At 65.7% G+C, this 56,018-nt stretch carries 56 protein-coding genes and 1 tRNA gene (2 of these 57 running past the window's edge); 27 read left to right on the plus strand and 30 right to left on the minus strand.

From position 1 onward, the window contains the following. Both cimA and JF290_RS02160 read left to right on the plus strand, forming a co-directional pair. Positions 1-268, plus strand: the final stretch of a protein-coding gene (gene cimA / locus JF290_RS02155; RefSeq protein WP_199023080.1) for a citramalate synthase. 1,349 nt of this gene lie to the left of the window's left edge; the window shows 268 of its 1,617 coding nt (coding positions 1,350-1,617); its start codon lies beyond the left edge, outside the window; it ends in the stop codon at positions 266-268. Beyond that, positions 252-1,022, plus strand: coding sequence for a phytoene/squalene synthase family protein (locus tag JF290_RS02160; protein WP_199023081.1), 771 nt, complete (start codon positions 252-254; stop codon positions 1,020-1,022). Before cimA ends, JF290_RS02160 begins: the two co-directional genes overlap by 17 nt. Positions 1,023-1,025: 3 nt before the next feature. Here the strand turns inward: JF290_RS02160 and JF290_RS02165 are convergent, their stop codons facing one another. Further along, complete coding sequence (locus tag JF290_RS02165; RefSeq protein ID WP_199023082.1) at positions 1,026-2,240, minus strand: MFS transporter; 1,215 nt, start codon at positions 2,238-2,240, stop codon at positions 1,026-1,028. Between the two features lie 113 nt (positions 2,241-2,353). On the opposite strand from JF290_RS02165, the gene JF290_RS02170 reads away from it, so the two are divergent. After that, entirely contained in the window at positions 2,354-2,989 is a 636-nt protein-coding gene (locus tag JF290_RS02170) for a DNA-3-methyladenine glycosylase family protein (protein ID WP_199023233.1), read from the plus strand. Positions 2,990-2,992: 3 nt separating this feature from the next. Here the strand turns inward: JF290_RS02170 and JF290_RS02175 are convergent, their stop codons facing one another. Both JF290_RS02175 and JF290_RS02180 read right to left on the minus strand, forming a co-directional pair. Continuing rightward, positions 2,993-3,892, minus strand: a complete 900-nt coding sequence (locus JF290_RS02175; protein ID WP_199023083.1) for a DUF2950 family protein — start codon at positions 3,890-3,892, stop codon at positions 2,993-2,995. A 4-nt stretch (positions 3,893-3,896) separates the two neighbouring features. Further along, positions 3,897-5,168: a DUF3300 domain-containing protein gene (locus JF290_RS02180; RefSeq protein WP_199023084.1), complete on the minus strand. Its 1,272-nt coding sequence runs from the start codon at positions 5,166-5,168 to the stop codon at positions 3,897-3,899. Positions 5,169-5,359: 191 nt separating this feature from the next. On the opposite strand from JF290_RS02180, the gene JF290_RS02185 reads away from it, so the two are divergent. Further along, on the plus strand, positions 5,360-6,025 hold the full coding sequence (locus tag JF290_RS02185; RefSeq protein ID WP_199023085.1) for an alpha/beta hydrolase: 666 nt from the start codon (positions 5,360-5,362) through the stop codon (positions 6,023-6,025). 68 nt (positions 6,026-6,093) lie between these two features. Here JF290_RS02185 and JF290_RS02190 read toward each other — a convergent pair whose 3' ends face one another. Continuing rightward, positions 6,094-6,525 (minus strand): VOC family protein, encoded by a 432-nt coding sequence (locus JF290_RS02190; protein WP_199023086.1) that lies wholly within the window; start codon positions 6,523-6,525, stop codon positions 6,094-6,096. A gap of 13 nt (positions 6,526-6,538) precedes the next feature. After that, positions 6,539-7,114 (minus strand): pseudouridine synthase, encoded by a 576-nt coding sequence (locus tag JF290_RS02195; protein ID WP_199023087.1) that lies wholly within the window; start codon positions 7,112-7,114, stop codon positions 6,539-6,541. Positions 7,115-7,340: 226 nt separating this feature from the next. Here JF290_RS02195 and JF290_RS02200 point away from each other — a divergent pair, with 226 nt between their 5' ends. Then, on the plus strand, positions 7,341-7,925 hold the full coding sequence (locus tag JF290_RS02200) for an HNH endonuclease (protein WP_199023088.1): 585 nt from the start codon (positions 7,341-7,343) through the stop codon (positions 7,923-7,925). Between the two features lie 402 nt (positions 7,926-8,327). Here the strand turns inward: JF290_RS02200 and JF290_RS19670 are convergent, their stop codons facing one another. From JF290_RS19670 to rocF, 3 genes are all read right to left on the minus strand, one after another. Continuing rightward, entirely contained in the window at positions 8,328-8,900 is a 573-nt protein-coding gene (locus tag JF290_RS19670; RefSeq protein ID WP_199023089.1) for a GNAT family N-acetyltransferase, read from the minus strand. Between the two features lie 365 nt (positions 8,901-9,265). Further along, the gene (locus JF290_RS02210; RefSeq protein ID WP_199023090.1) at positions 9,266-10,312 is read right to left on the minus strand and encodes an ornithine cyclodeaminase; all 1,047 of its coding nucleotides are present in this window, start codon (positions 10,310-10,312) and stop codon (positions 9,266-9,268) included. 17 nt (positions 10,313-10,329) lie between these two features. After that, positions 10,330-11,256 (minus strand): arginase, encoded by a 927-nt coding sequence (gene rocF, locus JF290_RS02215; RefSeq protein ID WP_199023091.1) that lies wholly within the window; start codon positions 11,254-11,256, stop codon positions 10,330-10,332. A 115-nt stretch (positions 11,257-11,371) separates the two neighbouring features. Here rocF and JF290_RS02220 point away from each other — a divergent pair, with 115 nt between their 5' ends. Then, positions 11,372-11,797 carry an Lrp/AsnC family transcriptional regulator gene (locus tag JF290_RS02220; protein WP_199023092.1) on the plus strand — a complete coding sequence of 142 codons (426 nt, stop codon included), beginning with the start codon at positions 11,372-11,374 and terminating at the stop codon, positions 11,795-11,797. A gap of 56 nt (positions 11,798-11,853) precedes the next feature. Here JF290_RS02220 and JF290_RS02225 read toward each other — a convergent pair whose 3' ends face one another. Further along, positions 11,854-12,312 carry a disulfide bond formation protein B gene (locus JF290_RS02225; protein WP_199023093.1) on the minus strand — a complete coding sequence of 153 codons (459 nt, stop codon included), beginning with the start codon at positions 12,310-12,312 and terminating at the stop codon, positions 11,854-11,856. Beyond that, a complete protein-coding gene (locus JF290_RS02230) occupies positions 12,309-12,887 on the minus strand; it encodes a YqaA family protein (RefSeq protein ID WP_199023094.1) in 579 nt (192 codons plus the stop codon). Before JF290_RS02230 ends, JF290_RS02225 begins: the two co-directional genes overlap by 4 nt. A 123-nt stretch (positions 12,888-13,010) precedes the next feature. On the opposite strand from JF290_RS02230, the gene JF290_RS02235 reads away from it, so the two are divergent. Further along, positions 13,011-13,096: transfer RNA gene (locus JF290_RS02235), tRNA-Leu, on the plus strand. A gap of 108 nt (positions 13,097-13,204) precedes the next feature. After that, positions 13,205-14,500, plus strand: coding sequence for a hydroxymethylglutaryl-CoA reductase, degradative (locus JF290_RS02240; protein WP_199023095.1), 1,296 nt, complete (start codon positions 13,205-13,207; stop codon positions 14,498-14,500). Positions 14,501-14,715: 215 nt separating this feature from the next. Here the strand turns inward: JF290_RS02240 and JF290_RS02245 are convergent, their stop codons facing one another. The 3 genes from JF290_RS02245 to JF290_RS02255 form a co-directional block, all read right to left on the minus strand. Then, positions 14,716-15,312 carry a nucleotidyltransferase family protein gene (locus JF290_RS02245; RefSeq protein ID WP_199023096.1) on the minus strand — a complete coding sequence of 199 codons (597 nt, stop codon included), beginning with the start codon at positions 15,310-15,312 and terminating at the stop codon, positions 14,716-14,718. A 1-nt stretch (position 15,313) separates the two neighbouring features. Next, on the minus strand, positions 15,314-17,719 hold the full coding sequence (locus JF290_RS02250) for a GcvT family protein (RefSeq protein ID WP_199023097.1): 2,406 nt from the start codon (positions 17,717-17,719) through the stop codon (positions 15,314-15,316). Positions 17,720-17,799: 80 nt separating this feature from the next. Beyond that, positions 17,800-18,561, minus strand: coding sequence for an HpcH/HpaI aldolase family protein (locus tag JF290_RS02255; RefSeq protein WP_199023098.1), 762 nt, complete (start codon positions 18,559-18,561; stop codon positions 17,800-17,802). A gap of 179 nt (positions 18,562-18,740) precedes the next feature. On the opposite strand from JF290_RS02255, the gene JF290_RS02260 reads away from it, so the two are divergent. Further along, positions 18,741-21,161: a GcvT family protein gene (locus JF290_RS02260; protein WP_199023099.1), complete on the plus strand. Its 2,421-nt coding sequence runs from the start codon at positions 18,741-18,743 to the stop codon at positions 21,159-21,161. A 139-nt stretch (positions 21,162-21,300) separates the two neighbouring features. Here JF290_RS02260 and JF290_RS02265 read toward each other — a convergent pair whose 3' ends face one another. The 5 genes from JF290_RS02265 to JF290_RS02285 all read right to left on the minus strand — a co-directional run bounded on the left by JF290_RS02265 (position 21,301) and on the right by JF290_RS02285 (position 26,174). Further along, on the minus strand, positions 21,301-22,011 hold the full coding sequence (locus JF290_RS02265) for a VPLPA-CTERM sorting domain-containing protein (RefSeq protein WP_199023100.1): 711 nt from the start codon (positions 22,009-22,011) through the stop codon (positions 21,301-21,303). Positions 22,012-22,185: 174 nt separating this feature from the next. After that, entirely contained in the window at positions 22,186-23,487 is a 1,302-nt protein-coding gene (locus JF290_RS02270) for an HlyC/CorC family transporter (protein WP_199023101.1), read from the minus strand. An 84-nt stretch (positions 23,488-23,571) separates the two neighbouring features. After that, positions 23,572-24,534, minus strand: coding sequence for a tyrosine recombinase (locus tag JF290_RS02275; protein ID WP_199023102.1), 963 nt, complete (start codon positions 24,532-24,534; stop codon positions 23,572-23,574). Between the two features lies 1 nt (position 24,535). Further along, entirely contained in the window at positions 24,536-26,035 is a 1,500-nt protein-coding gene (locus JF290_RS02280; protein WP_199023103.1) for a hypothetical protein, read from the minus strand. Further along, positions 26,025-26,174, minus strand: a complete 150-nt coding sequence (locus JF290_RS02285) for a hypothetical protein (RefSeq protein WP_199023104.1) — start codon at positions 26,172-26,174, stop codon at positions 26,025-26,027. The genes JF290_RS02280 and JF290_RS02285 overlap by 11 nt, the downstream gene beginning before the upstream one ends. A 79-nt stretch (positions 26,175-26,253) precedes the next feature. On the opposite strand from JF290_RS02285, the gene JF290_RS02290 reads away from it, so the two are divergent. Continuing rightward, positions 26,254-26,856, plus strand: coding sequence for a shikimate kinase (locus JF290_RS02290; protein WP_199023105.1), 603 nt, complete (start codon positions 26,254-26,256; stop codon positions 26,854-26,856). A gap of 2 nt (positions 26,857-26,858) precedes the next feature. After that, the gene (aroB, locus tag JF290_RS02295; RefSeq protein ID WP_199023106.1) at positions 26,859-27,968 is read left to right on the plus strand and encodes a 3-dehydroquinate synthase; all 1,110 of its coding nucleotides are present in this window, start codon (positions 26,859-26,861) and stop codon (positions 27,966-27,968) included. A gap of 174 nt (positions 27,969-28,142) precedes the next feature. Here aroB and ssb read toward each other — a convergent pair whose 3' ends face one another. After that, the gene (ssb, locus tag JF290_RS02300; protein WP_199023107.1) at positions 28,143-28,661 is read right to left on the minus strand and encodes a single-stranded DNA-binding protein; all 519 of its coding nucleotides are present in this window, start codon (positions 28,659-28,661) and stop codon (positions 28,143-28,145) included. Between the two features lie 186 nt (positions 28,662-28,847). Here ssb and JF290_RS02305 point away from each other — a divergent pair, with 186 nt between their 5' ends. Both JF290_RS02305 and JF290_RS02310 read left to right on the plus strand, forming a co-directional pair. Beyond that, complete coding sequence (locus tag JF290_RS02305; protein ID WP_199023108.1) at positions 28,848-29,432, plus strand: lytic transglycosylase domain-containing protein; 585 nt, start codon at positions 28,848-28,850, stop codon at positions 29,430-29,432. A gap of 84 nt (positions 29,433-29,516) precedes the next feature. Beyond that, positions 29,517-29,915 (plus strand): hypothetical protein, encoded by a 399-nt coding sequence (locus JF290_RS02310; RefSeq protein ID WP_199023109.1) that lies wholly within the window; start codon positions 29,517-29,519, stop codon positions 29,913-29,915. Here the strand turns inward: JF290_RS02310 and guaD are convergent. From guaD to xdhA, 5 genes are all read right to left on the minus strand, one after another. Then, entirely contained in the window at positions 29,879-31,210 is a 1,332-nt protein-coding gene (gene guaD, locus JF290_RS02315; RefSeq protein WP_199023110.1) for a guanine deaminase, read from the minus strand. The two genes, JF290_RS02310 and guaD, sit on opposite strands and share 37 nt — an antisense overlap. A 67-nt stretch (positions 31,211-31,277) precedes the next feature. Next, positions 31,278-32,861 carry a xanthine/uracil/vitamin C permease gene (locus JF290_RS02320; RefSeq protein ID WP_199023111.1) on the minus strand — a complete coding sequence of 528 codons (1,584 nt, stop codon included), beginning with the start codon at positions 32,859-32,861 and terminating at the stop codon, positions 31,278-31,280. Between the two features lie 82 nt (positions 32,862-32,943). Next, complete coding sequence (gene xdhC / locus JF290_RS02325; RefSeq protein WP_199023112.1) at positions 32,944-33,774, minus strand: xanthine dehydrogenase accessory protein XdhC; 831 nt, start codon at positions 33,772-33,774, stop codon at positions 32,944-32,946. Between the two features lie 3 nt (positions 33,775-33,777). Beyond that, positions 33,778-36,093 (minus strand): xanthine dehydrogenase molybdopterin binding subunit, encoded by a 2,316-nt coding sequence (xdhB, locus tag JF290_RS02330; protein WP_199023113.1) that lies wholly within the window; start codon positions 36,091-36,093, stop codon positions 33,778-33,780. 13 nt (positions 36,094-36,106) lie between these two features. After that, complete coding sequence (xdhA, locus tag JF290_RS02335; RefSeq protein ID WP_199023114.1) at positions 36,107-37,570, minus strand: xanthine dehydrogenase small subunit; 1,464 nt, start codon at positions 37,568-37,570, stop codon at positions 36,107-36,109. Positions 37,571-37,738: 168 nt separating this feature from the next. Between xdhA and JF290_RS02340 the strand changes: the two genes are divergently transcribed. From JF290_RS02340 to JF290_RS02365, 6 genes are all read left to right on the plus strand, one after another. Next, positions 37,739-38,650: a LysR family transcriptional regulator gene (locus JF290_RS02340; protein ID WP_199023115.1), complete on the plus strand. Its 912-nt coding sequence runs from the start codon at positions 37,739-37,741 to the stop codon at positions 38,648-38,650. A gap of 212 nt (positions 38,651-38,862) precedes the next feature. Beyond that, entirely contained in the window at positions 38,863-39,834 is a 972-nt protein-coding gene (locus JF290_RS02345; RefSeq protein WP_199023116.1) for a Bug family tripartite tricarboxylate transporter substrate binding protein, read from the plus strand. Then, entirely contained in the window at positions 39,831-40,271 is a 441-nt protein-coding gene (locus JF290_RS02350) for a tripartite tricarboxylate transporter TctB family protein (RefSeq protein WP_227362850.1), read from the plus strand. Before JF290_RS02345 ends, JF290_RS02350 begins: the two co-directional genes overlap by 4 nt. After that, on the plus strand, positions 40,272-41,786 hold the full coding sequence (locus JF290_RS02355) for a tripartite tricarboxylate transporter permease (RefSeq protein WP_199023117.1): 1,515 nt from the start codon (positions 40,272-40,274) through the stop codon (positions 41,784-41,786). Next, entirely contained in the window at positions 41,783-42,652 is an 870-nt protein-coding gene (locus JF290_RS02360; protein WP_199023118.1) for an NAD(P)-dependent oxidoreductase, read from the plus strand. Before JF290_RS02355 ends, JF290_RS02360 begins: the two co-directional genes overlap by 4 nt. Positions 42,653-42,710: 58 nt before the next feature. Beyond that, positions 42,711-43,685: an SMP-30/gluconolactonase/LRE family protein gene (locus JF290_RS02365; protein ID WP_199023119.1), complete on the plus strand. Its 975-nt coding sequence runs from the start codon at positions 42,711-42,713 to the stop codon at positions 43,683-43,685. A 15-nt stretch (positions 43,686-43,700) separates the two neighbouring features. Here the strand turns inward: JF290_RS02365 and JF290_RS02370 are convergent, their stop codons facing one another. Then, positions 43,701-43,949: a hypothetical protein gene (locus tag JF290_RS02370; protein ID WP_227362853.1), complete on the minus strand. Its 249-nt coding sequence runs from the start codon at positions 43,947-43,949 to the stop codon at positions 43,701-43,703. A gap of 127 nt (positions 43,950-44,076) precedes the next feature. On the opposite strand from JF290_RS02370, the gene JF290_RS02375 reads away from it, so the two are divergent. Next, the gene (locus tag JF290_RS02375) at positions 44,077-44,718 is read left to right on the plus strand and encodes an isochorismatase family protein (protein ID WP_199023120.1); all 642 of its coding nucleotides are present in this window, start codon (positions 44,077-44,079) and stop codon (positions 44,716-44,718) included. Here JF290_RS02375 and JF290_RS02380 read toward each other — a convergent pair. Both JF290_RS02380 and JF290_RS02385 read right to left on the minus strand, forming a co-directional pair. Beyond that, on the minus strand, positions 44,711-45,514 hold the full coding sequence (locus JF290_RS02380) for an SDR family NAD(P)-dependent oxidoreductase (RefSeq protein WP_199023121.1): 804 nt from the start codon (positions 45,512-45,514) through the stop codon (positions 44,711-44,713). The two genes, JF290_RS02375 and JF290_RS02380, sit on opposite strands and share 8 nt — an antisense overlap. After that, on the minus strand, positions 45,511-46,236 hold the full coding sequence (locus tag JF290_RS02385; RefSeq protein ID WP_199023122.1) for an SDR family NAD(P)-dependent oxidoreductase: 726 nt from the start codon (positions 46,234-46,236) through the stop codon (positions 45,511-45,513). The genes JF290_RS02380 and JF290_RS02385 overlap by 4 nt, the downstream gene beginning before the upstream one ends. A 105-nt stretch (positions 46,237-46,341) precedes the next feature. On the opposite strand from JF290_RS02385, the gene JF290_RS02390 reads away from it, so the two are divergent. Both JF290_RS02390 and JF290_RS02395 read left to right on the plus strand, forming a co-directional pair. Continuing rightward, a complete protein-coding gene (locus JF290_RS02390; RefSeq protein ID WP_199023123.1) occupies positions 46,342-47,538 on the plus strand; it encodes an FAD-dependent oxidoreductase in 1,197 nt (398 codons plus the stop codon). Positions 47,539-47,554: 16 nt separating this feature from the next. Further along, entirely contained in the window at positions 47,555-48,304 is a 750-nt protein-coding gene (locus JF290_RS02395; protein ID WP_199023124.1) for a GntR family transcriptional regulator, read from the plus strand. Here the strand turns inward: JF290_RS02395 and JF290_RS02400 are convergent. Beyond that, positions 48,301-49,158 carry an isocitrate lyase/PEP mutase family protein gene (locus tag JF290_RS02400; RefSeq protein ID WP_199023125.1) on the minus strand — a complete coding sequence of 286 codons (858 nt, stop codon included), beginning with the start codon at positions 49,156-49,158 and terminating at the stop codon, positions 48,301-48,303. The genes JF290_RS02395 and JF290_RS02400 overlap by 4 nt on opposite strands. Positions 49,159-49,324: 166 nt before the next feature. Here JF290_RS02400 and JF290_RS02405 point away from each other — a divergent pair, with 166 nt between their 5' ends. From JF290_RS02405 to JF290_RS02420, 4 genes are all read left to right on the plus strand, one after another. Beyond that, a complete protein-coding gene (locus JF290_RS02405) occupies positions 49,325-50,071 on the plus strand; it encodes a maleate cis-trans isomerase family protein (RefSeq protein ID WP_199023126.1) in 747 nt (248 codons plus the stop codon). A 21-nt stretch (positions 50,072-50,092) separates the two neighbouring features. Further along, entirely contained in the window at positions 50,093-51,037 is a 945-nt protein-coding gene (locus JF290_RS02410; protein ID WP_199023127.1) for a TAXI family TRAP transporter solute-binding subunit, read from the plus strand. A 29-nt stretch (positions 51,038-51,066) separates the two neighbouring features. Next, positions 51,067-52,929, plus strand: a complete 1,863-nt coding sequence (locus tag JF290_RS02415) for a TRAP transporter permease (RefSeq protein WP_199023128.1) — start codon at positions 51,067-51,069, stop codon at positions 52,927-52,929. A 289-nt stretch (positions 52,930-53,218) separates the two neighbouring features. Further along, complete coding sequence (locus tag JF290_RS02420) at positions 53,219-53,488, plus strand: DksA/TraR family C4-type zinc finger protein (RefSeq protein ID WP_199023129.1); 270 nt, start codon at positions 53,219-53,221, stop codon at positions 53,486-53,488. Positions 53,489-53,513: 25 nt separating this feature from the next. Here the strand turns inward: JF290_RS02420 and JF290_RS02425 are convergent, their stop codons facing one another. Both JF290_RS02425 and JF290_RS02430 read right to left on the minus strand, forming a co-directional pair. Next, a complete protein-coding gene (locus tag JF290_RS02425; RefSeq protein ID WP_199023130.1) occupies positions 53,514-53,768 on the minus strand; it encodes a hypothetical protein in 255 nt (84 codons plus the stop codon). Positions 53,769-53,782: 14 nt separating this feature from the next. Beyond that, positions 53,783-55,594, minus strand: coding sequence for a M3 family oligoendopeptidase (locus JF290_RS02430; RefSeq protein ID WP_199023131.1), 1,812 nt, complete (start codon positions 55,592-55,594; stop codon positions 53,783-53,785). Positions 55,595-55,783: 189 nt separating this feature from the next. On the opposite strand from JF290_RS02430, the gene JF290_RS02435 reads away from it, so the two are divergent. After that, on the plus strand, positions 55,784-56,018 hold the 5' portion of the coding sequence (locus JF290_RS02435) for a hypothetical protein (protein ID WP_233155082.1). 86 nt of this gene lie beyond the right edge of the window; the window shows 235 of its 321 coding nt (coding positions 1-235); its start codon is at positions 55,784-55,786; its stop codon lies beyond the right edge, outside the window.

A 56,018-nucleotide genomic window follows, 5' to 3' on the forward strand; every position in this document is an offset into this window, starting at 1 on the left:
TCGCGGCCCGGTCAACGCGCTGGCCAAGGCGCTGGCCAAGGACCTGGGTCAGTATTCCGCCGTGATCGACGACATGCGGCTGGTCGACTTCAAGGTGCGGATCACCCAGGGTGGCACCGAGGCGGTGACCCGTGTCATCATCGACAGCGAGGACGGCAAGGGGCGGCGCTGGTCGACCGTGGGCGTCAGCGCCAATATCGTCGATGCCAGTTTCGAGGCGCTGCTGGACGCGATCCGCTGGAAGCTGATTCGTGACGTTCGGCGCTGACCTCACGGCCTGTGCGGCACTGGTGGAGCGGGCCGACCCGGATCGGTTCCTGGCGACCATGGCGGCGCCGGTGGCGGCGCGGCGCGTGCTGTTCCCGCTCTATGCGCTGAATGTCGAGGTGGCGCGCGCGCCCTGGGTCACGCAGGAGAGCATGATCGCCGAGATGCGGCTGCAATGGTGGCGCGACGCGTTGGCCGAGATCGCCGCCGGCGGGCCGGTGCGCCGGCACGAGGTGATCACACCGCTGGCCGAGGTGCTGAGCCCCGACCTTGCCGCCGTGGCCGACGAGATGATCGCGGTGCGGCGCTGGGACATCTACCGCGATCCTTTCGAGGATGCGGCGCATTTCGACCGGTATATCGACCAGAGCGCGGGCACGCTGATGTGGCTTGCCGCGCGCTCGCTCGGCGAGGCCGAGGAGTCGGCGGTGCGCGATGCGGGCTTTGCCCTGGGGCTGGCCAACTGGTTCCGCGCGATTCCCGAGCTGGAGGCGCGCAACCGGATTCCGCTGCTCGATGGCACGCCGGACGGGCTGCGGACGCTGGCGGAGCGGGGGCTGGCGCGGCTGGCCCGTGCGCGCGCCGGAGGGGTGAACGGCCCGGCATTCGCCGCGCTCTTGCCGGCTTGGCAGGCGGGGGTGATCCTGCGCCAGGTCGTGCGCGAACCGCGGCGGGTGGGCGAGGGCACGCTGGGCACCAGTGCGGCGCGCAAGCGGTTGGGGCTGATGGTGACCGCGGCCCGGGGGCGGCTCTGAGCCTCAGGCGCGCCGGGTTTCCGGTTGCAGCATCAGCCAGATCAGCGCCGCGCCCGCCAGCGCCAGGAGTGGCGCCATGGCCAGGTTGACGGCGGTCCAGCCCTCGACGGCCGAGCCGCCCGAACAGTTCATCAGCCCGCCCGAAGCTAGCGAGGCCACGGTGACGCCGCCGAAGACCAGAAGGTCGTTCAGCCCCTGCATCCGGCCGCGCTCCTCGGGGGAATGGGCGCCCGCCAGCATGGTGGTCGCGCCGATGAAGCCGAAGTTCCAGCCGAGCCCCAGCAGGATCAGCGCGACGAAGAAATGCTCCAGCTCGACCCCGCTTAGCGCCACGGCTCCGGCACCGGCGAGGATCACGAGGCCGAGCGCCACGATTTTTTCCACCCCGAAGCGCGCGATCAGGTGACCGGTGAAGAAGGAGGGTGCGAACATCGCCAGCACGTGGGCCGACACGATATCAGCGGCGTTGCCCGCCGTGTAGCCACAGCCGACCACCGCCAGCGGCGTCGAGGTCATCACCAGGTTCATCAGCGCGTAGGACACCATTGCGCAGATCACCGCGACGGCGATGCGGGGGGTGGTGATCAGCTCCCACCGGGTGCGCCCACGCGGGCTGTCCGGCGACGGGGCGGGCGGCTTGGGGATGTCGATGAAGAAGAACAGGAATGCGCCGATCACGTTGACCCCGATCACTGCCATGTAGGTGCCGATGAACGGAATGACGAACGCGTCGCTGGTCGCCTTGACCAGTTGCGGGCCGATCACCGCCGAAACGAGGCCGCCGGCCATGACATAGGAAATCGCCTTGGGTCGGAACGCGTCCGACGCGGTGTCGGCGGCGGCGAAGCGGTAAAACCCCTGCGCGCTCATGTAGATGCCGGTCAGGAAGCTGCCGGCGAGAAACACCGGGAAGGAGCCGAGATAGAGGCCATAAGCTCCGATCACACCGCCCGCCGCGCCGCCGAGCGCACCGATGAAGAACCCGGCGCGGCGGCCGAATTTCTGCATGATCGCGGAAATCGGCGTTGCCGACAGCATCGAGCCCAGCACGATCAGCGAGATCGGCAGCGTGGCGAGACAGACATTGCTGGCCAGCGATTGCCCGGCCAGGCCGCCGACCGTGAAGATCATCGGCATCTGAGCGCCCAGGAAGGCCTGGGCCGCCACCAGCACCCACACGTTGCGGCGGGCGCGTCTATCGTCGATCTGCTCTGTCATGCGGATTGGTTATCTCCGGTTTGCGGAATGCACAAGCGGCTTGCACCGGCCGGGTCCGGGTCTAGTCTGGGGCGATGGACAAGGGATCGAAAGACCGGGCGGCCGGACCCGATATGGGCGTCGGGCGCGTCATCTTGGGCGAGGCTTGTGTCGCCGAGGGAGCCACGTGGCTGGCGGACCGGGTGCCGGAGTTTTCGGCCGCGCTGCGCGAGACCGGCACGCTGCCGTTGCGCCTGCGGCCGGACGGGTTCGCCCAGTTGCTGAACGCGATCGTCAGCCAGCAGGTCAGCGTCGCCTCGGCCAATGCGATCTGGTCGCGGATGGAGGACGCGGGGCTGACCGCGCCCGACCGCGTCGCCGCGAGTTCCGACGAGGCATTGCGCGCCATCGGGCTGAGTCGGCAGAAGATGCGCTATGCCCGCGCGCTGGCCGAGGCGGATATCGACTATGCCGCCCTGCGTCGTCTGCCGTCGGAGGAGGTGATCGCCACGCTGACGCACGTGCCGGGGATCGGTATCTGGACGGCCGAGATCTATGCCATGTTCAGCCTCGGGCGTGCCGATGTCTTCGCGGCGGGAGATCTCGCCCTGCAGGAATCCGCAAGGATCCTGTTCGAGTTGCCCGAGCGGCCCCGCGATCGCGCCCTGCGTGCCATGGCGGAAGACTGGTCGCCGTGGCGGTCGGTCGCGGCGCGGCTGCTCTGGGCCTATTACCGCGTCGCGACCGCGCGACGCGGCATTTCGGACTGAGGGTCAGTCTTCCACCGGGCTCCAGGCATCGCCCGGATCGTAGAGCGTCATGTCGGCGGCGATGTCGAGCGTCTCCTCGCCGAGATCGGCCTGCAGGATCACGCCGTTTTCCGATACCATGAAGCTGTGGATGCCGGTCACGCCATAGTCTGCCGGAACCGCCAGCAGGCCGTGGCCGCCGACCATCTGGTCGTTCACCAGGTAGCTCATCGCGCCGCCCGGCGCGGCGTCAGTCTGCCCGTCGAGAATTCGGAAGTAATATCCGTGATGGGGTTCGGGCGGATGATCGGTTTCGCCGTCATTGTAGCCGAACACCGAGGCGCGGGCGAGGTTGGCGCCCATCGGGCTGTTCTGACCGGGCCAGAACAGCCCGTCGCGATCCTCGGCGGAGGAGATGATCTGGCGGGCGAATTCCATCACGCCGTCGCCATCCTGATCGACGAGGCGAAAGGCCAATTGCACGTCGCCATAGGCATCCATCAGGTCGATGATGTCCAGCTCGTTGCCACCGATTTCGCGCGCCAGCACTTCGGCTGCGCCGGCGGCGGCGTCGAACGCCCAGCCTTCATCCATCCGTGCCAGCGGGACCGGGAAGGGCCAGCCATCGGCGCCGAGCGCCAGCACGACCGAGCCGTCTTCCTGTGGTTGCAGACGGTAGCCCTCGCGGAACATGGCCTGCACGGCAAGGCGGTTGATCCCGTCCTCGACCGGGTCGCCCGATCGCACGAGATCGCCGTTTTCGGGGCCGAAGACGGACAGGACCGCGCCGGGTTCATTGCTGTCCAGCGCCTCCATGAAGGCCATCGCCGCGTCGGTGGGCGAGGCATAGGTCGCGGGCTCTGCCAGAAGCGGCGAGACGGTGAGACCGGCAAGGGCCAGTCCGGCAAGAAGGGGTCTGCTCATGGTCTTATCTCCGCCGTTTGCCTGCCCGATGCGCGCCACCGCCACGGTGCGAGGCTGCGCGGGCCTTGGGGGCGCTGCTGCGTTTCTTCAATGCCGTTGGCCGGCTGGCCGCGGGCTTTCTCTTGGCGATCTGCTGTTTCGCCGCGGCGGGTTTCTTCACCGCGGGTTTCTTGACCGCCGGCCGGGTCGCGGCGTTCGGGCGGTTCAGCGAGGGTTTGGTCTTGGCGACGGCGTCGCGCTTGATGCCTTCGGGCCGTTTGGAGGGGCGCTGGATGTTGGCGATCTGGTCGCGGTTGCCGGGACGGCTGATATCGGTGGCGCCCGCCTTGTTGGACAGCTTGGCGCGCATCTCGTCGCCGCGGCTGTCGCCCTTGTCGAAGGGCAGCGTCGTGGCCCCGCCGGGGTTGCGCTTTTCCGCGATCTTGTTCTTCGCATCCTGGGCGCGGTTGTTGTCGGGGCGCCATTGCTTGTCGCCCAGATCGATATTGTTGCCGATATTGACGTTTCCGTCGACGTCGAGGTCGATATTCGGGCTGCGGATGATGCCGGTCCCGCCGCCGCCCCAGCCGCCGCAGTTGCGACAGCCCCAGTAGTCGTTCCACGGATCGTCATTGTCAAAGATCGCATCCATCACCGCGAAGGTTCCAAAGGCGACGGCACCCGCGACCAGAGCGTCTTCGACGCCGCTGTCATTGTCGGCATAGACGACCTGCGGATCGTATTGCGGCACATAGACCACTTCGGGGTCGGTGGGCTGGATGATCACCTCGTTGTCGTTGCTGACCTCGACGGTCTGGGCATCGCCGCTGATCAGCGCGCCGTTGTCGATCGCCTGCTGGCGCAGGGTCTGCACGCCGGCCATCACGTCGTCGCTCTGCGCGAGCATGACGTTGCCCATCGTTTCGGTCCATTCCACATGGGTCGCCATGTCGTTGATGACCGTGGGAAAGGCGGTGGCCAGAACGGCGACGCTGGGGTCATAACCCTCGGCATCGATCGCCGCCTGCAGCGTGTCCTGGTCGCTGTCCTCGTTGATCGCGAGCAGCCGGTCGGCCTTCATCACGTCGAGCGGGAAGGTCGAGGCGACGAGGATCTGGATCAGCAGCGTGTCGGGATAGAGCGCCACCGGCGCCACCAGCGTCTCGATCTCGGCCTGGGTGAGCAGGGCCTCTTCGGGCACCTCCTCCTGTGGCGCGGCTGTGTCGGTCTGGGCCTGCGCAACCGGCGGTCCGAGAAGGACGGCCGTCAGGCACAGGGCGGTGAGGTGTCGGGTCATGGGCGATGTCTCCCTCGTCATGCACTTTTCACGATACGACTTGGCACTGTCATGACAACGTTTTTCTGGTCACTTGCATCCACTTGCACGGACCGGCACCGGTCAATCGCCTTGCCAGTCACAGGCGCCCATGCCAGAACCGGCCGGCACCCGCAGGGGCGTCCGCAACACAGGAAAGGGCAGGGCAGCGCATGACACGAGTATTGAACGCCGGCCGCAAGGAGCCGAAATCGGGCGAGACACGGTCGGTCGTGGTGTTCCTGCATGGCTATGGCGCGAACGGGGCCGACCTGTTGGGGCTGGCCGATCCGCTGGGCGAGCATCTGCCCGATACGCTCTTCGTTGCACCCGACGCGCCCGAAACGATCCCCGGCATGCCGAACGGCTTTCAGTGGTTCCCGATTCCCTGGCTTGACGGGTCGAGCGAGGAGGAGGCCGAGCGCGGCATGGCCGCGGCGGTGCAGGACCTCAATGCCTTTCTCGACGCGCTGATGGTCGACGAGGACGTTCTGCCCGAGCAGGTCGTGCTGTTCGGCTTCTCGCAGGGCACGATGATGGCGCTGCATGTGGCGCCGCGCCGCGAGGATGCGGTGGCGGGCGTGGTGGCGTTCTCCGGCCGGTTGCTGTCACCCGAGACGCTGAGCGACGAGGTGGTCGTGCGCCCACCGATCCTGCTGGTGCACGGGGATGCCGACGACATGGTTCCACCGCAATCGCTGCCCGAGGCGGCGCAGGCGTTGCAGGATGCCGGGTTCCAGGATGTCTATGCCCATGTCATGAAGGGTACCGGTCACGGCATCGCGCCCGACGGGCTGAGCGTGGCGCTCGCCTTCATGCGCGACAAGCTGAGCCTCTGAGCGGCCATTTTCAGCATGAGGCTCGTCCTGCAAGTCTTTGATTCAAGAGAGATGCAGAGTTTTCGCCGTCAGGCGTCGCGCCAGAGCCACGGTTCGGCGAATTCGACCGAGTTGCCCGCAGGATCGCGCACATAGAGCGAATGGGCGCCGTTGGGCCAGTCGAATTCCGAGTCAACCGCGACGCCCCGCGCGACCAGGTGCTGCCGCATGGCGTCGATCTGGGCCCGCGGCATGGCGAAACACACATGGCCCGGACCGCGCGCACCGTGCGGTGGCACGGGAAGGCGCGGGTTGTCCGTCGGGATCTCGGTGGCGTCGGGCTTGAAGACCAGCAGCACCGACTCTCCGACATGGAAGAACACGTGTCGCCCCTCGACGCGCTGGAAGGCCACGAGCCCGAGACGGTCGCCGTAGAATGCCTCGGCGGCGTCGAGATCGTCCACATAGACCGCGGCTTCGAGGATCGCGCTTGGCGGGTTGGGGATGGCATCGGCGGGCATGGGCGGCAGCCTATCAGGACTTGGTGCGCCTGTCAGGAGGGGCGATGTCGGCCCAGTCGCCCGGGGCCAGATCGTCGAGTCGCCACGGGCCGATGCGGTGGCGGATCAGGCGCAGCGTCGGATGGCCGACGGCGGCGGTCATGCGCCGGACCTGCCGGTTGCGCCCTTCGGATATCGTCAGCTCGATCCAGCAATCGGGCACGGACTTGCGGACCCGGATCGGCGGCTGGCGAGGCCAGAGGCCGGCGGGCTCGGGGATGCGCAGCGCCTTCGCGGGGCGGGTCGGGCCGTCCTTGAGCGTGACGCCCCGGCGCAGGGCATCGAGTGCCGCGTCTTCGGGAAGACCTTCGATCTGGACCCAGTAGCTCTTGTCCATCTTGTGGCGGGGGTCGGCGATGCGGGCCTGCAACCGCCCGTCATTTGTCAGCAGCATCAGCCCCTCGCTGTCACGATCCAGCCGTCCGGCGGGATAGACGCCGGGCAGGTCGATGAAATCCGACAGGGTGCGGCGCGGGCTGCCCACGCTGCCACGATCGGTGAACTGCGGGAGCACGTCGAAGGGTTTGTTGAAACGGATCAGCCGGGACATGCCCCGCCTTAGCCTGTCCGTCCCGCCAGCCGCAAGCCGGGGGGCGGCAGGCCGTCATGCCGCCGTCACTTTGCGCATGCAGCATGGTGGAAAACAAAACCCGACATGTAGTGGCGCAAGAAGGCTTGTCAGGTTGCGACCACGATATATAGTCAAGCCCAAGATGGGGCGGGTTCCCCGCTCCGGCGCCGGACAAGGGCAGGCAGGGCGAGGACGGAGTCGCGCGATGAACGCTGAATTCAGGACGGAATTCGTAAGAGACCCAGGTGCGTTGCGCCGGAACCCGGCATTGGTCCTGAATGCAGATTACCGCCCCTTGTCCTACTACCCGCTGAGCCTGTGGAGCTGGCAGGAGGCGATCAAGGCCGCCTGGCTCGATCGGGTCGATATCGTGGCCGAATACGACGAGGTGGTGCGCAGCCCCAGCACGGAAATCCGAATACCCTCGGTGGTGGTGCTGAAAGACTATGTGAAACCTCAGAAGCGCGTGGCCTTCACGCGCTTCAATTTGTTTTTGCGGGACGAATTCCGCTGTCAGTATTGCGGCTCCAGGGGCGATCTGACATTCGATCACGTCGTGCCGCGCGCCAGTGGCGGGGTGACGAGCTGGCAGAACGTGGTGGCGGCCTGCAGTCCCTGCAACCTCAGGAAAGGGTCCAAGCCGCTGCACCGCACGGGCCTGTCCCTGCGCCGCCCGCCGCGCCAGCCGGGCGCGGAAGAGCTGCGCAACATGGGCCGCAAGTTCCCGCCCAACCACCTGCACGAAAGCTGGATGGATTTCCTCTATTGGGACGCGGAACTCGAAGCGTGATCCGCGCCGGGGTTAACGAGATGTGAAGGCCCGGAGCCGGGCCGCGGGCGACTCATCCCGATCGCCCCGGTTAACAAGGGCGTTCGGGTCAAATCCGGGCTGTGCCAGGCGTACATATCCCGTGCAGACCGCGTGCATACGCAAAGCCGCCCGGATGCGGGTTAACGGCGCGTACGGGCAACACGGGATCGGACCGGGACCATGGGCGAGGGGGCGGCTCCGCGCAGAGAAGCGGGGTTTGCAAAGTCTGGCTCGTTTCCCGACAGCAGCCATTCGTGTAGAGTGCAGCGAATTCGGATTCAGAGCCCATGTTGCAGTATGCTGCGAGGCGCTCCAAGGTCTGCTATTATTGAGACAACCAAAAAACGGACCAAACTCCATTGCAGCTATCTCAGCTATGTTTCATCGCGGTGCCCTCACCATCGTGGTGACCGGCGGATGCCGTCCGACGTCAATCAGATGGTAGCGCCTAAAGCCAAAACGTTCATAGAAAGGGACGTTTTCAGGTTTGGTTGATTCAAGATATGCCAGTGTTCCATCCTCGTCGCAGATGTTGAGCCCATACTGCATGAGTGCCGCACCAACCCCTTGGCCTCGGGCAAATGGATCGACGCCCATGAGGGGAAGAAACCAATGGGCCTCTCTTGGGTGCGCGCGATCAAATTCCGCGTAAACCTCAAAGAGCTCAGGCTTGGCTTCTTTGGCAACGCTGCGCGCCAACAGGTCGTCCAGCGCCTCTTCGTCCGGATGCGCGTTGGGGGGAACCCAAAGCGCTGCGCCAGTGTTTTCCACGATGTGAGTGCCGCCTTGCTGAAGACCGGGCATTCCATAGATCCGGACATACTCTGGGAAGTGCTTCCGGTATTGCCCGATATCAGGGTAAAGATACCGGCAAACGGGATCGTCCACGAATGCAACAGTCATCAACGCTACGACTTGATCAAACTGGTCAGCGCATGCGGTTTGAATTTCCACGGTGTCCCCCAAAATTGAATGCCAAAAGCCAGAGATCAGTCGCGAGCCTTCGGGTCTCCTAACAGAAAAACCGATTTGAGCGAAGCAGCAGTTCTCTCTTTAAAATAACAATCCTGCCAAATCTCATACGTTTTTGGCACAGGCGAAATTAACCGTTTGTGGCTGATGCTCCGGAAGCCGACGTTCTGGTCAAAAAGCCCAACGGCAACAAGGTCCGCAACTTGCTCCTTTGGTGCCCGACCGGTGAAGGCCAGCTAACGCAGTTTTGAATCAAAAACGGAAGGTCCGTTTCGGGCTGACAGCGGTCATCAGGGTGCCAAGGGTGATGGGGTGCGTGGCCCCGCAATTTGGTCACCGCAGCGCCTTCAGGGCGCTGCGCGCTGGAGCATGCCGAAGAGGTCGCGCGGGTCGTCGGGATCGGCCAAAAGATCGAGCGCATGGTAGAGGCCGGTGTCGGCGAGTTGGTCGCGGACGTAGCGCAGGGCGGAGAAGTCCTCGATCGCGAAGCCGACGGAATCGAAAAGGGTGATCTGGCGATCGGAGACGCGGCCCGGGGCGGCGCCTGTCATCACCTGCCAGAGCTCGGTCACCGGATGATCGGCGTCGAGCTGCTGGATCTCGCCTTCGATGCGGGTCTGTGGCGGGAATTCGACGAAGATGTCGGACCGGTGCAGGATCGCCGGGGCGAGTTCGGTCTTGCCGGGGCAGTCGCCGCCGATGGCGTTGATATGCACGCCGCTGCCGACCATGTTGTCGGTCAGGATCGTGGCATATTGCTTGTCCGCCGTGCAGGTGGTGAGGATCTGTGCGCCCTCGATCGCCTCTTCGGGTGTCGTGCACGACACGACCGTCAACCCGTGGCCGGCGAGGTTGGCAGCGCATTTCCTGGTGGCCGCCGGATCGGTGTCGTAGAGCCGCACCGTCGTCAGCCCGCAGATCGCCTTCATTGCGAGGCTCTGGAACTCGGACTGCGCGCCGTTGCCGATCATCGCCATCGTGTCGGCCCCTTTGGGCGCGAGATGTTTCGCCACCATCGCCGAGGTCGCCGCTGTGCGCAGCGCGGTGAGGATCGTCATCTCGCTCAGCAGCACAGGATAGCCGTTGCCGACATCCGCCAGCAGGCCGAAGGCGGTAACGGTCTGCAGACCCTCGCGTGTGTTCTTGGGGTGGCCGTTCACGTATTTGAAGCCATACACCTCGCCATCCGAGGTCGGCATGAGTTCGATCACGCCCTCCGCGGAATGGCTGGCGATGCGGGGGGTCTTGTCGAACAGCTCCCAGCGGCGGAAATCGGCCTCGATGTACTCGGCGAGGCCCTGCAGCATGGGCCCGATCCCGATTCGGTGGATCAGCTGCATCATGTGGTCGACGGAGACGAAGGGCACGAGGGCCTTGTCGGAAGGTTGGGTCATGGGCGTGCTCTCCGTGATCACTGCTGGCCCGGGGTCGGGCGGTCGAAGACGCGGCGGCCGAGTGCCGAGGCCGCGAGGTCGACCATGACCTGCGCGGTGCGGCCGCGATCATCGAGGAAGGGGTTCAGTTCGACGAGGTCGAGCGAGGTCATCAGGCCGCTGTCGCAGATCATTTCCATCACCAGGTGCGCCTCGCGGATGGTGGCGCCGCCGGGAACGGTTGTGCCGACAGCCGGCGCGATCATCGGGTCGAGGAAATCGACATCGAGGCTGACATGCAGCATGCCCTGCGCCTCGGAGACCCGCTGCAGGAAGGCGGCGAGCGGGCGGGCGATGCCGGTCTCGTCGATCTCGCGCATGTCGTGGCGGTGGATCGCGGTGCCCTGAAGGGCCAGTTTCTCGGCCGCATCGACCGAGCGCAGGCCGAGGATGCAGATGTTCTCCTGCGGGATGGGGTTGCGCACTTCCGGGAAGCCGCCGAAGCCGCGCCGCCCTGTGACATAGCCCAGCGGTGTGCCGTGCAGGTTGCCCGAGGCCGTGGTCTCGGGAGTGTGGAAATCGCTGTGCGCGTCAAGCCACAGCACGAATTGCGGCCTCCCGACGGAGGCGGCGTGGTTGGCCACCCCGGCGACGCTGCCGAGCGACAGCGCGTGATCGCCGCCCAGGAAGATCGGCAGGCCGCGCGACATCGCTTCCTCGGCGGCGCGGATCAGGCGGAAGGTCCAGCCGATGGTCTCGTTCGGACGGTGCAGCTTGCTGTCACCGAGGTCGGGCGCATGGGTGGCGGGCGTCAGGTTGCCCATGTCGCGCAGCTTGTGGCCGAGATCGGTCAGCGCCTCGCCAAGACCGGCGGTGCGATAGGCGTCGGGTCCCATCAGGCAACCGCGCCGGTCCTTGCCGCTGTCCACGGGGGCGCCGATCAGGATACAGGTCTTGCGGTTCATGGTCATCCTCGGGTGCGTGTTTCAGGGGTGCAGGATCGATACTGCGCGAAACGGGGTGCCGTGAAGGGTGTGTTTTGGTCGAGTCGCGGGTATATTGATCGAAATGGAGGTCAATATGGACAAAACGGACGAACGCCTGATCGCGGCGCTGCGTCATGACGCGCGGGCGTCGCTGTCGGACCTGGCGCTGGCGCTGAACCTGTCGCGCACCACGGTGCGGGCGCGGATCGAACGGTTGCGCCAGCGCGGCGATATCCTAGGCTTCACGGTGGTGTTGAAGGAGGACGTGCTGCGCGACCCGGTGCGCGGGCTGATGATGATCGGGATCGAGGGGCGGGGCACCGACCGGGTGATCCGCCAGTTGCAGGGCCTGGCCGAGGTGCGCGCGGTGCATTCCACCAACGGACGCTGGGATGTGATCGTGGAACTGGGCACCGAGACGCTGGAGGACCTTGACGCGGCGCTGAGCCGGATCCGCCGGCTCGACGGGGTCAGCACCAGCGAGACCAGCCTGTTGCTGAGCACGCGCAAGGCGAGTTGACCCCTGCGCGTCGCGACCTGATCCGTGTTGATCCGTGGGAAGCCGGTACCGGCGGCTCAGACGCGCCGCGCCGCCATCAACCAGAGAAGCGCGAGCGCGACGGAGACCAGCGCATTCCAACTGGCCATCGAGAGGCCGAACAGCTCCCACGGAACGTCGTCGCAACGGACCAGCGGCGCGGCCATGATCTGCTCCATCAGTTGCTGCGGTGTCAGGTCGCCAATCGGGCCCGACGAACAGGTGGTGGGGCCCTGCCACCAGTCGCGCTCGACCCCGGTGTGATAGAGGCCGATACCGGCGGTGGTCATCGCGGCCGCGGCGCCGAGCAGCGGCAGGGCCCGCCCCGGCAGGATCAGCGCGACGGCGCCGATCACGACAGCGGCGGCATGCGGCCAACGCTGCCAGAGGCACATCTGGCAAGGGGCGAGCCCGCCCAAATGCTGGAAGCCGAAGGCCGCCAGCAGCAGCGCCAGCGAACCGCCCGCGGCGGCGAGGATCAGCAGGTGCCGGCTCACAGGTATTTCACCGCGATGAATCCGCCGATGAGCAACGCCATGAAAAGCGTGAACATCAGGCCGAGCCTCTGCTCGATGAAACCGCGCACCGGTGCGCCGAAGACCCTGAGCAGGGCCGCGACGGCAAAGAATCGCAATCCGCGCGCGAGAATCGAGGTGGCGATGAACGTCCCCAGTGGCATCGCGGTCCAACCCGACATGATGGTGATGACCTTGTAGGGGAAAGGCGTGACGCCGGCGGTCAGCACTGCCCAGAAGCCGAAGTCGTTGAAGCGGGTGTTGAACGCCTCCATCGCCTCGGCCTTGCCCATCGCCGCGAGAATCGGCTGTCCGATGCCCTCATAGGCGAAGAAGCCGATCGCGTAGCCCAGCATGCCGCCTGCGACCGAGGCGACCAGTGCCACTGACGCGATGAGCCAGGCGCGAGACGGGCGGGCCAGGATCATCGGGATCATCAGCAGGTCGGGCGGAATCGGGAAGACAGAGCTTTCGATGAAGGCGACGAAAGCCAGCCACCAGAGCGCTTGCGGGTGATCCGCGAGCTGCATGGTCTTGTCATAGGTGGCTCTGAGCATGGGGGCGCGGTCCGGGGACATGTCTGGCTGTGCAAAACCATGCTGTGCGCGGGGCGTCAATGGCGCTGCGCGCGTTTTTGGCTCTGGACCTCGCGCGGGCAGGCGGTTACATCCGGGTCAGAGGCCCAAGTGGCGGAATGGTAGACGCAGGGGATTCAAAATCCCCCGCCTTTGCGGGCGTGCCGGTTCGAGTCCGGCCTTGGGTACCAGCCTCCTGTTATCACTGTGACGACTGCATGTTGCGCCGGAAAGGGCGTTGCGGGTCCGCGGCTTCCGTGCATCACTGCGCGCAAGACGGAGAGGGAGAGAAGATCACCATGGTGAAGGACAACGACGGCAGGACATCGCGCATCGCGGGTCTGCGCGACATGACGGTCGAGGCGCGCCGGGCTGCCGTGCTGGCAGCGGCCGGGCTGCCCGAGGACGCAAGCGCGGCGCTGGCGGGGGGCGGCGCGCTGCCGAAGGCGCTGGCCGACGGGATGATCGAAAACGTGATCGGCACCTTCGAGCTGCCGTTGGGCATTGCCACGAATTTCACCGTGAACGGGCGCGATTACCTCGTGCCGATGGCGGTCGAGGAGCCCTCCGTCGTGGCGGCGGCCTCCTACATGGCGCGGCTTGCGCGCGGGGCGGGCGGGTTTCACACCTCATCGGACGCGCCGGTCATGCGGGCGCAGGTTCAGGTGCTGCGTCCGGCCGATCCCCAGGGCGCGCGCCAGCGTCTGCTGGCGGCCCGCGACGAACTGATCGCCATCGCCAACGCGCAGGATTCGGTTCTGACCGGGTTGGGCGGCGGCTGCATCGACATCGAGGTGCAGGTTTTCTCCGACACGCCTGCGGGTGCGATGGTGATCTTGCACCTGTTGGTGGACGTGCGCGACGCGATGGGGGCGAACGCGGTCAATACCATGGCCGAGGCGGTCGCCCCCCGCGTCGCCGAGATCGCGGGTGCGCCGGTGCGGTTGCGCATCCTGTCGAACCTCGCCGACCGCCGACTGGTGCGGGCGCGGGTGGAACTGCCACCCGAGGCTCTGACGACGGAGGCGTTGGATGGGGCCGAGGTCGTGCAGGGGGTGGTCGATGCAGCGGCGTTGGCCGTGGTCGATCCCTATCGCGCGGCGACGCACAACAAGGGCATCATGAACGGCATCGACGCCGTGGTTCTGGCCACCGGCAACGACTGGCGCGCGATCGAGGCGGGTGCGCATGCCTATGCGGCGCGTTCGGGACGCTACACGAGCCTGTCGCGCTGGGAGATCGGGGCCGGTGGGGCGCTGGTCGGAACGCTAGAACTGCCGATGGCGGTGGGGCTGGTCGGGGGCGCGACCAAGACCCATCCAGCGGCGCAGGCGGCGGTTCGGCTGATGGGGGTGACCTCGGCGCGTGAGCTGGCCGAGGTGATCGCCGCGGTGGGGCTTGCACAGAACCTCGGTGCGCTCCGGGCGCTGGCGACCGAGGGCATCCAGAAGGGTCACATGACGCTGCACGCGCGCAACATCGCCATTCTTGCGGGGGCGACGGGCGATCAGGTGGACCGGGTCGCCGCCGCCATCGTCGCAGCGGGCGCGGTCACGGTGGAGCGCGCGCGGGCGGAGTTGCGCGACATATCCTGACATCGGCCCGGTTGCGTCCGGCTCGGAAACGGCCCCCAACGCGATGGTTTCGGCTCGGGCTTCTGTTGGCCGGACCGTGCGCCGGTCAGCACGGTTTTCGGCCGCCTCGGTGTGACGTCTTCGGGAAACGGCACTGGTCGACAGCGCAGGGTGCCATCGCGACTCGCTGGGGCGGGAGGACGGAGTTCGGCGCTGGGCTGTCCGGCGATTTTTCGTCAGGGTTCTCGGCTTTGTGACGCGCGCCAGGCTGCCCAGTCCTCGGGCGTGTCCAGGTCCTGGCGCGCTCGCTGCCCCGGAAGGGGAAACAGCGTCCAATCCGCGCGATGCGCCTCGATCACGCGGCGTGCTCCGGTATCGCCCGTGAGCGTCTCGAACTCGGGAAACAGCGTAGAGGCGAACAGGATCGGATGACCCGGCGCGCCGTCTTGGGTCGCGGCCTGCAAGATCTGTGAGGGCGTAGTTGAGAACGCGGCGATCATCGCCTGCATGTCGGCGGTCTCGATTTCGGGCATGTCGCCGGGCAGGATCATCGCGGCCTCTGTTCCGGGGGGCAGGGCCGCGATGCCTGCCCGGATCGAGTGCGCCATGCCCAGATCGGCGTCGGGCGCGGGCACGGGGTGCACAAGGGCGGGCAGGGCGGTGGCGCGGGGGTGATCGCCATCGGGGATCACGGCGAAGACCTCGGCACCGCTCGCCAGCGCCCTGTTGCACAGCAAGGTCAGGCAGGGCGCACCATCGACCTCCTCCAGCAGCTTGTCGCCGCCGCGCATCCGCGCCGCGCGGCCCGCTGCAAGGATCAGGATCGCGATCACATCAGCCTCTCAGTCGTGTGCCGTCAGGGTCAAACAACGGCGTCGAGATTACCCGCGCGGGGCGCATCTGTCCAAGAATCTCGATCTCGACCGCCAAACCGTCAGCGATGCGCGCGGTGGGCAGGAACCCCAGCGCGACGGATTTGCCCGCATGGTGCGAGTAGCCGCCCGAGGTGCAGAACCCCTGCACCGCGCCGTCCAGCCAGATCGGCTCGTAACCGTGCACATCGGCATCGTCCGCCTCGACCACAAAGGCGACCAGCTTGCGCGCGGCTCCATTGGCGCGTTCGGCTTCCGCCGCTGCGCGTCCGACGAAATCGGCATCCTTGCCGAAGGCGATGAACCGGTCCAACCCGGTTTCGGCCGCGGTGTAATCCGGCGAATACTCGCTGAGCCAGCTGCCGAAGAACCGGTCGAGCCGCAGAGACATCATGGCCCGCATTCCGAACGGCACCATGCCGTGCGCTTGCCCGGCATCCCAGAGCGTGGTCCAGAGCTGCCGCTGCGCCAGTGGATCGCAATAGATCTCGTATCCCAGGTCGCCGGTATAGCTGACCCGCTGCACGATGCAGTCGCTCATGCCGACGGTCATGCGCCGCACATCAAGGAACCCGAGGTCCGTTTCGGCACGGGTGCAGGCCGCCAAAACGTCGCGCGCCTTCGGTCCGGCGATCTGGAATCCGTTCAAAGTATCGCTGATATTTTCGATGCTTACGCCATCTTCCTGATGTGACAGAAACCAGCGCATGTGAAAGGCCTGACTGCCGTAGGAGGCGGTGAGGCGAAACTCCTCCTCGCCGAGGCATGAAATGGTGAAATCGCCGATCAGCTTGCCCTTGGGCGACAGCATCGGCGTCAGCGAGACCCGACCCGGCGCCGGCACGCGGCCGGCCATGATCCGGTCGAGCCAGGTCCGCGCACCGGGCCCGGTCACGCGGTACTTGCCGAAATTGTGCAACTCGTTGATGCCGACGCCGCCGCGCACGCCGGCCACTTCGCGCGCGGTGGCCTCAAAGGCGTCCGAGCGGCGGAAAGACGGGGTTTCATAGCTCGGTTCGTCGCCTTGCGCGAAGTAGTTCACCACTTCCAGCCCGTATTGCTGGCCCCAGACCGCACCGAGCCCGCTGAAGATGTCATACATCGGCGTCGTGCGGTTGGGGCGCGCCGTGGGCAGTTCCTCGTTCGGGTAGGCGACGGAAAAGCGTTTCTGATAGTTCTCGATCACCTTGGGCAGGGTATAGCCGGGGCTGATCCAGTCGCCGAAGCGGGCCACGTCCATGGCAAAGACGTCGCGCTCGGGTTCGCCCTCGATCATCCATTGCGCCAGTGTCAGCCCGACGCCGCCGCCCTGGCTGAAGCCGGCCATGACGCCGCAGGCCGACCAGTAGTTGCGCATCCCCGGCACCGGTCCGACCAAAGGGTTGCCATCTGGGGCAAAGGTGAAAGGGCCGTGGATCACCGATTTGACCCCGGCGCGTTCCAGCACCGGGAAGCGTTTGTAGGCGAAATCGATGCTTTCGCCGATCTTGTCGAAATCGTCGGGCAACAACTCGTGCCCGAAGCTCCATGGCGTCCCATCGACCGCCCAAGGGCGGCAGGTCTGCTCGTAGAAGCCGATGCACAGCCCGCGACCTTCCTGCCGCAGGTAGCTTTCGCCGGCCGGGTCCATCACATGCGGATGCTCGGTGTCGCGCTCGAAAATCTCGGGAATGTCGTCGGTGACGATGTACTGATGCTCCATCGGGTGCAGCGGGAAATAGACCCCTGCCATCGCCCCCACCTCGCGCGCCCAGAGCCCGCCTGCATTGACCACATGTTCGGCATGCACGGTGCCCTTGTCAGTCACCACGTCCCAGGTGCCGTCGGGCCGCTGGTTGGTTTCGCGCACCATGCAGTGGGTTTCGATGGTCGCGCCGCCCATCCGTGCCGCCTTGGCATAGGCATGCGTCGTGCCGGACGGGTCCAGATGCCCGTCAAGCGGGTCGTAAAGCCCGCCGAGGATGCCGTCGAGATTGGTGATCGGGGCGATCTTGGCAATTTCTTCCGGGCCGACGATCTCGGTTTCAAGACCCATGAACCGGTGCTTGGCGCGTTCCGCCAGCATCATGTCGAACCGGTCACGATTGTCCGCCAGCGTCACGCCGCCCACATGGTGCAGCCCGCAAGACAGGCCGGTGATCTCCTCGAGCTCCTTGTAGAGCCGGATCGTATAGCCCTGCAGCGCGGCCATGTTGGTGTCACCATTGAGCGTGTGAAACCCGCCCGCCGCGTGCCAGGTGCTGCCGCTGGTCAGTTCGGAGCGTTCCAGCAGCATGACATCGGACCAGCCCAGCTTTGTCAGATGATAGAGCACCGAGACGCCGACGACTCCGCCGCCGATGACGGCCACTTTCGTGGTGGTTTGCATGCGAAGCCTCCTGTCAGCTTTGCCTGCAAGGTGGGGCGGGGGCGACGGTGTCGCCTGTCAGAAAACGACAGGCCATGTCGCTAGGCGGGTGCGTCGCACCAGCTTTTCATCTCTGCTGCCTTCGCCTGCAACCACAGCACATCGAACCCCGCAACCATCCGGTAGCCACGGGCGAACAACGCCTCGGCCTGCCGCGCGGCCAGCGCCACGTTGCCCAGCGGCAGGCCCGCCGCGGCCGCCGCTGTTTCGACCCGCGCGATAGCTGCGGTGAAGTCCGGGTGCTCGAACTGACCCGGAATGCCCAGATCGGTGGACAGGTCGAACTGCGCCGGGATCAGGATGTCGATGCCGGGGACGGCGCAGATCTCATCGATGTTCTCGATCGACTCGCGGGTTTCCACAAGCAGGCAGCAGATCATGCGTGGCTCCATCTCGGCCCGATAGCCCATCAGCCCGGTCTGCCAGCGCGACTGAGCCAGGAACGGGCCGAAGCCGCGCACTCCGTCGGGTGGATAGCGCAAGCTGGCGACGGCTTTTACAGCCTCTTGCGCCGTTCGGATCATCGGGAACACGATACCCTCTGCGCCCAGATCCAAAGCCCGCTTGACCTGAGCCGGGTCGTTTTCCGCCACCCGAACCAGCGGCGCGCAATCGGTGCCCGCTGTCGCCGCGATCATCGCATGCGCGCTGCCGTGATCGACCGCACCATGTTCCAGGTCGATGATCACCGCATCCATCCCCGCCGCCGCAACGGCCTGTGTCACCGTGGCCGACGGGATGGTGCAGAGCACGCAGGACAGACGCCGATCAGGCTCTTGCAGCTTGGCTTTCAGAGGGGGCATGGCATGGCCTTTCCGGTAGGGTTTCATGCAACCCTATCGCCGTCGCGCGACATGCCGAAGTCCGAATTTCCGTTCGCGACTTGTATCACCGCGACGCAACATGTCGGGAAAGGGCAACTCTGCCGCCGGGGCCCGCGCCAATGTGCCGGACAACGCAATGCACAAGCAGGACCAGTTACATGCGGACCCAGGCCCAGGCCGTCGTGATCGGCGGCGGCGTCATTGGATGCTCGATCCTCTACCACCTGACGAAACTGGGTTGGACCGATGTCGTCCTGCTGGAGCGCGACGAGTTGACCAGCGGCTCCACCTGGCATGCGGCGGCCAACATTCACGGCCTGCATGACAGCACCAATATCAGCCGCATCCAGCACTACACGATGAACCTGTACAACAGACTTGAGGCAGAGACCGGCCAATCCTGCGGCGTGTTCCAGCCCGGCAGCCTCTATCTGGCGCAGACCGAAGCGCGCGAACATCAGCTGCGCCTGCAGGCGGCCAAGGCGAAGCTCTATGGCATGAACTTTCACGAAGTGACCCGCGATGAGGCAGAACGGCTGCACCCGCTGGTCGATTTCGACGGCATACGCTGCATCATGTGGGAACCCGATGGCGGCAATGTCGACCCCAGCGGCGTCACCAATGCCTATGCAGCGGGCGCACGCCAGAACGGGGCCGAGATCATACGTTTCTGCCCCGTCACCGCGACCGAAGCGCAGCCCGACGGCACGTGGATCGTGCGCACCCCCAAGGGTGATATCCGCACCGATTGGGTGGTCAACGCCGCCGGTCTGTGGGGCCGCGAGGTCGCCGCGATGGCCGGTTTGACACTGCCGCTGCAACCCACGGAACACCAGTATTTCGTCACCGAAACCATTGCCGAGATCGCGACACTTGATCGTCGCCTGCCGTCCGTCGCGGACCGGGACGGCGAATACTACCTGCGCCAGGAAGGCAAGGGCCTGTTGGTCGGGGCGTATGAGCGTAACATGCGCTTCTGGGCCGAGGACGGCACGCCGCAGGGCTTTGGCCACGAACTTTTCGCCGACGATCTGGAACGCATCGAGGACAACATGATGCGCGCCATCGCGCGTGTCCCCGTGGTCGGCACGGCCGGGATCAAGCGGGTCATCAACGGCCCGATGATCTGGTCACCGGATTCCAACGTCCTGTTCGGCCCGGTGCCGGAACTCAGCAACTACTTCTGCTGCAACGGCATCATTCCCGGTTTCTCGCAATCCGGCGGCATGGGCCTTCTGGCCGCCGACTGGATCGTCACCGGGGAGACCCGCTACGACATGTTCGCCTGGGATATCGCACGCTTCGGCGACTGGGCCGACAAGGCCTTCACCAAGGCGCGGGTCGGCGACCAATATGCGCACCGCTTCGCGATTCACTTCCCCAACGAGGAACGCGCCGCAGGCCGCCCCGTGCGCACCCGTCCCGTGCATGACATGCAGAAACGGATGGGCGCGGTCATGGGGTTGAACTATGGTTGGGAACACCCGCTCTGGTTCGCGGATACACCCGATGCTCAAGACACAAACGGCTTCACCCGGCAGAACTGGTGGGCACCGGTCGGTGCCGAATGCCGGATGCTGCGCGATCGTGCCGGGATCATCGATATCAGCAATTTCGCCAAATACACCTGCAAGGGGCCAGGAGCCGAAGACTGGCTCAACGCGGTCTTCGCCAACCGTATTCCAACGCAGGTGGGACGCTCCTGCCTGACGCCGCTCATCGGCGTGCGCGGCGGCATCGCCGGCGATTTCACTGTCACGCGGCTGGCGGCGGACGAATTCTGGATCATCGGCTCGGGCATGGCCGAACGCTATCACCAGCGGTTCTTCAAGCAGGTGCCGCTGCCGGCCGACACCATTTTCGAAAGCCGAACAGAGGCAATCTGCGGTTTCAACATCGCAGGTCCCGAAAGCCGCGCGCTGCTGTCACGTCTCACCAACGCGTCGCTTGCGACCCAAGACTTCCCCTTCATGCGCAGCCGGCGCATCGAGGTCGCCGGCGTCGATTGCCTCGCCCTGCGGGTGTCCTTCACCGGCGATCTGGGGTGGGAACTGCACTGCGCGACCGCGGAGCAGGCGCAACTCTATACTGCGCTCATCGACGCGGGCCAGGACATGGGCATCGGCCCGGTGGGCAGCCGTGCCCTCATGAGCCTGCGCATCGAAAAGGGCTATGGGTCGTGGTCGCGCGAGTACTCGCCGGAATACTACCCGCAAGAGGTCGGGCTCGACCGGCTCTGCAAGATGGACAAGCCGTTCCTCAACCACGCCGCCGCCGCCGAGACCTTGGCAAGACCCGCGCGCGAACGGCTCGTGCTGCTGGTGCTGGACGGCGACGCGACGGATGCGTCAAACGCCGATGCCACCGGCGGTGAGCCGATCTTCAAGGACGGCCACGGCATCGGGCGCGTGACCTCCGGCGCCTATGGCTACAGCGTCGGACAAAGCCTCGCGCTGGGCTTCGTCAAGGCCGCCGTGCCCGGCGACCGGGTCGAGGTCATGGTGCTCGGTCGTCCGCATGGCGCGGTGATCCTGGAACAGCCCCCGTTTGACCCCGATGGCAGCCGTCTCAGGGCCTGACGCCCCTCTTCATTTTCGCGGAAATACTCCGGGGGTGTGGGGGCTGGCCCCCACGCGGTCTGTCTCCCCGTACCCGCGCCAAAACGAAAAACGGCCGCACTCCCAAGGGCGCGGCCGTTCAAGAGTATGGTGAGCCGGTTCAGCTCCGGCGCTTGCGCGACCTCATGACGCCGAAGCCGCCCAGAGCGGTCAGCATGAGGATCGCACCGGCCGGCAGCGGCACCGGGTTCGGCGCAGGGTTGTTCTCGACGGTGTTGATGTTGTCGATCCCCCAGCCGATGTTTCTATTACCACCAGGCGTGACACCAACAATGCTGATCTCGTCAAACAACCCGGTGAAGGATACGGTCACGACGCCAGCTTCGTTAAGCGGGCCGGTCAGATCGCGTGATGTGATGAACTGGCTCGCGACCACGCTGCCGCCTTGAAGGGCTTGGAAGGTGAACTGCTCTTCCTGGCTGTCGCCGTCAATACTGTCGTTTCCACCATCGATATCGACGATCTCGAACGAGATAGCGCTCAGCGCCGACGCGAAACTGATGTTCATGTTTGTGTTGCCGCGAAAATCCCCGGTCAGGAAGACGTTGCCAAAGCTGGCAGGGCCGCTGGCAGTCGACCCGGGTGTATCGTTCGGCACGAAGCCAGCAGTGTTCGGGGTGGAGCCGATGCCGACCAACTTCATGGTTTCAGTCGAACTAAACGTCGCCGACCCATTCGTGTAAATGTTCCCGACCGGAATCAGAGTTGGATCCGGGTTTAGCGGAAACTCGTTTTCAAAATCGATGAGAGCGGCGCTAGCACCACTTGCGGCGAGCGCGAAGGCGCCGCCGATAATGAACGTTCTGATCATTTTTTGTCCTACCTATTCGATGTACGTTCGTTAACACACTGTGCTTCCCAAGCGGTTGATACGCCAGATCTGCGTTCTGGTCAACGATATCTTAACGCGACGCCCTTTTGGTTAACCTTCAGTCCAAGTTAGTCAAACTCCCAAAAATACGGCCGAACGCATCACAAGAACCGGTCACAGGGGCCTGATCTTGAGCCCGGTGATCCGGTTCCCTTCGCGCGCCATCACCTCGAACCGGAAGCCGTGGAACGAGAACACCTGGCCGATGACCGGGATCATCTGCGCCTCGTGGATCACCAGGCCTGCGATGGTGTTGGCCTCGTCGTCGGGCAGGTTCCAGTCCGTGGCGCGGTTCAGGTCGCGGATCGTCATTGCGCCGTCCACCACGTATTGCCCGTCCTCGCCGCGCTTGATCGGATGTTCGGCGTCCGGATCGAACTCGTCGGTGATCTCTCCGACGATCTCCTCGAGAATGTCCTCGAGCGTGATGAGCCCCTGCAGGCTGCCGTATTCGTCGACGACCAGCGCGAAATGCGTCCGCATCCGCAGGAACTGCCGCATCTGGTCGTCCAGCGTCGTGGTCTCGGGCACGAAATACGGGGGCATCGCCACGTCGGTGATCTTGAACCGGCCGAGCGCCTTGGCATCGCCGCTGGACACCAGCTTGTACATCGCGCGCAGCAGGTCCTTGGCATGGACCACGCCGATGATGTTCTCCGGCTCCTCGCGGAACACCGGCAACCGGGTGTGCGGACTGTCCAGGCATTGCTGCAGGATTTCGCTGGGGGCGGCGTCGGCATCGATCATTTCGATGCCCGAGCGGTGCAGCATGATCTCCTCGACCGCGCGGTCGCCCAAGTCGAGCGCGCCGAGAATCCGGTCGCGATCCTCTTTCTCGACCACGCCTTCGGAGTGGCCCAGTTGCAAGGCGCCGACGATCTCTTCGCGCACCGCCAGGATATGGCTGTCCGGATCGACCTTGACGCCGAAGACCCGCAACACGCCCCGTACCAGCAGACGCACCGCGCTCACCACGGGGGCGAAAACCATGACCACCACACGGATCACCGGTGCGACGAAGGCAGCGGCCTTCTCGGAGTTGATGATCGCATAGGTCTTCGGCAGCACTTCGGCGAAGATCAGCACGAGGCAGGTCATGACCAGTGTCGCTATCGCGACGCCGCTCTCTCCGAAGGCGCGGGTGAATAGAGCGGTCGCAAGCGAGGTCGCAAGGATGTTGACCAGGTTGTTGCCCAGCAGCACCGACCCGATCAGCCGCTCGTTGTCCTCGGTGATCTGCAGCGCCATCGCAGCCCCGCGCGAGCCCTTGTCGGCCTGGGTGCGCAGTTTCCCGCGCGAGGCCGCGGTCAGCGCGGTTTCCGAGCCCGAGAAGAAACCCGAAAGCACGAGAAGCAGCAGGATCGCCCCGCTGGTGATCCAGAATGCGGCATCCAGCGCCGTCGAAGTCGGTTCCATCAGAAAATCATCTGTTCCATGTGACCAAGCGGTTATGGGGCTGCGTGCGCGGGCATTCAAGAGGGCGCCACGTCGCGGGCGCGGTCATGTTTCCTCGCCGTCACGTTTCGGCGTGCGGGCCAGCGGGTGATGGCCATGCACCAGTTCGCTCAGCCGCTCGTCGAGTACATGGGTGTAGATCTCGGTCGTGGCCACGTCGGCATGGCCCAGCAGGGTCTGGATCGAGCGCAGATCGGCGCCATTGGCCAGCAGGTGCGTCGCAAAGGCATGGCGCAACGTGTGTGGCGTGACCTTGGCGGGCGAAACGCCCCCGGTGACTGCCATCTCCTTGATCAGCAGGTAGAAGCGGTGCCGGGTCAGGTGACCGGACTTGCCGCGCGAGGGGAACAGGAAACGCGAGCCCGGCGCGCCCTTCGCACGGGCTTGGGTCTCGGCTGCATCGCGCGCAATCAGCCAGTCGGCCATTGCTGTACGCGCCGGGGGTGACAACGGCACCATCCGCTCCTTGCCGCCCTTGCCGAGGACCAGCAGCATCCGCGGATCGCCGCGCGCCGCCGTGACCGGCAGCGCCACCAGCTCGCTGACCCGCATCCCGGTGGCATAGAGCAGTTCCATCAGGCAGGTGTTGCGCAGCCGGTCGGCCTCTGTCCGCCCGGTCTCGCGCGCTGCGGTCAGCAACCGGTCGACCTCGGGCACGTCCAGCGTCTTGGGCAGACGTTTCTCGCGCCCCGGCCCCTTGATCCGGATCGCCGGGTCATCCGCGCGCCAGCCCTCCTCGAAGGCAAAGCGATAGATCTGGCGGATCGCGGAAAGCCTGCGCGCGCGGGTAGCGCGCGACAGGCCCTGCGCGTCACAGTCGATCAGGTAACTCTCGATTCCGTCGCGTTCGATGGTGCCGAACGCATCGCTCCGGCGCGCCATCCAGCCGGCGAAATCCTTGAGGTCGCGCCCATAGGCCAACAACGTGTTCGTCGCCGCGCCCAGTTCGGCGGCCTGCGCCTCGAGAAAGGTGGCGATCCACTGCTCCGGGCGATCGGGTGCGGTCATGTCACCGCTCTCCGAGCAGCAGGATCTGCAGTGCTGCGCGGCGTGCCGTGTCGGTCAGGCCGAGCGCACGCAGGTCCGCCAGTGCGGCGCTCAGCATGTCGGGATTGCCGCGCCGCCCGGTGTCGAAAGCGGCCATCGCACGCAGGATGCGCTCGCCTCTGGGCAGGGCCTCGGCATTGGCGGAGGGCGCGGCGGCGAATCCGTCGGCAATTGCCTGCGCGAGAGCGTCAGGCGCCGGCACCGCCGTCGGATCGCCCGTCGCCAGCGCGTCGGCGAAGCGGTGCAGCGCGTCGGCACCAGGTGGCGACGGGGCCTTCGCCAGGTCCGGCGACAGCACGCGCACTCTCCATGCGAGGTCGCGCGCTGCGGGATCGGTCAGATCCACCGTGGCGAGCCGGTCCGCAAACAGGCTGGCGAACGGCACTTCGAGATGCACGTCGCGCATTGCCGCCCAGGCCGGGGGCAGCGTGCGGGTCACCGCTGCCGCGTCGCGCGCTGTGAGCGCGCCGTCGAAGGCCTGCACCGCCTCGACACGGTCCCAGACCCCACCCGAGGCCGACGCCTCGCGCTCGGTATACAGTCCCAGCAGCCGGTTCGGGCTGAGCGCGCCGATTCGCGTCAGCCGTTCGGCGGCCTCGATCTGGGCCTTCCACCCGGCCACGTCACGCAGGTCGGCGGTTGCGAAGGCGCGCGGCAGCGGCGCGGTGGGCAGCCGTTCGCCGATGGTCTCGAACAGGCGGAAATCCAGCGGATCGGGATCGGCGGGGGCGGGCAGGGGCGGCGCGCCCTCGAAGATGTCGGGACTCAGGAACCGGTCGAGCAGGTCGAGCCGCGCTTGCGGCATCAGTTCCAACACATGGGCGGTCTCAAGCAGCAGGGCCGCGGTCTGCCAGTCGCCCCGCCGCGCGTCGCAGAAAATGCGCGCCGCGTAATCCGGCGCGAGATGCGGCAGCCGCGTCAACGCTTCGCAACTGGTGTCCTCTGCACCGGTCAACAGGGTCGCATCGAACCAGCGCGCGAACAGCGCTGCGTCGTCGGTCGGGCCCGCGGTTTCCGCCAGCGCCTGCGCCGGGTCGGTCGCGCCGAGTTCCATCAGCCGATCGATGCGCGCCAGCAGCAACCGCTTCTCGGCGCGGTCGCCCTCGGGCGGCGTCGTTTCGGTCAGGAGCAGCGTGTAGAGCAGTTTCTGCATCGCCGGGCTGTCGCTGACCGGGACCGCGGCAATCAGGCGAATCAGCGTATCGACCTCGGAGCCCTTCCACAGGTCCGCCGGCAGACCGGTCACGGTGGCAGGCACCAGGCCTACGGGTTGCGTGGCTTGGTCCAGTGGCGTGACGTCGATTTCGGGGGCGCGCGCACCCGGGCTGACCGGCGGTTCCAGCAGCACCGGACCGCCGGAGCCGGGCGGGTTCTGGCCCAACCACTCGATCACCGAGAGCGGCTCGGTCGCGCCCACGGCGATCGGCAGACTGCAGAGGATCAGGGCGAACCTAGTTCGCATCCAGCGTGACCGGTTCGCGGATCTCGGTCTGGGGTGGCGAGAAATCCGATCCGAACCACGGCCCGAGATAGGCATAGGCAACCACGGCGATGAACGCCAGGATCGCCAGATAAATCAGGAATTTCAGCAATCTGCCCATTATGTCCCCATGACCTGCCCAAGTGTTTTGCGTAAGTTATATATGGCCTTTTACGCAAGATCACGTCATTCAGGGGCAAATGAGCGAAATTGAGCAAGGCATCACCACGTCGCGGCAGGCGGAGCCGCAGCCGCGCCCTGTGGGACGGCTGAAAAAGACCGTGGTGATGGTCGGCATGATGGGCGCGGGAAAGACCGCGGTGGGGCGTGCGTTGGCGCAACGGTTGCTGGTGCCGTTCCTCGACAGCGACGCCGAGATCGAAAGCGCCGCCAACATGACGGTGCCCGAGATATTCGAACGCGACGGCGAGCCGTTCTTTCGCCGCAAGGAGAGCCAGGTCATCGGGCGCCTGTTGCAGGACAGACGCGGTGTGCTGTCGACCGGGGGCGGTGCGTTCCTGTCCGAGGCGAACCGGCGGATGATCTCAGAGCGCGGCGTTTCGGTGTGGCTCGATGCGCCCTTGCCGGTGCTGTGGAACCGGGTGCGTCACAAGAGCACGCGCCCGCTTCTTCGCACCGCCGATCCGCGCGCGACGCTGGCCGAACTCTATGCCGCGCGGGTGCCGATCTATGCCGAGGCCGATCTGAGGGTTCCGTCGGATTCGCGCTGTGCGATCGAGGAGATGGTGGACCGGGTGATCGCGGCGCTGGCCACCCGTCCGGATGTTCTGGAACTGGAATGACGATGCAGCAGACAGTGCATGTGCCGCTGGGCGCGCGCGCCTACGATGTGGTGATCGGCCCGGATCTGCTGGCCGAAGCGGGGGCGCGGATCGCGCCCTTCCTGCACCGGCCGCGAGTCACGGTGGTGTCGGACGCGACGGTCGCGGCGTTGCACATGGACACCTTGCGCGACGGGCTGGCCGCCGCCGGGGTCGCGATGGAGGCTCTCGTGCTGCCGCCGGGCGAGGGCACCAAGAGCTGGCCCCACTTCACCCGCACCGTGGAATGGTTGCTCGACCAGAAGGTCGAGCGGCGTGACGTGGTGATCGCGTTTGGCGGCGGTGTGATCGGCGATCTTGTCGGCTTTGCGGCGGCGGTCCTGCGGCGAGGCGTGCGTTTCGTTCAGATCCCGACCTCGCTGCTGGCGCAGGTCGACAGCTCGGTCGGCGGCAAGACCGGGATCAACGCGCCCCAGGGCAAAAACCTGATCGGCGCGTTCCACCAGCCGACCCACGTGCTGGCCGACACGGCGCTTCTGGGCACGCTGACGCCACGCGATTTCCTCGCCGGCTATGGCGAGGTGGTGAAATACGGCCTGCTGGGTGATGCGGAGTTCTTCGCATGGCTCGAGTCGCAGGGCCCGGCGCTGGCGGCGGGCGACATGGCGGCACGGGTCGCCGCTGTGACCCGGTCGGTGCAGATGAAGGCCGACATCGTTGCGCGGGACGAGACCGAACAGGGCGACCGGGCGCTGCTGAACCTGGGCCACACCTTCTGCCATGCGCTCGAGGCGGCGACCGGCTATGGTGACAGGCTGCTGCATGGCGAAGGGGTCGCGATCGGTTGCGCGCTGGCATTCGAGACCTCGTCCCGGCTCGGGCTCTGCAGCCAGGAGAGCCCCAGCCGCGTGCGCGCGCATCTGCGCGCCATGGGCATGAAGACCGATCTGTCCGACATCGAGGGCGATCTGCCGGATGCAGATGGCCTGCTGGCCTTGATGGGGCAGGACAAGAAGGTCGTCGACGGGCAGTTGCGCTTCATCCTCGCGCGCGACATCGGCGCTGCGTTCGTGGCCAGTGACGTTCCGATGGATGTGGTGCGCGGCGTGCTGACGGATGCCTTGGCGGGTTAACGGTCGTTTACCCTCGGCACGTCGACATCGGGTCAAGCGGCTGTTGCCGACCCCGCGAATTCAACGGGTTGCAGGGATTTGTTTCGCGCGCGAAACATTCCGCTCCAACGAGTTGTTTTCAAAAGGTTAATACCGCGGCGCAGCGCCGAAGCGCGCGGCGCGGTATTCCGGCGTTCAGAACGGGATCTCGTCGTCCAGGTCGCGGGATGAGGGGGCGCTGCGCCCGCCGCCACCGGAGCCGCCGCCACCATAGCGGTCGTCCTGCGGGCCGCTGTCATAGCCACCGCCATAACCGCCGCCCTGGTCGCCGCCAAAGCCACCGCCGCTGCCGCCGCCGTCACCGCGCCCGTCCAGCATGGTCAGTTCCGAGCGGTAGGGCCGCAGAACGACCTCGGTGCTGTAGCGGTCCTGGCCCGACTGATCCTGCCATTTGCGAGTTTCCAACTGGCCCTCGATGTAAACCTTCGAGCCTTTCTTCAGGTATTGCTCGGCCACCCGCGCGAGCGGTTCCGAGAAGATCGCCACGGAGTGCCACTCGGTGCGTTCCTTGCGCTCGCCGGTGTTGCGGTCCTTCCAGGTCTCGCTGGTGGCGATGCGCAGGTTGCAGACCTTGCCGCCGTTCTGGAAGGTGCGCACCTCGGGGTCGCGCCCCAGGTTGCCGATGAGAATGACTTTGTTGACTGACCCGGCCATGGCGGTCTCGCGCTCCTCGTGTGGTTCCTGTCCTGTCCGAATCCGTCCGACCCGGTTCGGCTGAGACTATACGTCCCGCGCGCGGGTTGAAACATGGTTAAGGCCGCCGGAGTCGCGGAAGTCTGGCCATTTGAGGGAATCCGGGTATATTGTCGCGCGAGGCACTGAGGACAGGGCAGACATCTGATGCGCAGACTGGCGTTTGGGATCGCGATTGCGAGCGTGGGATTGGCGATGCCGGTTTCGGCGGACATGTTCTCGACCAAGAGCCAGCGAAACCTGTTCAAGTCGCAGACCAAGGTGCTCGACGGGCGCTTGTCCAAGCAATACGCGGGCTCGACCCGGCTCAAGCCGCCGACCATCCACGCGCCCTCGGGCGGGATGATCCGGGGCTATTTCGGCAAATACAAGGGCGAATACCTTGAAATGGCGCGCGAGGCCGCGCGACGGCACAACGTGCCCGAGGACCTGTTCGCGCGGCTGGTGCAGCAGGAAAGCGGCTGGAACCCGAACGCGCGGTCGCACAAGGGGGCGATCGGGCTGGCGCAGCTGATGCCCGGCACCGCGCGGGCGCTCGGGGTCAACCCGTCCGATCCGTTCGAGAATCTCGAGGGAGGCGCGCGCTATCTGGCGCGCCAGTTCCGCGAGTTCGGTTCCTGGCGGTTGGCGCTGGCGGCGTATAACGCGGGTCCCGAAGCGGTGAAGAAGCACGGTGGCGTGCCGCCCTACCGCGAAACCCGCAACTATGTCCGGGTCATCTGGGGCAGCTGATCCGAGGGTTTCAAGAAACCGCCCGATTTCCGCCCCGATTGGTGGACAGTCTCGGAGCTGGACGCCTTGATCCGGAGCCGAGAGATGACCGCGACCACATTCCAGGACCGCATTGCCCGTATAGAACAACGCCGCCCGGCGCAGCCCCAGTTCACGCCGAAACGCTTCGCACCGCCGCCCGAGCGCGCCGCGCGCCTGCAGCGCCGCCGCCGTCCGGGGGCCCGGCGCAACCTCGTGTCGCTGGCGACCGGGGCGCTGTCGGGCATTCTGGCCGGGGTGCTGGTACAGGGCGCCGTCTTGACCGGCGCGCCGTGGGGGCCGGGAACGCCGTATAACGAACTGGTCGGGCTCGTCGGCGTCGCGGGGCTGTTGGCGGCGCTGCCGATGCTGTTGCTGTCGGTGTACCTGCGCGCACGCCGCCCCGGCCTGTTCTTCTTTTCCGCAGCCTATGCGCTGATGGCGATCTCGGTCGCGCTGGCCTGATCGCGGGTGTCGACGCCCGCGACATAGACGCTGTCGATGGCGCGGTCGTCGCCCATCATCTGCAGCACGAAGAGCTCTTCGGACAGGGTCTGCGCCCGCTCCATCCTGAGCGCCATCGCCTCGGTCGCGCGTGCGTTCAGCACCACGATATCGGCCTCGCTGCCGGGCGCGAGGGTGCCGATTCGGTCCTGCAGTCCCAGCGCGACGGCATTGCCCCGCGTGATCCAGTGGAAGGCGCGCAGGGGATGCAGCTTCTGGCCCTGCAGCTGCAGGATCTTGTAGCCCTCGGCCAGGGTCTGCAACATCGAGTAGCTGGTGCCACCGCCGACATCGGTGGCGATCGCGTTGGTGAGCCCGCGCGCACGCAGTCCTGCGTCGTCGAACAGTCCGCTGCCCAGGAACAGGTTCGACGTCGGGCAGAAGACCGGCCGCGCATCGGTTTCGGCGAGCCGGTCGATCTCGCGCGGGGACAGGTGGATCGAATGGCCAAGCAGCGCCTTGTCGTGCAGCAGGCCGTAGGTCTCATAAACGTCGAGGTAATCGCGCGCATCTGGATAGAGCTCGGCCGTCAGCGCGATTTCGGCGTCGTTTTCCGACAGGTGCGTCTGCACGTAGCAGTCGGGATTTTCCGCGACCAGCGCCTGCGCCATCTCCATCTGTGCGGGCGTCGATGTGATGGCAAAGCGCGGCGTGATCGCATAGTGCGCGCGGCTTTTGCCATGCCAGCGGGCGATCAGCGCCTTGGTGTCGTCATAGCTGCTCTGCGGTGTGTCGCGCAGCGCCTCGGGTGCGTTCCGGTCCATCATCACCTTGCCGCCGATCATCCGCATGTTGCGCCGCGCGGCCTCGGCGAAATAGGCCTCGGCCGAGGCCGCATGAACCGAGCAATAGGCCACGGCGGTCGTGGTGCCATGGGCGGTCAGCTGGTCGAGGAACCGCGTGGCCATCGCTTCGGCCAGGGCCGGGTCGGCATAGCGGCTCTCCTCGGGGAAAGTGTAGGTGTTGAGCCAGTCCAGCAGCTGCGCACCCCAGGACGCGATGACCTGGGTCTGGGGGAAATGGATATGGGTGTCGATGAATCCCGCCATCAGCAGATGCGGGCGATGGTCGACCACCTTCGCGTCGGGCGCGTCGGCGCGCAGGGTGTCGAACTCCCCGGCGGCCGTGATGAGGCCGTTTTCGATCAGCAGCGCGCCGTCCTCGCGGTAGTCATAGGCGGCACTGTCCTCGGGGCCTGTCGGCTCGGCCGAGAAGCTGAGTGTGCGGCCGCGCAGAAGGGTTTTTGGCGAAATCATGTCTCTGTCCGGTCCGTTGGTCGGGGGGCCGGGGCGCAAGTCGCGCGCCCCGGCTCGGTGGTGGGTGTCATTCGCCGGGGGCGATGCGGGGATCGTCGCTGGGCAGGTTTTCGTTCACCAATGTGCCCTCCTCGTGGAACATCGGATAGATGTAAAGGAAGGCCGCGGCGATCAGGTAGCCCATGCTGACGCCGCTGAAGGCGGGCCACTGCAGGCTGGCGGAATGGATGATCCCGACCAGCGACATTGCGAAGGCAGCCAGCGCAAAACCGCCCGCGTTGCGGAAATTGCCGTCGATCACGCTGGCCACGATCGCGCCCCAGATCAGCCCGGTGAGGATCGCGCCCTGGCTCAGCGCCAGGTGGCCCTCGTAATGCGCGCCCTGCTGGAGCAGTGCGGCGGTCAACTCGGGATCTCCCAACTGTGCCATGCCCTCGGCCCCGACCGCAGCCAGGGCACCTATGAGAGAGCCCCATTTGATGATCAGGAAGGCCGACACGTGCGGCATCATCGCGATGGTCACGGCGGCCATGTGGTCGGTCTTGACCGAATGGGCGGTGTTGGTGATCAGGCTGAGGGCCACAAAGACCAGTACCGGGGCCGCGGCCGCGACCGGGATCAGGTTGTTCAGGAAGGCGAGGAAGCCGAAGAACGCGGCGAACGGGATCACGAGGCCAACGCCGATGATGTATCCGGCATGCGCGCCCATGCGCTTGTAGGCCGGATGGCCGATATAGGCGGTGGTCGGAAACGGCGAGCCGAAAACCGCGCCGATCATGGTGCCAAGCCCGTCGGTGATCTGGCAGGTGGCGACCGGATAATGGTCGCCCGCGGCCTCGGCGCTTTCGACGTTGTTCATGGTTTCGATGAAATTGTAGATCTGCACCGGCACCAGCACGAGGAACAACTCGGGATTGGCGAACAGGTGCTGAATGCCCGCGATCAGGTCGCCGACATAGGGCAAGGGCGGATAGAAGCCGACTCCCTCAAAGCTGATCTTGGCCTCGCCGATGGCGAATGCGACGACGGTGCCGACGATCAGCGCCAGCAGGCCGGCGGGAATGTTGAAGGGTAGTCGGAAGCGCCCGACCAGCCCCCAGAGGATGATGATCATAGAGGCAAAACCAACAAACGGATTCTCGAACACAGTGGCCAGCGGCACGGTGCCGATGAAGACCAGCGCGATACCGCACAGCGTGCCGAGCATGCCTGCGCGCGGCGTCACCCGTTTGAGCCAGGGTCCGACGATGGCGCCCAGCCCAGCGACGATGCCGCCCATGAAGCCCGCGCCGATGCCGACCTGCCAGGCCAGCATGGCGTCGTTTGTCGACCAGTAGATCGGGCCGATCACGCCGAAGAGATAGACGAACATCACCGGGGTCGAGATGCCGTAGGGCAAGGCCGTCACGTCGCGTCCGTGCTGCGCGGCAGCGCGCTTGGCCAGCCAGGTATAGACCGCGACGCCCGCCATGATGGCGACGGCGGCGCCGGGCAGGATGCGGCCAAAGACGATTTCGGCCGGCATGTTGAAGACGAACTGGCACACCCCGGCCAGCACGATCAGGTTGATCAGGTTGTCGGTGAAAAGCGCCCAGAACGCGCTGAAATCGCTGCGCGCAAAAAGCTTGTAGTTGTATGTCCCTCCGTCCATGACGGACTCCTCCTCCATTGGGGCGTGCGCCGCTGGCCGCCGGGATGGCGGATCGGGGCGCATCGCCCGGTCGTTCGCCCGTTCAGGGCGTTTGCTGTGTCCCTCGCGGGATGGTTGCGGCAGGTTCAGAGGTCAGGTCGGCCATCACCTCGGCGACCACGAAGGCCGCGATGACGCCGGGCCGCTTGTCGCGGCTACCGCTTGCCCCGATGGGACAATTCAGTTGATCAATGGTCTGGCCGCCCGCGTGATCGTGCGCCCAGTTCCGGAATTTCGCCCGCTTGGTGGCGGAGCCGATCATGCCGACATAGGCGGCGTCGCCGCGCGCCAGCGCGGCAGAGGTCAGCAGGAAGTCGAGCGCGTGGTCATGGGTCAGCACGATGAAGGCGCTGCCCGGCGGGGCGGCGGCGATGTCCATTTCCGGAACGGCGCTGAGCCGGGTTTCGACATCCGCGGTGACCAGGGACAGTTCCTCAAGGCGGGTGTCGATCAGAACACACTTGACCGGCAGGTGCTGGAACAGGTCGGCCAGCGCGCGCCCGACATGACCCGCGCCCAGAACGTAGACATGGGGCAGGGCGTCGGTTTCGGTCTTTGCGCGCGCCCGCGCCGCCGCTTGGTCGGCCTCGTCCATCAGGGTCAGGGCGATCTCGACCCGTCCGCCGCAGCATTGCCCGATCTCGGGGCCCAGCGGGACGTCCATCGTGGCGCCCGCGCGCCCATCGCGCAGCATCGCCCGGGCCTGATCGATCGCCATGTATTCGAGCTGTCCACCCCCGATGGTGCCCCAGAGCGCATCGGGCGACACGAACATCTCGGTTCCGGCCTCGCGCGGGGAAGACCCGCGCACGCGCGTCAGCGCTACACGGATCACCGCGCCGTGCCGGGACAGGAAGGCGGACAGCGTGTGCATCGCTCAGGCCTTCTTCAACCGCTCGACCGCCATCAGCACCCGTTCAGGCGTGGCGGGCGCGTCAAGGCGCGGGCAGATGCGGTAGTCGGCGACCGAGGCGACGGCCATCGACAGCGCCTCGAACACGGAAATGCCCAGCATGAAGGGCGGTTCGCCCACCGCTTTTGAGCGCTTGATCGTGAGTTCGCGGTTCTCGGACCAGTCGGCGAGGTTGACGTTGAAGATGCGCGGGCGGTCGCTCGCCAACGGGATCTTGTAGGTGCTGGGCGCATGGGTGCGCAACTGGCCCTTGTCGTCCCACCACAGTTCTTCGGTGGTCAGCCAGCCCATGCCCTGGATGAACGCGCCCTCGACCTGGCCCTTGTCGAGCGCCGGGTTCAGCGACCGGCCCACGTCATGCAGGATGTCGGTGCGGTCGACTCTGTATTCGCCGGTCAGCGTGTCGATGGTGACTTCGGAACAGGCCGCGCCATAGGCGTAGTAGTAGAAGGGGCGGCCCTTGCCGGCGCCGCGGTCCCAGTGGATCTTGGGCGTCTTGTAGAACCCCGCCGCCGAAAGCTGCACCCGCGCCATGTAGGCAGCCTTGATGAATTGGGCGAAGGTCAGGGTTTCGGCACCGATATGGACGTGATTGGCCTTGAACGCCACGGCTTCGGGCGCGACGCTCCATTTCTCGGCGGCGAAGGCGACCAGTCGCGCCTTGATCTGTTCGACCGCATCGAGCGCGGCCATGCCGTTCAGGTCAGACCCTGACGAGGCCGCCGTGGCCGAGGTGTTGGGCACTTTCTCGGTCGTGGTCCTGGTGATCTTGATCCGCTCGAAATCGACCTGGAAGGCCTCGGCGACGACCTGGGCCACCTTGGTGTTCAATCCCTGGCCCATCTCTGTTCCGCCGTGGTTCAGATGGATCGAGCCGTCATTGTAGACATGCACCAGCGCGCCGGCCTGATTGTACCACGTGGCCGTGAAGGAGATGCCGAACTTGACCGGTGTCAGCGCGATGCCTTTCTTCAGAATGCGCGACCCGAGGTTGTGATCAACGATCGCGGCGCGGCGCGTGCGGTAGTCTGCGGATTGCTCCAACTCGGTCACCAGACGGTCCAGGATATTGTCCTCGACCTCTTGGTGATAGGGGGTCAGATCCCGGCCCGCACCGCCGTAGAAGTTGGCCTTGCGCACATCCAGCGGGTCTTGCCCGGTGGCATAGGCGATCTCCTCGATCATGCGTTCGGCGACGATCACACCCTGCGGGCCGCCAAAGCCGCGAAAGGCTGTGTTGGACACGGTGTTGGTCTTCATCGGTCGGGACACGAGTCGCACGTTGGGATAGAAATAGGCGTTGTCGGCGTGAAACAGCGCGCGGTCGGTGACCGGGCCGGACAGGTCGGCGGAGAACCCGCAGCGCGCGGCGAAGGAGCCCTCGACCGCCTCGATCCGGCCTGCGTCGTCAAAGGCCACGTCGTAGTCGACGACGAAATCGTGCCGCTTGCCGGTGGCGGTCATGTCCTGGTCACGGTCGGGGCGAATCTTGACCGCACGGTTCCATTTCTTCGCGGCAATGGCGGCGACGGCGCAGAAGAGGTTCATCTGGCTTTCCTTGCCACCGAACCCGCCGCCCATGCGCCGCACGTTCACCACGACCGCGTTGGACGGCACACCCAGCACATGGGCGACCATGTGCTGTGCTTCGCTGGGGTGTTGGGTCGAGCAATGCACCACGATCTCGTCATCCTCGCCGGGGATGGCAAAGGCGATATGGCCTTCAAGATACATGTGATCCTGTCCGCCGATGGTCATGCAGCCCTGGATGCGGTTCGTGGCGTCCTCGAAAGCGGGGCCCACATCGCCGCGTTCCAGTTTCAGCGGCGCGGTGACGTGCGGATAGTCTGCCTCCATCGCCGCAACCGGGTCGAGCGCGTGGGGCAGGGGCGTGCAATCGGCCTCTGCCAGTTCGGCGGCGCGGCGGGCGGCATCGCGGGTTTCGGCGATGACGGCAAAAAGCGGCTGGCCGTGGAACTGGATCGTCTCGGTCGGAAACACCGGTTCGTCGTTCAGGCCCGTCGGGCTGATGTCGTTGACACCGGGAATGTCGTCTGCCGTCAGCACGCCGATCACACCGGGGGCGGCGCGCACCGCGGTCAGATCGATGCCATGAAGCGTCGCGTGGGCCACGTTCGACACGCCGAGATAGGCGTGTAGCGTGCCTTCGGGCTGGGGGATGTCGTCGGTATAGTCGGCGGCCCCGGTCACGTGCTTGGCGGCGCTGTCATGGATGCGGTCCGTGTGAACGCTGCCCCGTATGGATACATTGTCTTTCATCGCTTGCGCTCCTTCACGCTGTCGCCAGGGATACCGGGCGGGAGGTGGCGTCGTCCTGCTCGAGGAAGAACCGGCGCAACAGGTTCTGCGCGCTCAGCATCCGGTACTCCGCCGAGGCGCGCCAATCGGTGAGCGGTGTGAACTCGCCCGCAAGGGCCGATGCGGCGGCCTCGAAGGCACCTTCGCTCCAGGGTTGGCCGGTCAGGGCCGCCTCTGCCGCGGTGGCGCGTTTGGGTGTCGCCGCCATGCCGCCGAGCGCGATGCGGGCGCCGGTGATGGTCCCGTCGCTGACGGTGACGCTGATCCCGGCTGCGACCGAGGAGATATCCTCGTCGCGGCGCTTGGAGATCTTGTAGGCGGCGTCGCGCTGCCCGGCGGCCGGGCGCGGCACGCGGATCGTCTCGACGAATTCGCCGGCGGCCCGGTCCTGCTTGCCATAGTCGATGAAGAAGTCTTCGAGCGCTATGCTGCGCCGCGCGTCGCCGCGGCGCAGGGTGATCTCGGCCCCCAGCGCAATCAGCACGGGCGGCGTGTCGCCGATGGGCGAGCCGTTGGCGATGTTGCCCCCGACCGTACCCATGTTGCGCACCTGCCAGCCGGCGATGCGGTCCCAATAGGGCGCAAGATGCGGGAAGATGTCGGCCAGCGCGTCCTGGCAGTCGCTGTAGCTGGCCGCGGCGCCGAGGATCAACCCGTCGTCGTGGCACTCGATCCGGCGCAGGCCGGTCAGGTGTCCGATGAAGACCGCGGGCCCGATCGGGCGCAGGAACTTGGTGACCCAGAGGCCCACGTCGGTGGCCCCGGCGACGATCGTCGCTTCGGGATGTTCGAGCAGAACCTCGGCCAGATCGTCCACGTCGGTCGGCAGGATCGCGCGGTCCTCGGCAGGGCCGCTCACGACGCGCCTGCCGTCACGGAGGGCGGCGAGCCGCGCGGCGATCTCGGCGCGTTCGCGGGTGATGTGATCGGCGGCCGGGCTGTCATGTCGGCTGGCGGCGGTGGCGGCGCGGACGATCGGCGCATAACCCGTGCAGCGGCAGAGATTGCCCTGCAGCGCGGTTTCGACCTGCATCTCGGTCGGATCGGGCTGTTGCATCCACAGCGCGTAGAGCGACATCACGATGCCGGGGGTGCAGAAACCGCACTGGCTGCCATGGTGATCGACCATTGCCTGCTGAACCGGGTGCAACCGCCCGTCCGGACCCGCCAGATGTTCGATGGTGACCACATGGCAGCTGTCGACCGTGGCCAGAAAGCGGATGCAGGCATTCACCGGCTCATAGACCAGCCCGCTGTCGGCGAGCCGGCCGACCAGGACGGTGCAGGCGCCGCAATCGCCTTCGGCGCAGCCTTCCTTGGTGCCGGTCAGGCGGCGCTCCAGCCGCAGGAAATCAAGCAGCGTCTGCTGGGCGCCAACCTCCGCGACCGAGACGTCCCGACCGTTCAGAATGAACCTGATGTCGCTGCGATGATCCATCGGATACTCCCTTTGTGATGCGGCCTGATCCGTTGCCGTCACACGAGATACTACCTGCAACGAATGCTTCCCGATACATTTGCAATCGGCAAATACTTTCAACAGAGCGTTGATAAAAATCCGCCGCGATGCCACAGAATAGCGCGGAAAGCAGCGAGGGAGCGCCGCATGTCCTATGTCGAAAGCCTGCGGGTGTTCACCCGTGTCGTGGAACTGGGCAGCATCACCGCCGGGGGCCGCGATCTGCGTCTCACGCCCGCGGTCGCCAGCAAACGGATCAAGGAGTTGGAAACCCATCTGGGGGTGCGCCTGTTCAACCGCACGACACGGTCGCTGTCGCCGACCGAGGTCGGCAAGGTCTTCTATGACGAGGCGCGCAAGGTGCTCGAGGCGATGGAGGCGGCCGAGACCCGCGTCGCCACGTTCTCGGACACGCCGCGCGGCACGATTCGTGTCACGGCGCCGTTGGGCGTCGGCCGGAGGCTCATCGCGCCGCTGGTGCCCGAGTTCGTGCGGGCTTTCCCCGAGACACGGGTCCAGATGCGCCTGTCGGACCGCAAGGTGGACCTGCTTGCGGACGGACTCGACGTCGCCTTTTTCATCGGCACGCCGGGCGACAGCAACATGAAGCTGCGCAAGATCATGGATTGCGACCGCGTGCTCTGCGCGGCGCCGGAATATCTTGCACGCCACGGCACGCCACGGACGCCCGACGACCTTCTGTCGCCCGACTGCTCGTGCCTGTTGCTGCGCTATCCGCGCTCGCCCGAGTATTTCTGGGTGCTGCAGACCGAGAGCGGAACGCGCAAGCTGGACGTGGCGGGCAAGTTCGATGCCGACGATGGGGACGTGCTGACCGAATGGGCATTGCGCGGCCACGGAATCGCCAACAAGCCGCGCTTCGACGTCGCCGAGCATCTCGAAACCGGCGCGCTGGTCGAAGTGTTGCCCGATACGCCACCGGCCCCCTCGATCTTTGGCTGCTTGTACCCGCACAAGAAGCTGCTTGACCCGAAGTTGCGCCGTTTCGTCGATTTCGTCGTGGATCGCTGCGCGCCGCTTGCCTCTGGAAAGGCGTGAACGGCCGTCGTCTTGTGATCTTCCGGCTTCTCTTGCCGTGGTGATCCGGAAACCTGAATTGATCGACGCGCAAGGTAGGGCAGGTCGGGAAACATATTGGCATGTGTCCGATTGGCATCAGGGGGAGTGCGCGAAAACAGACTTCGCAGGTCTCGACATCTTCGGCTACATGTCGGACGTTGGCTCTTGCGGTATTTCTAAGGGAGGAAAGAATGAACGCATCCAGGATTCTCGCGCTGCCGGCGGCCTTGGCCACGGCAACGCTCATGAGCTTCGCCGCGCCGGCGCAAGCGACCGAGTGTATCGCGCCGTCAAACCCCGGTGGCGGCTGGGATTTCACCTGTCGCACCATCGGCCGCATCCTGACCGAACTCGGTCTCGTCGATGGCAACGTTCAGGTCACCAACATGCCCGGCGGAGTCGGTGCGGTCACCTATGCGATGGTCGCCTCGGAGCGCCCGGACGATCCGGAGCTGATCGTTGCAACCTCGACCGTCGGTATCACCCAGATCGCTCAGGGCCGCTATCCGGCGCCGGTCGACGCGATGCGCTGGCTCGGCATGTTGGGCGCGGACGTGGGGGTGGTGGCCGTCAAGGCCGATAGCCCGTATCAGTCGCTCGCCGACCTGACCGCGGCGATGGCGGAGGATCCCGGTGCGCTGACGACGGCGGGTTCCTCGGCGATCGGCGGGTGGGACCACATCCGGCTTCTGATGGTCGCGCGTGAGGCCGGCGTCACCGACCTGCCGGCGATTCGCTGGGTACAGTTCGATGGCGGCACCGACGCGGTGACGCAGATGCTGGGCGGGCAGATCGACATCGTGTCGACCGATATCTCGGAAATCGGCGGGTTCGTGCAGTCCGGTGACATCCGCGTTCTCGGCTTCATGTCGGACGAGCGTGTGCCGGCCTATGCCGACGTGCCGACCATGAAGGAGCAGGGCATCGACATGACCGGCTACAACTGGCGCGGGCTCTACACCGGCGGCGAGGTGAGCGATGCGGATTACGAGGAATGGGTTGCCAAGCTCGAAACACTCTACACATCGGAGAACTGGCAGAGCGCCGCGGTCGAGTTCGGCCTGGTTCCGATCTGGCGCGGTGGGGCCGATTTCGAAGCCTATGTGCGCGAACAGGAGCAGGTGACCGCCGACATCTCGCGCGATATCGGCGTGATCCAGTGATCAGCGTCAGACTGCTGGGGGCCGCGATCTTTCTGATCGCGGCTCTCTACACGTATTATGGGCAGGGGTATTCCGTTGCGTTCGGCGACGTGCTTGGCCCATCGGTCTTTCCGGTGATCGTGGGAGTCCCGGCGATGCTGTTGTCGGCCTCCCTGGTGGTCTTCCCTTCCGGCCAGGTCGAATGGCCGGATAGGTCGCATATCCTGCGCCAGGTCGCGGCGCTGGCGATCCTTCTTGGCTATGCCTGGTCGCTCAAGCCGCTGGGCTTCCCGCTCGCGACCTTCGGGCTGATTGCCGCGCTGGCCATCGTTCTGGGCGGCAACCCCATGCGGGCGCTGGTGCTGGGCGCCGCGATGTCGCTGGGTCTGTGGGTGCTGTTCGACCAGGTTCTGGGCCTGCCGCTGGCCTTCCTCGGCTCGGTGTTCGGGGGGCGATGAATGGAAACGCTGTCGCTGCTGGCGACCGGCTTCTCGGTCGCGTTGACGCCTCTCAACCTGCTGCTGCTGTTCACCGGCTGTTTCGTCGGCACGCTGATCGGCGCGCTGCCGGGGCTGGGCCCGGTCAACGGCGTGGCGATCCTGATCCCGCTGACCTTCGCCTTCGGACTGGATGCGACGTCCTCGCTTATCCTGCTGTCGGCGGTCTATTTCGGCACCATGTACGGAGGCCGGATCAGCTCGATCCTGTTGAACATTCCGGGCGACGAACCGGCGGTTATGACGACGCTCGACGGGTTTCCCATGGCCCAGCAAGGCCGCGCGGCGGATGCGCTGGCGCTGTCGGGGGTGGCTTCGTTCGTGGGCGCGACGATCGCGGTGATCGGCCTGTCGATGTTCGCCCCGGTGCTGGCGCGGGCGGCGATCCATTTCGGACCGGCGGACTACTTCGCGCTCTACATCCTCGCCTTCGCCACCATCGGCGGCGTGGCTGGGGTCGACCCGCGCAAGACGCTGCTCTCAGGGCTGATCGGCCTGATGATCGCAACCGTCGGGTTGGACCCCATTTCGGGCATCCCGCGTTACACGGCGGACAGTTTCCATCTCTATGACGGGATCGAGCCGATCGTGGCCTTGGTCGGACTGTTCGCGATCTCGGAAATCCTGATGCTGCTGGAAAAGCACCTGAAAGACCGGGCGGCAGCGATCCGGGTCGACACATGGATCCCCTCTCTGTCGGTGATCCTGTCGACCAAGTGGTCGATGCTGCGCGGTTCGCTGATCGGTTTCGTCGCCGGGGTTCTGCCGGGGGCAGGGGCCTCGCTGGGGTCCGTGATGGCCTACACGGTCGAAAAGCAGTCCTGCGACAAGGATGGAACGTTCGGCAAGGGCGACCCGCGCGGCGTGGCGGCTCCGGAAGCCGGCAACAACGCCGCCTCGGGCGGGGCGCTGATCCCGATGCTGAGCCTCGGCGTGCCGGGGTCCGGCACCACGGCGGTGATGCTGGCGATGCTGATTTCGCTCAACGTGCAGCCCGGGCCGCTGCTTTTCGCGCGTGATCCCGAACTGGTCTGGGGGCTGGTCGCTTCGCTCTACATGGCGAACGTGACTCTCCTGATCCTGAACCTGCCGATGATCGGCCTGTTCACGCGGTTGATGGCGGTGCCGACCTGGGCACTGATGCCGATCGTGGCGGCGGTGAGCTTCGTGGGGGTTTTCTCGATCTCCAACTCGGTTTTCGATCTCGAGGTCATGATCGCGTTCGGGGTGCTGGGCTATGTCCTGCGCAAGATGGATGTCAGCCTTGTTCCGCTGGTTCTGGGCCTGTTGCTGGGCGGCGACATGGAGCGCAACCTGCGTCGCGCCATGTCGATCTCGGACGGCGACTGGAGCATCCTGCTGCAAAGCTGGATCTCGATCGTGCTCTACGTAATGACGGTCTGTTTCCTGGTGTTGTCGGTCTGGCTCGCGTTGCGAGATGCCAAGCGCGACAAGGCGCGGGTGTTCGAGGCATGAACTGGGGCTTTGTCGGCCTCGGCCAGATGGGTCTGCCGATGGCGCGGCGGCTGTCCGCGCGTGTCGACCTGCGCGCGTACGACCTCCGGAGCGGCGACTTCGCTGGACTGGACACGGTCGAAACAGCGGCGGAGCTGTCGGGTTGCGAGGTGCTGGTGACCTGCCTGCCCGACGGGCGCGCGGTGCGGAATGTCCTGTTCGGCGAGCCCGGGTTGGCTGACAGCCCGGAAAGGCCCGGGGTCGTGATCGATACGTCGACCACGACGCATGCTGCGGCGCTGGACATCGGCGCGCGGCTGGCCGAGCGGGGCATTGCGTTCCTCGATGCCCCGGTGTCCGGCATGCAGGCACGGGCCGAGGAGGGCACGCTGACCATGATGGTGGGCGGCGCGGCCGAACAACTTGCGCCGCTGCGCGACCCGCTCGGGGCGATGGCCTCGCGCATCCTGCATGTGGGGCCGGTGGGGGCAGGGCAGCTGGCCAAGCTGACCAACCAGCTGCTGTTCGACATCAACATGGCTGCGCTGGCCGAGATCCTGCCGATCTCCGCCAAGCTGGGGCTCGATCCCGGACAGGTGGCCGAGATCGTCAATTCCGGCACCGGTCGCAGTTATGCCAGCGAGTTCTTTCTGCCCAACATCCTTCAGGGTGTGTTCGACCAGGGCTATCCGATGCAGGCGGCCTACAAGGACCTGATCGCCGGGGCCGCCGTCACCAACGAGAACGGGTTTCCGGCACCGGTGCTGGCGGCCGCCACGGCGACCTACCAGCAGGCGCTTGCAGAAGGCTTCGGCGGCGAGGACAAAGGCGCGATGATCAAGGTGTTCGAGCGCCTGGTGGGGGCCGCGTTCAGGAGCCGGGAGTGAGTGTGCCTGCGCAGATGCCGACACGCGAAACCGTCCGAGGCTGCCCGGTGGGCGCGGCATGAGCGGTCTGCGCCATGTCGGCCACGGGTTGCGGCGGCCGGAGTCGGTGCTGGCCACCGCCTCCGGCGATCTCTTCTGCTCGCATGCGGGGCATGGTGTGGCGCGGATCTGTCCGGACGGGCGGCAGTTCGTTCTGGCGCCGCCCACCGATATCGGCGGGCGTCCCGTCCAGCCCAACGGGATCGCGCTGCGCCCGGACGGCAGTTTCCTGATCGCCAACATCTCGGATAGCGGCGGGCTGCTGGAACTGGATGCCGACGGCGTCCGCCTGTTTCATTCCTGCGCACGGGGCGGCGCGTCGCCGCCGGTCAATTTCGTGCTGATCGACGAGTTGGGCAAAACGTGGATCACGGTGTCCTCGACCTATTCACCGCGCAGCCTCGCCTATAACCGGCAGACCGCGAACGGCTTCGTCGCGGTGATCGAAGGCGGAACGATGCGCGTCGTTCTGGAGGGGCTTGCCTATACCAACGAGATCCGCGCCGACTATGAAAACGGGTGGCTCTACGTGGCCGAGACGATGGGTCAGAGAATCAGCCGGGTGCGGCTGGACGAAGACGGGCTGCATGGTGCGCCCGAGCTTTTCGCGCAGATGCCGCGCGGCGCATTCGTCGATGGGTTGGAGGTGGATGCGGAGGGCGGTGTGCTGGCCGCCTGCATCATTTCGAGCGAGCTGATCCGTATCGACCCGGACGGCGGGCAGCACGTCGTCACGGGCGAACGGATCGCGGATTGGGTGGACGAGGTCGAGACAGCGTTTGACGCAGGCCGCATGGACCGTCCGCACCTTGACACATCCCCGACCCGGCGGCTGCGCAACCTTTCGAGCCTGGCCTACACGGGACCCGCGCTGGACCAGATCGTGTGCGGCAACCTGCTCGACGACAGGCTGCCGGTGATCGCGGCGCCGGTTCCGGGGCGCAGACCACCTCATTGGACAACGCAGGTCCCGATCTGGGGCGAAGCCTTCTGAATGCGCAGAGGACGCTCAGGCCCCGCTGGCGCGGGACAAGTCGGCCAGCCAGGGGATGGTTCGGTCCGCCGCGGCGCGCGCCGCCTCCGCGCTGGCAAAGACGCGGTCGCCGTGATGGCCGACGCTGAACCAGCCGTGCGGGTCTTCGGGGTCGCGGCGGAATTCGTCAAAGCCGAAGCTGCCATCGGGGCGGCAGAAAACATCGACACAGAGGCCGCCGCCTGGTGCGTCGATCGACTGCATGACCTTGTTGCGATGCGCCACCTGCGGCTCCCGTGAATGCCGTCCAGAGGCAGCCTAGCACTGCAGGCGAGCAACGCACAGGCCGGATGAACTGGACAACGGGCGCGAATGCGGCACACTCGCGGCCAGCGGGGACGAGGAGGTGCGAATGACCGATACACTCGAACAGAATTACGAGAAGGCCGGATATCACGCGCAGCAAAGCTGGGGCACGCGACCCGCTCTGGTGCTGGTCGATTTCGCGCAGGCCTATTTCGATCCGGAGGCGCCGCTGTTTGGCGGCGAGGGCTGCGCGGCGGCACGCGACCACGCGATCACACTTGCCGAGGCCGCCCGTGCGGTTGGGGTGCCGGTGATCTTCACCGAGGTGAAATACCAACCGGGCGGCGGCGACGGAGGCGCGTTCTATGCCAAGGTGCCGGCGCTGTCCTGTTTCGATGCCGGGCGCGACACGCAACGGCTGGTCGACGGGTTGCGCGTCGAACCTGGCGACCTGATGATCACCAAGCAGTATCCCAGCGCCTTCTTCGGCACGTCGCTGGCTGCCACCCTGCAGTTTCACCAGATCGACACGCTGATCATCGGCGGGTTGACCACCTCGGGCTGTGTCCGCGCGACTTGCATCGACAGCATCTCGTCAGGCTTCGTCACCCTGATCGCGCATCAGGCCTGCGGTGACCGGGCCACCGGGCCGCACGAGGCGAACCTGTTCGACATGAGCGCCAAATACGCGGACCTGGTCGGCACAGATGACGCGGTCGCCTACATGAAGTCCTGCGCGGCTACATGATCCGGGGTGGCGCGCCGTGGTCGTCCCGTGCGGCGTCGGGGTCGGCGTCGTCCCACAACCGCGCGATGTAGCGTGCGCCGGTGATCCCGTCAGAGGCTGCCGAGGCGAGCCACACCGCCGGGGCGCGCATGATGTCCGGCTGCAGCAGATTGCCGTCAGCTCCCCTGCGGATGGGCGAAGGCGGCAGCAGGTCGGTATCGGTGGCGCCACCAGGCAGTAGCACGTTCACGTCGATTCCCGTGCCGTCGAGATCGGCCGCCCAGATTCGGCTCGCCGCCTCGAGAAACGCCTTGCTTGGCCCGTAGGGCGCATAGCCGCGCCGTACCATGGTCTGGTCCGAGGTCGAGATGTTGATGATCTTTCCGAAGCCCTGAGCAAGCATGTAGGGCACCGCCTCGCGAGCCATCAGGAACGGGCCCGTGGCGTTGGTGGTCGCGATCCGGATCCAGGCGTCGGGATCGGCTTCCCAGAATCTGGTAGGCTGCGTTGTATAGCTCTCGGAGATCACGCGCATCCCGAGGCCCGCGTTGTTGATCAGAACGTCGAGTCGCCCGAAACTGGCCACCGTTGTCGCGACCGCCTGTTGCGCCGCGTCGCGGTCGGTGACATCGGCGGCGATCGCGATGGTGCTGCCGCCAAGTGCTGCGCGAGTCTTGTGCAGGGCTTCGGAGTCACTGGCCCCGGTGATCGCGATCCGGGCGCCGGCGTCGGCCAGGGCCAGCGCCATTTCCCGCCCCAGTCCGCGCGCGCCGCCGGTGATCAGCACCACCCTGTCGTCCAGCGAGATCTTGGTCATGGCATGTATCCTCCGCCGTTGATCCAGAGCACTTGCCCGGTGATGAAGCCTGAGTCCGGTCCCAGCAGGAACAAGATCGGACCGACCACGTCCTCGGGCGTCGCGATGCGGGCAAGCGGCGTGGCCGCGGCCATCGCGTCGAGGTCGAGCGGCGCCTGGTCGCGGCGCGCGCGTCCTTCGCCGCCGCGCAGGAACGCGGTGTCGAGCACGCTGGGCGCGACCGCGTTGACCCGCACATCGGGGGCGGATTCGAGGGCCAGCGTCTTGGTCAGGCTGATCATTCCGGCCTTGGCGGCCGCATAAGGGCCGAATCCGGGGCGCGCATGCGCGCCAAGTCCCGAAGCGACATTCACCATCGCGCCCTTTCGCGCCTGCAGGGCGGGCAAAGCGGACTGGGCCGCGAGGAAGGCGCCGCGCAGATTGCAGGTCATCACATCGTCGAACTCGGCGAGCGTGGTGTCGGCCAATCGCTGGCGCGGCGACATGAACCCGGCGAGATTGACGAAGCCGTCCAGCGGGCCGATCCCGTCAAAAGCGGTGCTGACTGAGCCCGGATCGGACAGGTCAACCGGGCGCACGATCACGTCCGGTGGTGCCGGGTGCGCGGCCAATGACGCCGCGAGGTCGAGCACGGTGACGCGCCAGCCTTCGGTCCGGGCCCGAAAAGTCAGGACCCGTCCGATCGCACCGGCGCCGCCGAGTATGGCAAGTCTGCGTGTCATTCCCCAACATCCTGCGCGGCGCGTAAGATTTGTCCAGACAAATTTACCTTGACCCTGAGGACCTCTCGCATACCGTAAGCTGCGACGCCGCAGGAGGGGATGCCGATGAACGCCGAGAAAAGGGTCTTGATCTCAGGTGCCGGGCCTGTCGGGCTGGTCGCGGCGGTGTCGCTTTTGGCCGAAGGCATACCGGTCACGGTGCTGGAGGCCTCTTCGGATCTGGCGGTCGATCTGCGCGCGTCGACCTTCCATCCTCCCACGCTCGATTTTCTTGATCGTCTGGGTCTTGCGGACGGGCTGATCTCGCGCGGCATCAAATGCCCGCTCTGGCAGTTCCGCGACCGCAAGGAAGGCGAGGTGGCCACGTTCGATCTCGGTCTATTGAAGGACGAAACGGCGCATCCCTACCGTTTGCAGGCCGAGCAGTGGAAGTTGACCGAAGCGGCCCGCGCGCGGCTCGACGCCGATACCGGAGCTGAGCTGATCACCGATATCGTGGTCGAGGAGGTGACGCAGGATGCGGACGCGGTGACGGTCACGGCACGCCGCACCAGTGGCGAGGTCGAAACCTTCCGCGCCGCCTACCTGATCGGCGCGGACGGCGCGCGCTCCACCGTGCGCAAGTCGACCGGCGTGAACTTTCCCGGTCTGACGATCCCGGAAATCTTCCTCTCGCTGTCGACGCCCTTCCGCTATGATCAGGCGATCGAGGGGCTGGCCGATATCTGCTATATCTCGGACCCCGAGGAATGGCTGGTGCTGCTGCGCACGCCGACGCTCTGGCGGGTGTTGTTCCCGACCGATCCGACCCTGAGCGACGAGGCCATTCTCGATCCCTCACGGATCGAGGAACGGATGCAGGCGCTGCTGCCCGGGGCGCCCTACGAGATTGCGCACAAGACCGCTTATCGCGTGCACGAGCGTGTGGCCGACAGGTACGTACATGGGCGCGTGTTTCTGGCCGGGGATGCGGCGCACCTCAACAACCCGTTGGGCGGGATGGGGATGAATGGTGGCATCCATGATGCGGTGAACCTGGCGGAGAAGCTGGCGCAGGTTTGGCGCGGCGCCCCGATCGACCTCATGGACCGTTACGAGCGGCAACGGCGCAAGGTGGCGATCGAGACAGTGCAGGCCCAGGCGTTGCGCAACCGCGCCGTGCTGAACGAAACCGACCCTGAAAAGCGCCGCGCCTATCATGACGAGTTGCGCGCGACGGTGAATGACCCCAAGAAGCACCTGGCTTACGTGATGCGTTCCTCGATGATCCAGTCGCTGCGCGATCTCGAGGACGTGTCCTGAACCGAAGGACCCGGTGATGTCGGACATGCAGCGCAGGGCGCGGACGCCGCGATACCTGGAAATCCTCAACGCCCTGCGTGCGGATATCGGCGCGGGTACCTATGCGGTGGGCGCCCTGCTGCCCAGCGAGGCGAGTCTCTGTGCGCGGTTCGACGTATCGCGCTTCACGGTGCGGGAGGCGCTGCGCCGACTCGAGGCCGAGGGCGTGGTATCCCGCACCCAGGGCGCGGGAAGCCGTGTTCTGCGGGCCACGCCGTCGGGCGTGTTCGTTCAGAATTACCGCTCGGTCTCGGACCTGACGCAATATGCCGCCGAGACCGAGCTTGAGTTGCTGAAAGTCGAGGACACGATTCTCGATGACAACACGGCCGCCCGGCTGGGCCAGGACGCGGGAGAAACCTGGCTTTTGCTGCACAGCTTGCGCCGGTCGGCCGAAGGGACCCCGCTGGCGGTGGTCGAAAGCTATGTGCCGCAGCGGTTCAGGGATATCGCGCCGGGGCTGGCCCGGGCGAAGGGGCCGATCTATGCGGGTCTTGCGAAAGCGGCAGGGGCGCGGATCGAACGGGTGATTCAAGAGACCCAGGCCCTGCCTGCGCCCCGTCACGTCGCCGAGGCGCTTGGGGTGATCGAACAGTCACCGGTTCTGCGCATCCTGAGACGCTATTCCACAGCGACGGACCTGTTGATCGCATCCTTCAACTGGCACCATGGCGGTGACCGTTACATCCACCGCACGCGCATCGGGCTCGAGCGGGAGGACGGCTAGACTTCGGCCCATTTGCGGTCGAAGGCCCAGACGTCTTCGAACCCCATGAGTTTGCTGAAGTCTCCGAAATCCTCGAGTGCGACGGCAGATACGTCGCCGCTGTCGGCCAACGCGCCGTAGGCGTGCTTGAGTGCCTCGCCCACGGCGAGGAAGCCGAGCGCGGGATGGATGCCGATGGCAAAGCCCAGTTGCGCAAGCTCGGCCGAAGGCAACACCGGGGTGCGCCCGCCCGACACCATGTTGGCCAGTGTCGGCTTGCCGATCCGGTCGTTGATGATGCGCATCTCCTCAACGGTTTCCGGTGCCTCGATGAAGATCACGTCGGCGCCGGCCTTCTCGAAGGCCTCGCCCCGCCGCAGCGCCTCGTCCAGACCGAGGGCCGTGCGGCTGTCGGTGCGCGCGATGATGAGGAAGTCAGCACTGGAGCGGCTGTCGCAGGCGACCTTGATCTTGGCGATCATGTCTTCGAGAGGCACGACGCGCCGGCCCGGCGTGTGGCCGCATTTCTTGGGGTACTCCTGGTCCTCGATCTGGATCGCCGTGACCCCGGCGGCCTCGTATCCGCGCACCGTGTGGCGCACGTTCAACAGACCGCCATAGCCCGTGTCTGCATCCGCGATCACCGGCGTCTGCGCGCCCTCGACGATGCGGCGCACCCGGCTTTCCATGTCGGTATAGGTCATGATCCCGGCGTCGGGCAGGCCAAGATGGGACGCGGCGATGCCGTAGCCCGTGACGTAGAGCGCCGGAAATCCCATTCGGTCCGCTACAAGGGTCGAGATCATGTCGAAGACGCCCGGAGCGGCGATGAACTCGCCGGCCTCGATCATCTGTTTCAGCTTGGGGTCGGCCATCTTTTCCTCCCGTCGGATCTGCGGATCGAAAACGCGGCGCATGGCCGGACAGGATCGTGCATAGACCGCGATCCGGGGCGGGGTCAATAATTTGTCCAGACAAATTCTTGACGGATCGAGAATTGCGTTGTCTTATTCTTGCAGAACTGACGGAGAGGGGCGGCTCATGTCGAAGGATGCGCGGGGATGGCGATGCAAGTTTGCAGTCGTCGCGCCCTCGACCAACACCATCGTGCAGCCAGACATGGACGACCTGCGAGTGTCGGGTGTCACCAATCATTTCGGGCGCATCTACGTCCCCAACATGAAGGTCGGCAACGATGAGGAATTCGTCGCACTGGTCGAGGCGATCGGCGCGACGCTCTACGATGCAGTGGATCGCTGTTCGACGGCCGAGCCCGACTACCTGATCATGGGCATGTCGGCGCTGATGTTCTGGGACGGACGGGCGGCATCGGAAAAACGGATGCAGGCCCTGTCCGATCATTGCGGCCTGAAGGTCTCGGCCGGCTCCTTTGCCTGCGAAGCGGCGTTGAACCTGACGGGTGCGCGGCGAATAGCGGTCATTTCGCCCTACTTTCCGGTGTCGGACAGGAACGTGACACTGTTCTTTGAGGATTGCGGGTTTGAAGTGGTGCGGTTTCGCGGCCTGAAATGCCCCAGCCCTGTGGCTATCGCCCAGGTGCAGGAAGACACGCTGCGCGCCCATGTCGCCGAGATGGACGGCAACGACGTGGACGCTTTCGTCCAGGTCGGAACCAATCTCAGCATGTGCAGGCTCTGCACCGAACTCGAGACGGAGTACGGCAAGCCTTTCATTGCGATCAACGCGGCGACCTATTGGCATGCGTTGCGTGCGATGGGGATCAACGACCGGTTCGCGGGGCATGGGCCCTTGTTCGAACATCACTAGAAAAACGGGGAGATGGCACAGATGAAGATGAGACACCTGACAGCGGCCACGTTGGCCTTTACACTTGGCGCGTCGGCGGTGGCGGCGGAACTGGCCGCACTGGGCTCGACCGCACGCGGTGGCACCAGCCAGGTCGGCCGCACGCTGGCGGCTGCGATTTCCGAAGTGGGCGAGCTGCAGATGCGCCCGCAGGAGCTGGCCAATACCGCCGATTACATTCCGCTGGTGAATGCGGGCGAGATCGAGTTCGGCATCGCCAACGTGGTGCAACTGACCTACGCGGTGACCGGCACCGGCATGTCCGAGGGCCGCCCGAACGAGAACCTGCAGATGGTCGCGACTCTCATGCCCTTCCGCAACGCCTATATCGTGCGCAAGGACAGCGACATCCGGTCGATCGCCGATCTGGCGGGCAAGCGTGTCCCGGTCTTTGCGGACAAGGCACTGGGCGATTACGTGACGCGCGGATATTTCGCCAATGCGGATGTCGGTCTTGACCAGGTCGACGGCGTCGCGGTGCCGAATTTCCCGCGCATGTGGTCGAGCTTCGCCGAAGGGTCCGCTGACGTGGCGATCGTGGTCGTCGGCGCGGGCAACAGCCGCGAATACGATGCGTCGTTCGGAATTCGCTACCTGTCGTTCGACGACAGCCCCGAGGCGCTGGAGCGGATGCGGGAATACCTGCCGCAGACCTACCTGCAGCAGATGCCCGCCGGCAGCGTACCGGGAATCGAGGAGCCGACCTTCGTCAACGTCTTCGACTATACCCTGTTCGCGGGCAAGGAAGTGTCCGAGGACATGGTCTACAAGGCGGTCAAGGCACTTTGGGACAAAGAAGCCGACCTGCTGGCCGGGGGACCGTTCTGGAACGGGTTCACCAAGGAAATCATGGCCAAGGAAGTCGGGCTGACCTATCACCCGGGCGCGATCCGGTTCTACAAGGAAATGGGTATCTGGCCTGAGTAAACAGGGCAGAATCCTTGGCTGATCGAGTGATGCGTAACGTCACGCGCGGCGAACTGCGCGTGACCGCCGTGCTGGCCGCGCTGATCACCCTGACGGCGGTGATGTGGTCGTCTGGCGCGCCGCTGTGGATCGGGTGGCGGGTCTATTCCGAACAGGTGCTGATCGCCGCGCTGGCCTTCGCCATGGCCGTGGCCTTCATCACCAGTCCGACCGGTCCGCGCTGGGGGACGCGGTTCGCGGCGGTGGCGTCGCTCGGGTTCGGCGCGTGGCTGGCGGTGCGCTTCCCGACCCTGTCGGAAAACGTCTTCTACCACCCGACCGAGGCACTGATCGTCTCGGTCATCGGCTTCGTGCTGCTTCTGGATGCGGTGCGGCGCACCATGGGATGGAGTCTGATCGTCATTCTCGGCTGCGTCTGCCTCTACGCGCTGTTCTCAGGCAGTTTCTCGGGTCCGCTGCAGAGCCGCTCGATCCCGCCTGACCGGCTGCTGACCTTCCTGATGCTGGACAGCGCGTCGTTGGCCGGAGCGGCGCTGTCGATCGCCGTGGCGGTGGTCGTGCCGTTCCTGATCCTGTCGCAACTGCTGCTCGCGACCGGCGGGTCGGCCTTTTTCTCGGACCTGTCTTTGGCGCTGGCAGGGCGGAAACGGGGCGGCGCGGGCAAGATCGCGATCCTGGGATCGGCCTTCTTCGGCTCGGTCTCGGGCAGTGCGGTGTCCAACGTCGCCTCGACCGGAGCGATCACCATCCCGATGATGAAGGATGGCGGTTATCGCGCGCGGACCGCCGGTGCCATCGAGGCGGCGGCGTCGACCGGCGGGCAGCTCATGCCGCCGATCATGGGAGCCGCGGCCTTCCTGCTGGCCGAAAACCTGCAGGCCAGCTATGTCGACGTGATGCTGGCGGCTCTGATCCCGTCGCTGCTTTACTACTTCAGCCTGTTCGTGTTCGCCGATCTCGAAGCCGGGCGCCTGAACATCGCGCGCGTGTCCGAAGATCGCATTCCGCCGCTTGGCCGGGTGGTGCGGCAGGGCTGGTTCGTCTTCATGCCTTTCGCGGTGCTGCTGGTCGGGTTGTTCAGCTTCAACCTGCGGCCCGAGACCGCCGCACTGGCGGCTGTATTGGTGCTGCTCGGATTGTCTTTGGTGCAGACCTACGATCGCAGCCGTGTCAGCGCCAAGGTGCTGATTGGTGTTCTGGTCTCGGCCGGGCGGGCGGCGGTAGAGATCATCCTGATCTGCGCCATCGCGGGCATGATCATCGGTCTGGTGGCGCGATCGGGCCTGTCCTTCGGTCTCGGCTTCTTCCTTGTGCAACTGGGCCAGTCGAGCCTTGTCCTGCTGCTGATCATCACGGCTTTTGTGTGCATCGTCATGGGCATGGGACTGCCGACGGTCGGCGTCTACCTGTTGCTGGCCTCACTGGCCGCGCCGCCGCTGGTCGAGCTGGGTCTGCAGCCGATGGCGGCGCATCTCTTCGTTCTCTATTTCGGGATGCTGTCGATGTTGACGCCACCGGTGGCGATCGCGGCCTTCGTCGCGGCCAACATGGCCAAGGCGCAACCGATGGCCACCGCGGTCGAAGCGGTGCGGATCGGCTGGCCGGCCTACCTGATCCCGTTCTTTTTTGCCGCCTCGCCGGCGCTGCTGTTCGATGGCCCCGCCTGGATGATCGCGGTGACCGCGACCAAGGCGATGTTCGGAGTCTATGCCGTGACCGGTGCGATTGTCGGATACCTGGGACGCGACCTGACGGGGGGAGAGCGTCTTGTGATTGCGGGTGTCGGTCTTGCCATCCTCTGCCCGTGGGAGGCCTTTGCCGGGGCGGGTTGGCTTAATGCCGCCGGCTTGGCGCTTGGGGCAGGGGCCCTTGCGCTGCGCCGAATCGCCTGAGGCGGACGGCCCCTTCTCAGGCATCAGCCAGGTGAGGGCGCGCCACGACAGGCAGTTGCCGGAGCCGATCGTGCATGACCACACGCATTTCGGCAGTTGGAGCCAGCGTGACGCGCCTCCGGGCAATTAGGACCGACGCGATAGATCGCGCAAAACCCTTAGTGAAGCGCAGCGTCCGGCACACCGGTCCTTCGGCCGCAGCCCCCTTGCCTTCGTCCCGCAGTTTCGTTTTTGCGCCACAGACCCAAACGGGTTACCCTGAAGTCCGTAACCGAAGGGAGAGGGAGATATGGCCGGCGGATGGACGCGCGATGGAGCGGTGAGCGAACAGATCGAAGTCTCGATCGCAGATGAACTGGCTCGGTTGAAGGCGCGCAAGTCGCAGGTCGGCGAAAGCCTTACCCATTGCGCCGAATGCGACGAGCCGATCCCCGAAGCGCGTCGCACCGCGATTCCGGGCGTTAAACTGTGCATCGAGTGTCAGTCCGAACGCGACGGCCGCACAACGCCGCGCGGCGGGATCAACCGGCGCGGCAGCAAGGACAGCCAGTTGCGCTGAGAGGCCGAAACGCCGATATCGCGGATCAGCCCTCCGAAGAGCCGTTTCCTGTGAGGCGGGACCAGAAGTCCTTCAAATCCTCCCAGATGATCACCACGCCAAGCGGCAACATCCAGAAGCCGAGCACAGGGAGGAAACCGAACACACCACCGGCAATCAGCAGGATGCCGAGCAGCAGACGCAAGCTCTTGGGCACGTTCTTGTTGGTCCACGCCAAACCCCACTGGATCTGGCGTTTGAGTTTGTGCAGCGCCCTGTGCAACCAACCGCGCTCCTCCATCGGGATCCCTTTCCTCAGTCCTGCATCGCCTCGAGTTCATCGATCAGGGAAGCGATCAGTTCGAGGCCCTTGTTCCAGAACGCCGGATCCGATGCGTCGAGTCCGAACGGTGCCAGCAGATCCTTGTGGTGCTTGGAGCCGCCGGCTTTGAGCATCTCGAAATACTTGTCCTCGAACCCCTCGGGTTGATCGCGATAGACCGAGTAAAGCGCGTTCACCAACCCGTCGCCAAAGGCATAGGCATAGACGTAGAAGGGCGAATGGACGAAATGCGGGATGTAGGCCCAAAAGGTCTCGTAGCCGTCCATGAAATCGAACGCCGGCCCAAGGCTGTCTGCCTGCACCGACATCCAGAGCGCGTTGATGTCGTCGGGCGTCAGTTCGCCGCCACGGCGGGCCTCGTGCAGCTTGCATTCGAAATCGTAGAAAGCGATCTGACGCACCACGGTGTTGATCATGTCCTCGACCTTGCCGGCCATCAGCACCTTGCGCTGTTCCTTGGTCTCGGCAGCGTCCAGCATCTTGCGGAAGGTCAGCATCTCGCCGAAGACGCTGGCGGTTTCGGCCAGGGTCAGAGGGGTGGAAGAGAGCATTTCGCCTTGGCCGGCAGCGAGAACCTGGTGGACGCCATGGCCGAGCTCATGTGCGAGTGTCATCACGTCGCGTGGTTTGCCGAGGTAGTTCAGCATCACGTAAGGATGCACGTCGGTCACCGTCGGGTGGGCGAAGGCACCGGGCGCCTTGCCGGGTTTCACGCCGGCGTCGATCCAGCCCTTGTTGAAAAACGGCGCGGCAGTCTCGCCCATGCGCGGATCGAACGCGTTGTAGGCGTCCATCACCGTCTTCTGTGCCTGGTCCCATGAGATCACCCGCGGATCCTGCATCGGAAGCGGGGCGTTACGATCCCAGATTTGCATCCGGTCCAGTCCGAGCCACTTGCGCTTGAGCTCATAGTACCGGTGGCTGAGCTTGGGATAGGCCGCTACGACCGCGCTGCGCAGCGCCTCGACGACCTCGGGTTCGACATCATTGGAAAGGTGGCGCCCCGTCTGCGGCGTCGGCATCCCGCGCCAGCGGTCGACGATCTCCTTCTCCTTGGTCTGTGTATTATGCACACGCGCGAAGATCTTGATGTTCTCGGAAAAGACATCCGCCAGTTCGCGTGCCGCCATCTCGCGCCGGTCGCGATCCTGCTCGGTCAAGAGATTCAGCGTCGCTTCGATGTTGAGCGGTTCGCCGTCGATCTCGAATGTCAGGCCGGCGATGGTTTCGTCGAAAAGCCGCTCCCACGCGTCACCGACAACTCCGAGATCGTGCAGGAACTTCTCCAGCTCGTCGCTGAGCTGATAGGGCTTCATGGCGCGGATGCGGTCGAAGACGGGCTTGTAACGGGCAAGCTCGGCATTGGCGGCGAAATGCGCGTCCAGCGCGCCGTCATCGAGGCGGTTGAGCTCGAGCGTGAAGAAGACGAGCGGCGTGGTGAAATTGGTGATCTTTTCCTGCATGTCGGACATGAACTTGGCCCGACCCGCATCGGTGGTCTTTTGGTAGTAGCGCAGGCCGGCGAAGGACATGATGCGTCCTGCTACCGCGCTGATGCGTTCGTTGCGAAGCACGCAGTCCAGCAGGCCCTTGGCATCAAGCTGTGCCAGCTTGCCCTCGTAGTCAGCGGCGAACCCGGCGCAGGCGCTTTCGAGCCAATCCAGGTCACGCTTCAGTTCGGCCGCGTCTTCGCCGCTGTAGAGATCGCTCAGGTCCCACTCCGGAAGGTCGCCCAGACCGTCGTTTCCTGAGGTGGAATTGGCGTCAAAACATGGCGTCGTCATGGTGTCGTTCCTTTTTTGGCTTGCTTGCGCAGATAACAACTGGGCGCGCAAATTCAAATTTTTCGCACAAATGACGCGTTTTCTGCCCTTCCACAAGCGAATCCCCTATCACGCGAATGCGTCTCGATGGGTCAGGTCACGGGAATGGGAGCCAGACCGGTCATGTTGCAAACGGGAGGAGCGCGGATCGTGCGCCATGCCAGCGGTACCTGCCTCGTCGGCCTGTCCGGTGTCAGCCGGAGCCGCGCCGAGATCACCTCGGATTGCGATGCGCCGCTGTCGGGGCCGACTGTGTCGGTCGGCGAGACCGTGACGTTGACGGATCGTGCCCTGCGGGTGTTCCTCTCGGGGGCTATCGACGGCGATGCGCGGCTGGCGATCAACGGGTTGCAGACGCGGATGGTCAGCGTCGGCGAGGCGTTTT

Source organism: Sedimentitalea arenosa (genome assembly GCF_016428585.1).
GTDB lineage: Bacteria > Pseudomonadota > Alphaproteobacteria > Rhodobacterales > Rhodobacteraceae > Sedimentitalea > Sedimentitalea arenosa.

Coding starts and splice junctions, on each gene's coding strand:
- JF290_RS02165 (WP_199023082.1), bottom strand. CDS start 2,240: ATGACAGAGCAGATCGACGATAGACGCGCCCGCCGCAACGTGTGGGTG.
- JF290_RS02170 (WP_199023233.1), top strand. CDS start 2,354: ATGGGCGTCGGGCGCGTCATCTTGGGCGAGGCTTGTGTCGCCGAGGGA.
- JF290_RS02175 (WP_199023083.1), bottom strand. CDS start 3,892: ATGAGCAGACCCCTTCTTGCCGGACTGGCCCTTGCCGGTCTCACCGTC.
- JF290_RS02180 (WP_199023084.1), bottom strand. CDS start 5,168: ATGACCCGACACCTCACCGCCCTGTGCCTGACGGCCGTCCTTCTCGGA.
- JF290_RS02185 (WP_199023085.1), top strand. CDS start 5,360: ATGACACGAGTATTGAACGCCGGCCGCAAGGAGCCGAAATCGGGCGAG.
- JF290_RS02190 (WP_199023086.1), bottom strand. CDS start 6,525: ATGCCCGCCGATGCCATCCCCAACCCGCCAAGCGCGATCCTCGAAGCC.
- JF290_RS02195 (WP_199023087.1), bottom strand. CDS start 7,114: ATGTCCCGGCTGATCCGTTTCAACAAACCCTTCGACGTGCTCCCGCAG.
- JF290_RS02200 (WP_199023088.1), top strand. CDS start 7,341: ATGAACGCTGAATTCAGGACGGAATTCGTAAGAGACCCAGGTGCGTTG.
- JF290_RS02210 (WP_199023090.1), bottom strand. CDS start 10,312: ATGACCCAACCTTCCGACAAGGCCCTCGTGCCCTTCGTCTCCGTCGAC.
- rocF (WP_199023091.1), bottom strand. CDS start 11,256: ATGAACCGCAAGACCTGTATCCTGATCGGCGCCCCCGTGGACAGCGGC.
- JF290_RS02220 (WP_199023092.1), top strand. CDS start 11,372: ATGGACAAAACGGACGAACGCCTGATCGCGGCGCTGCGTCATGACGCG.
- JF290_RS02230 (WP_199023094.1), bottom strand. CDS start 12,887: ATGCTCAGAGCCACCTATGACAAGACCATGCAGCTCGCGGATCACCCG.
- JF290_RS02240 (WP_199023095.1), top strand. CDS start 13,205: ATGGTGAAGGACAACGACGGCAGGACATCGCGCATCGCGGGTCTGCGC.
- JF290_RS02250 (WP_199023097.1), bottom strand. CDS start 17,719: ATGCAAACCACCACGAAAGTGGCCGTCATCGGCGGCGGAGTCGTCGGC.
- JF290_RS02255 (WP_199023098.1), bottom strand. CDS start 18,561: ATGCCCCCTCTGAAAGCCAAGCTGCAAGAGCCTGATCGGCGTCTGTCC.
- JF290_RS02260 (WP_199023099.1), top strand. CDS start 18,741: ATGCGGACCCAGGCCCAGGCCGTCGTGATCGGCGGCGGCGTCATTGGA.
- JF290_RS02265 (WP_199023100.1), bottom strand. CDS start 22,011: ATGATCAGAACGTTCATTATCGGCGGCGCCTTCGCGCTCGCCGCAAGT.
- JF290_RS02270 (WP_199023101.1), bottom strand. CDS start 23,487: ATGGAACCGACTTCGACGGCGCTGGATGCCGCATTCTGGATCACCAGC.
- JF290_RS02275 (WP_199023102.1), bottom strand. CDS start 24,534: ATGACCGCACCCGATCGCCCGGAGCAGTGGATCGCCACCTTTCTCGAG.
- JF290_RS02280 (WP_199023103.1), bottom strand. CDS start 26,035: ATGCGAACTAGGTTCGCCCTGATCCTCTGCAGTCTGCCGATCGCCGTG.
- JF290_RS02285 (WP_199023104.1), bottom strand. CDS start 26,174: ATGGGCAGATTGCTGAAATTCCTGATTTATCTGGCGATCCTGGCGTTC.
- JF290_RS02290 (WP_199023105.1), top strand. CDS start 26,254: ATGAGCGAAATTGAGCAAGGCATCACCACGTCGCGGCAGGCGGAGCCG.
- aroB (WP_199023106.1), top strand. CDS start 26,859: ATGCAGCAGACAGTGCATGTGCCGCTGGGCGCGCGCGCCTACGATGTG.
- ssb (WP_199023107.1), bottom strand. CDS start 28,661: ATGGCCGGGTCAGTCAACAAAGTCATTCTCATCGGCAACCTGGGGCGC.
- JF290_RS02305 (WP_199023108.1), top strand. CDS start 28,848: ATGCGCAGACTGGCGTTTGGGATCGCGATTGCGAGCGTGGGATTGGCG.
- JF290_RS02310 (WP_199023109.1), top strand. CDS start 29,517: ATGACCGCGACCACATTCCAGGACCGCATTGCCCGTATAGAACAACGC.
- guaD (WP_199023110.1), bottom strand. CDS start 31,210: ATGATTTCGCCAAAAACCCTTCTGCGCGGCCGCACACTCAGCTTCTCG.
- JF290_RS02320 (WP_199023111.1), bottom strand. CDS start 32,861: ATGGACGGAGGGACATACAACTACAAGCTTTTTGCGCGCAGCGATTTC.
- xdhC (WP_199023112.1), bottom strand. CDS start 33,774: ATGCACACGCTGTCCGCCTTCCTGTCCCGGCACGGCGCGGTGATCCGT.
- xdhB (WP_199023113.1), bottom strand. CDS start 36,093: ATGAAAGACAATGTATCCATACGGGGCAGCGTTCACACGGACCGCATC.
- xdhA (WP_199023114.1), bottom strand. CDS start 37,570: ATGGATCATCGCAGCGACATCAGGTTCATTCTGAACGGTCGGGACGTC.
- JF290_RS02340 (WP_199023115.1), top strand. CDS start 37,739: ATGTCCTATGTCGAAAGCCTGCGGGTGTTCACCCGTGTCGTGGAACTG.
- JF290_RS02345 (WP_199023116.1), top strand. CDS start 38,863: ATGAACGCATCCAGGATTCTCGCGCTGCCGGCGGCCTTGGCCACGGCA.
- JF290_RS02355 (WP_199023117.1), top strand. CDS start 40,272: ATGGAAACGCTGTCGCTGCTGGCGACCGGCTTCTCGGTCGCGTTGACG.
- JF290_RS02360 (WP_199023118.1), top strand. CDS start 41,783: ATGAACTGGGGCTTTGTCGGCCTCGGCCAGATGGGTCTGCCGATGGCG.
- JF290_RS02365 (WP_199023119.1), top strand. CDS start 42,711: ATGAGCGGTCTGCGCCATGTCGGCCACGGGTTGCGGCGGCCGGAGTCG.
- JF290_RS02375 (WP_199023120.1), top strand. CDS start 44,077: ATGACCGATACACTCGAACAGAATTACGAGAAGGCCGGATATCACGCG.
- JF290_RS02380 (WP_199023121.1), bottom strand. CDS start 45,514: ATGACCAAGATCTCGCTGGACGACAGGGTGGTGCTGATCACCGGCGGC.
- JF290_RS02385 (WP_199023122.1), bottom strand. CDS start 46,236: ATGACACGCAGACTTGCCATACTCGGCGGCGCCGGTGCGATCGGACGG.
- JF290_RS02390 (WP_199023123.1), top strand. CDS start 46,342: ATGAACGCCGAGAAAAGGGTCTTGATCTCAGGTGCCGGGCCTGTCGGG.
- JF290_RS02395 (WP_199023124.1), top strand. CDS start 47,555: ATGTCGGACATGCAGCGCAGGGCGCGGACGCCGCGATACCTGGAAATC.
- JF290_RS02400 (WP_199023125.1), bottom strand. CDS start 49,158: ATGGCCGACCCCAAGCTGAAACAGATGATCGAGGCCGGCGAGTTCATC.
- JF290_RS02405 (WP_199023126.1), top strand. CDS start 49,325: ATGTCGAAGGATGCGCGGGGATGGCGATGCAAGTTTGCAGTCGTCGCG.
- JF290_RS02410 (WP_199023127.1), top strand. CDS start 50,093: ATGAAGATGAGACACCTGACAGCGGCCACGTTGGCCTTTACACTTGGC.
- JF290_RS02415 (WP_199023128.1), top strand. CDS start 51,067: ATGCGTAACGTCACGCGCGGCGAACTGCGCGTGACCGCCGTGCTGGCC.
- JF290_RS02420 (WP_199023129.1), top strand. CDS start 53,219: ATGGCCGGCGGATGGACGCGCGATGGAGCGGTGAGCGAACAGATCGAA.
- JF290_RS02425 (WP_199023130.1), bottom strand. CDS start 53,768: ATGGAGGAGCGCGGTTGGTTGCACAGGGCGCTGCACAAACTCAAACGC.
- JF290_RS02430 (WP_199023131.1), bottom strand. CDS start 55,594: ATGACGACGCCATGTTTTGACGCCAATTCCACCTCAGGAAACGACGGT.